A 56,697-nucleotide genomic window follows, 5' to 3' on the forward strand; every position below is an offset into this window, starting at 1 on the left:
AAAGCAAACGAGCCAGTGACTCGTTTGCCCGCCGAACGGGAGAGCGGCACAGGGTCGGCAGAGCGTTTCCGTATAAACCTGAAAGGCTCTAGCTTTCGGCGCCGAGGGTGAGCCGGCAGGGGACGTGGTCCGAAGGCTTTTCCCAGCTACGGACATGCTTGTCGATCTCGCAGCCGCGCAGCATTCGCGCGGCCTCCGGTGAGAGCATCATGTGGTCGATGCGGATGCCGTTGTTCTTCTGCCAGGCGCCCGCCTGGTAGTCCCAGAACGTGTAGAGTTCGTCGGCGTCGTTCGTCGCGCGGATCGCGTCGGTCAGACCCAGGGATTCGAAGAGGCGGAAGGCTTCGCGCGTTTCCGGGCGGAAGAGGGCGTCACCCTCCCACGCCTGCGGGTCGTGGCAATCCTCCGGCTGCGGGATGACGTTATAGTCGCCGACGAGCACGAAGGGTTCCTCGAGTTCCAGACGCTCACGGGCTAAGGCGCGAAGGCGTTTCATCCAGTCGAGCTTGTAGGGAAACTTCTCCGTGTCGACCGGATTGCCGTTCGGCAGGTAGAGGCAGCCGACCCGGAGCACGCTGCCGGCGAACGGGAAGACGGCTTCCATGAAGCGGGCCTGTTCGTCGCCGTCGTCGCCCGGCAGGCGTCGCGTCACTTCGTCGGGCGATACGCGCGAAAGGATGGCTACGCCGTTGAAACCCTTCTGTCCGTGGGTCTCGACGTGATAGCCGGCTTCCTCGATCGCCGCGCGCGGAAAGGTCTCGTCCGTCGACTTGATCTCCTGCAGGCAGGCGATGTCCGGCTGGCACTCGTTCAGCCACGCGACGAGGTTGTCGAGACGCGCCTTGATGCCGTTGATGTTCCAGGTCGCGATCGAAAGCGTGTTCGGCGTGGCGGACGATGACAAGGCGGTCTTCCCGTTTTCGTTCGTACGCCGTCTCGGAACTCGGCCTGAGCGAGCGTGCGAGCCCGTTCAGATGGAAAAGCTCGTGCCGCAACCGCAGGAAGCGACCGCGTTCGGATTGGTGATCTGGAAGGACTGGCCCATCAGATTGTCGACGAAGTCGATCTGCGAGCCTTCCATATAGACGAGCGAGATCTGGTCGATGAGCACGCGGGCATCGCCCTTTTCGAGGACGATGTCGTCCTCCTGCTGGTCCTCGACGAGATCGAACTTGTAAGAGAAGCCGGAGCAGCCTCCGCCTTCCACCGAAACGCGCAGTGCGGATTTGCCGGCTTCCTTGGAAAGGATGGTGGCGATGCGCTTCGCCGCGGAGTCGGAAAGCGAGATGGTCTGTTGTGTCATGGCCTTGCCTCGTGGCGCGCCGCAGCCGGCGCGCGTTTCACGTCTGGGCAGTTTCATTGCGTTGCCACGATAGGTATGAAGGTCGAAAGACGGCGTCAAGCGGCCACGGGATACCGTGGCCTGTCATCCGGCCGGGCAGAGGACGTGCGATGACGATCGACAGCGAGAGGCTCGGCTTCGGCGTGGGCGAGCGCGCGGCATATGCGTGCGATCCGTGGCGAAGCCGCGGGCGGTTCCTTCCCGAACCCTCCAGCGCCACCCGCTCCGAGTTCCAGCGCGACCGCGACCGCATCGTTCATTCGACCGCCTTCCGCCGGTTGAAGCACAAGACGCAGGTCTTCATCGCCGACGACGGCGACCATTTCCGTACGCGTCTGACCCACACGATCGAGGTAGCGCAGATCGCCCGTTCGCTCGCCCGGGCGCTGAAACTGGACGAGGATCTGGCCGAAGGCATCGCGCTCGTCCACGATTTCGGCCACACGCCCTTCGGCCATACGGGCGAGGATGCGCTCGGCGAGATGCTCCAGAGCCATGGCGGTTTCGACCATAACGCGCAGGCGCTACGCGTGGTGACGCGCCTCGAGCACCGCTATGCCGAGTTCGACGGCCTCAATCTGACGTGGGAAACCCTCGAAGGGCTCGTCAAGCACAACGGGCCATTGACGGATGCCGACGGGAAGGGGATCGGCGGGCCGCTTCCCCACGCCGTTGCCGAATACAACGCCGAGCACGATCTTGATCTCGCGGGTTTTGCGAGCCTGGAAGCGCAGGCTGCCGCCATCGCGGACGATATCGCCTACAACACGCACGACATCGACGACGGCCTTCGCGCCGGTCTGCTGACGCACGACATGCTGAAGGACGTCCCGTTCCTCGCCGAACTGCTGGATGCGGTTTACGAGCGCTACCCGGACCTCGATGGCGAGCGAGTGACGCACGAGATCATGCGCCGGCAGATTACACGCATGGTGGAAGACGTCATCGGCTTCGCGCAGGCTCGGATCGAGGAGGAGAGGCCGCACAGCGTCGAGGCCGTTCGACGCAGCGATCGCAGCTTCGTTCGCTTCTCCGACCGCTTCCAGGCGATCGACCGCGAGATCAAGCGGTTCCTCTATGCCAATCTCTACCGCCATCCGGACGTCATGCGGGTTCGCGAGGCGGCAGCGACGATCGTGCGCGATCTTTTCGCCCGCTTCATGGAGCGTCCGGATCTGATGGAGACGCATTTCTGGGCGGAGGGAGCGAAGGCGATGGAAGAGGACGAGCGTGCGCGCCGCGTTGCGGACTACCTGGCGGGCATGACCGACACCTTCGCGATCGATACCCATCGACGCCTGTTTGACCGGACCCCCCAATTGCGTTAGGCGCCGCTCACCGGGCTTTGCGCGACATCCGCGGCCCATCGTTTCCGGATCGTTCGATGAATGTGTTCAAAGACTTCGAATCCCGTGTGATCGCGGCCGTTCAGTCGCTTGATTGCGCGCGGGAAAATGCAGGCGAAATCGACTTTTCACGCGTGACCGTGGAGCCGCCGCGCGACGCCGCGCACGGGGACCTTGCGACCAACGCGGCGATGGTTCTTTCAAAGCCGCTGAAGACCAATCCGCGCGCGCTCGCCGAACGCATCGCCGAGGAGTTGCGCAAGCAGGACGATCTCGCAGAGGTCTCCATCGCCGGCCCGGGCTTCATCAACATGCGCCTTGCGTCCGGCGCTTGGCGACGCATGCTGGTCGACATCGTCCGCAAGGGGGCCGAGTTCGGTCGAAGCGATCTCGGTGCGGGCAAGGCGGTGAACGTCGAATACGTCTCGGCCAATCCTACCGGGCCGATGCATGTCGGGCATTGCCGTGGTGCGGTCGTCGGCGACACGCTCGCGAACCTGCTCGCCTTCGCCGGCTTTTCGGTCACGAAAGAGTATTACGTCAACGATGCGGGCTCGCAGATCGACGTGCTCGCCCGCTCCGTCTTCCTGCGTTACCGGGAAGCGCTCGGTGCGTCGATCGGCGAAATTCCGGCCGGGCTCTACCCCGGAGACTATCTCGTTCCGCTCGGGCAGGCGCTTGCCGAAGAGTTCGACGACCGGCTTGTCGAAATGCCGGAAGACGAGTGGATGCCGATCGTGCGCGATCGTTCGATCGACGCGATGATGGCGATGATCCGGGCGGATCTGGAACTCATCAACGTCAAGCACGACGTCTTCTTTTCCGAACGCTCGTTGCATGCCGGCGACGGGGGCGCGATCCGCCAGGCGATCAACGACCTCACCTTCAAGGGGCACGTCTACAAGGGCACGCTACCGCCGCCGAAGGGCCAGAAGCCGGAGGATTGGGAGGACCGCGAGCAGACGCTCTTCCGCTCGACCGCCGTCGGCGACGACATCGACCGGCCGTTGATGAAGTCGGACGGCGCGTTCACCTATTTCGCCGCCGACGTCGCCTATTTCGGCGACAAGTTCCGGCGCGCCTTCGACGAGATGATCTACGTGCTCGGCGCCGACCATGGGGGCTACGTCAAGCGGCTCGAGGCCGTCGCACGCGCGGTTTCCGGCGGCGAGGCCAAGCTGACCGTGCTCTTGTGCCAGCTCGTGAAGCTCTTCCGCGACGGCGAGCCCGTGCGCATGTCGAAGCGTTCCGGCGACTTCGTCACGCTGCGCGAGGTGGTCGAGGAGGTGGGTCGCGATCCGGTGCGCTTCATGATGATCTATCGAAAGAGCACCGAGCCGCTGGACTTTGATTTCGCAAGGGTCACCGAGCAGTCGAAGGACAACCCGGTCTTCTACGTTCAGTACGCGCACGCGCGTTGCCATTCGGTCTTTCGCCAGGCGAAGGCGGCCTTCCCGGACCTCGATACCGATCCGGCGCGGCTTGCCGCGGCAGTGGAGAGTGCCGACCTGCACGAGAGCGAGGCTGCCGTCGTTGCCAAGCTTTCGGAATATCCGCGCGTCGTCGAGGCGGCGGCACTCGCGCACGAGCCGCATCGACTGGCGTTCTACCTCTACGATCTCGCGAGCATCTTCCACGTGCACTGGAACCGCGGGAAGGAGATGCCGCAATTACGCTTTGTTAACGATGAAGACGGAGACTTGACGCTTGCCAGGTTGGGTCTGGTGCACGCGGTCGCATCGGTCCTGCGCTCCGGCCTGACGATCATCGGGGCGGAGGCGCCGGCGGAGATGCGCTGAAGTCACTCTTTCCCCACAATACGCTGGCATTGACCTGCAATTCTGCCGAAGAGACGAAAGCCATGGTCGATAAGCAGCACAATCTCGACGGATCGAACGGGCGCGACGGATCGAACGGGAAGCCCGAAATGGGCGACGACGATCCGCTCGCCGAACTCGCCCGGATCGTCGGCTACGAGCAGGATCCGGCGGCTCGGGGCAGGGCGGACGAGCCGGTCGATCTCGACGACGAACTGATGCGCGAACTCGATACGGGGGACCATGCACCCTCGCTCGACGCCCCCGACGATGCTCGTTCTTTCGGTGAGCGACGCGACGGAGATCGGTTCGAGGCTGCGAGCGTTCCGGCTGTCGAGCCATCCGCTTTCGAGCCGTCGACTGCCGATCCGCGCGCCAGCGCCGACGATCTCATGACGCTTTCGCTCGAGGAAGACCTCGAGCGCGCCTTCGACGTATCGGACGAGCCCGAGAGCGAGCCGGTTGATCATGGATCGATTGACGCTTTCGCAGTGGAGGCCGCCCCGGAGCCGCTTGGCGCGGAGCCGTTAGACCTTCGCCACGACGAGGACGAACGGCCGTCCTCGATGGACGAGCCCGTCGCTGCCGAAGCCGGGTCCGAAGAAGGCTTCGTATTCCCCGGCGCCGGCGAACCTTCGGAACCGGCCGCGCATGAGATCTTCGACCATTCGCCGGTCGCCGAACCGACTGCGGCCACGCACGAAACGGAAATGACCCACGACGAAGACGTGGCGGCGCCGAACGCGTCCGTCCCGATCTCCGACGAACCGGCAAGCGAGACGTTCGAAGAGCCGCGCGCTGCGCAGGCCGCCGATGCGGCACCTGCACGCGACGACGACGATGCGCGGATCGACGATGCGCTGCTTGCCGAGATCGCCGCGCTGCAGGTTTCGGCTTCAGGCAGGAGCAATGGCGCAACGAAGACCGACCGGAAGAGCGAAACCGCCAATCCTTCCGCGTTGCCTGTGGCTAGGGCTGCGGACGGCGCAGCGGGTCAGACCGAACCGAAGCCGGCCGAAACCGCGCAGGTCGATGACGATACGCGCACGGTGGCGATACCCGATGTCGGCCTCGTTCCGGTCGCCGGCACGGCGAAAGGCATCGACTTCGATCCAGCAGCGATCTGCGAGCCGGACGAGGCAGTGGAAGCTGCGCCGGATCTCGGCATTCCCCGCCTGGAAGACGACGATCCGCGCACCGCGTCCGTCGCCGACGACGATCTCGACTACGACATGGATACCGAGATCCTCGGCCTGATCAATCCGCGCGCCACGAAGGCCGCGGAGCCGGTCGAAGACGCCGAGCTTGCAGGCGAGCAGGCGCCGCGTGCCGCACCGCCGGCGGAGATCGCCTCGGCGCCTGCCATGGACGCCGACATCAGCGAGCGGGAGGCGAGCGATTTCGCCGACCTCGAGCGTGCGCTCGACGCACGGCGCTACGGACATCGCGAGGGAAATGGTGCAGCGTCGCAAGGCACGGTCGTCGACCATGCGCCGAACGGGGCACGGACGGCCGCCGGTGCGCCGAAGCGCTGGACCCGGCTTGCGGTGACGGCGGCGGGTCTCGTCATCGTGGCTGGTGCGGGTGCTGCATTCTGGATGGGTTCCACCCCCGTTGCGCAGAGCAGCGCCGGCGGTAATGCGCCGATCATCATGGCGGATGCGACGCCCGCCAAGCGCAAGCCCGAGAACCCGGGCGGCGAGCATGTTCCGAACCAGAACAAGATCGTCTACGACCGTGTCGACGGGTCCGATCCGGACAGCGACGGGAAGACCGCGCTCACCGATACCACCGAGAAGCCGCTCGACGTCGTCAAGCACAACCAGCCGATCGTCGCCGCCTCGATGGGCGGAGGCGACAACGGCCTGCCCGGCGTGCGCAGTGCTTCGGAGAATCTGGTTGCCGACGCTTCCGACGGCCGCTCGTCGCGCCTCGGCAAGGAACAGGACCGGCTTCAGCCGCAGGAGAGCAAGCCTGCTCCGGAAGCGGCGACGCCTTCGGGCGTCGTGCCACACTACGTCAAGACCATGACCGTCACGGCCGATGGGCATCTCGTTCCCCTTAACGACGGGAAATCGGGTTCGAACGACGCTTCCGCCGACGCCGACGACAATTCGGCGCAAACGGCGAGCACACCCGATGCGGCAGCGATGGTCACGGGCACGGACGAACCCGCGCCGCTGCCGGATGCGCGCCCGGGCGGCCAGGCGCAGGACGCTTCGACGGACGATGGCGACGGCGCCTCGGAAGCCGCAGGCGCCGATGCCGACGCCGACGAAACGCAGACCACGACCGCGAGTGCGGCTTCCGCCGCCCGTACGTCGGACGATGCGAGCGGCGACGGCGACGAAGCACCGGCGAACCCGGGCGGCTACTACGTCCAGATCGCTTCCCAGCCGAGCGAGGATGCCGCCAAGCGTTCCTATCAGACATTGAAGAAGCGCTACGGCTCGGTTCTCGATGGCGAGGGCGTGGACATCCAGTCCGCGAAGGTCTCCGACGACAAGACCTATTACCGGATCCGCATTCCCGCGGGAACGAGCAGCGACGCGAGCGATCTCTGCGCCCGGTACAAGAAGGCCGGCGGCGACTGCTTCGTCACGCAGTAGGCGAATTCTTCCTTCGACGAACCGGTCGGTGGGACTGCGTTTTTCCGATCGTATGGCTATGCTTTGCGCATGAGCGAATCAAAGCCCGTCATTTTCGGCTGTTCCGGCCTGAAGCTCGATCCCGAAGAGATCGCCTTCTTCGCCGAGCATCGGCCGTGGGGTTTCATCCTCTTTGCGCGCAACGTCGAAAGCATCGCCCAGCTCCGGGAACTGACGGCCGCGCTTCGCGAAACCGTCGGCCGCGCGGATGCGCCGGTGCTGATCGATCAGGAGGGCGGCCGCGTTCAGCGGCTGCGCCCGCCGCTTGCGCCGCGTTATCCGTCGGGGGGCGAGCTCGGCGCGATCCATGCCGCTGACGAAGACCGGGGCGTGCGCGCGGCGTGGCTTCAGTCGCGCCTCCACGCCTTCGATCTGTCGCGGTGTGGCGTCTCGGTCGATTGCCTGCCCGTCCTCGACCTGCCGGCACCGGGGTCGAGCTCCGTCATCGGCGATCGCGCCTACGGCACGGATCCGCACACCATCATCGCGATGGGGCAGGCGTCCGCAGCCGGTCTCAAGGCCGGTGGTCTGCTGCCGGTCGTGAAGCACGTGCCGGGGCACGGGCGCGCCCGGGTGGATACGCATCTCGAACTGGCTGTGGTGGACGCGTCCCTCGAAGCGCTCCGCGAACGGGATTTCGCGCCGTTCCGGGCCATGAACGGCGAAGCCATGGCGATGACGGCCCATGTCGTCTACGAAGCGATCGATCCCGAAAACCCGGCGACGCATTCCTCGCGCGTCGTGCACGATATCATTCGCGCGGAGATCGGCTTCGACGGGCTTCTGATGTCCGACGACCTTTCGATGAAGGCGCTTTTGGGTGGTTTCGGCGAAAGGGCAAGTGCCGTGCTTTCGGCCGGATGTGACATGGTTCTCCATTGCAATGGCGACATGGGGGAAATGCGCGCCGTCGCCGATGCGATCTCCTCTCTTTCCGGCGAGGCGAAACGGCGTGCGGATGCGGTCACGTCCGCCTTCGTGCCGGCCGACGACGCACGGGAAGAGGCGCTACGCGGCGAATTCGACGCACTGATCGGTGCGTCGGGGCGGGGCGAAGGATGACCGGAGCGCGCAGCGGCGCCCGACAGATCGGCGAACCGGCCGACTGGCCGGCCAACGACGATGCCGGCCCCACCGCGAGCGAACCGGCGCTCGTCGTCGACGTCGACGGCTTCGAGGGGCCGCTCGATCTCCTCCTTCACCTGGCGCGACGCCAGAAGGTCGATCTTTCGCGCATCTCGATCCTCGCGCTCGCGCAGCAATACCTGACCTTCATCGAGGACGCGCGCCGCATCCGGCTCGAACTCGCGGCGGATTATCTCGTGATGGCGGCGTGGCTTGCCTATCTGAAGTCGCGCCTGCTCTTGCCGCAGCCGGATGCCGACGAGGAGGAAAGCGGCGAGGAACTGGCCGCGCGTCTGGCCTTTCGGCTGAAGCGTCTGGAAGCCATGCGCGACGTCGCCGCGCGCCTCGTCGGGCGCGACCGGCTGGGCCGCGACATCTTCGCGCGCGGGAACCCGGAAGCGACGGTGGTCGAACGCAGCGAAACCTTCACGGCTTCTCTCTACGATCTCCTGACGGCCTATGCCGCGCAGCGCCGGCGGCAGACGGTGAGCCGGGTGCGCATCGCCCGGCGGCCCGTATGGTCGCTTGCCGACGCACGCTCGATCCTGGCTCGGATGATCGGCGAGGTGCCGGAGTGGACGCCGCTCGAACAGTTCCTCGCGCCCTATCTCGGCGCGACCGGCAACGTAGTGACGGCACGCGCCAGCACGTTTGCCGCCTGCCTCGAACTCGTGCGTGAAGGCCGGCTGGAGGTGCGCCAGGATGCCGCGTTCGCGCCGCTTCACCTGCGCGACGTCGATGGAAACACCGGCATGGCAGACGGCGAGAGGGCCACGGAGAACGGCTTGTGACACGGAACGGAGAACCGTTCGACCCGCACGAGACCGGCGCGGAAGAAGCGGACGAAGCCGGGCAGGTGGGCGCGGAGGCCGAGCGCAAGGCGGAGCGTATCGCCGAGGCGATCGTCTTTGCCTCGGCCGGTCCCGTCGCCGCGCGCGCGATCGCCGAACGGCTGCCGGCGGGCACCGGCGTCGAGGCGACCATGGCCCGGCTCGCCAAGCGCTACGCCGATGGCGGGGTCAACCTGGTGCGCGCCGGCGACGCCTACGCCTTCCGCACGGCGGCCGACCTCTCGTGGCTCCTCCGCCGGGAGGAGGTGGAGGTGAAGAAGCTTTCGCGCGCCGCACTCGAGGTGCTGGCGATCATCGCCTATCACCAGCCGACGACGCGGGCCGAGATCGAGGAGATCCGCGGCGTCTCGACGTCGAAGGGCACGCTCGACGTCCTTCTCGAAACCGGCTGGGTACGCATCGGCGGTCGCCGGCAATCCCCGGGCCGGCCCGTCACCTATGCCACCACGCCGGGCTTCCTCGATCACTTCAGCTTGAGCGAGCTCGCGGACCTGCCCGGGATCGAGGAACTGAAGGGGGCGGGCCTGCTTTCGGCCAAGCTGCCGCCGGACTTTTCGGCCGATGCCGGTTTCGACGAGGATGCTTCGCACGACGATGGGTCGAGCACGGCATCCGGCGCATTGGAGGATCTCGGGCTCCTGCCGCCCGGCGGCGAAGAAGGCTGAAACCGCCGTCGTTTCGTCGCAAGCACGGCCCGAATCCCCGCTTTTCGTTGCACGCTATCGTGCTTTCCGTTACGAGCGAGAAGCGCTATTTGAATGGTGTCCTCGCAAGGCCTACATTGCGGCGAGCGGCCTTCAAGGGAGATGGATTATGGGTAGTCTGAGTATCTGGCACTGGCTCATCGTGCTGGTGGTCGTTCTCCTTCTTTTCGGTCGCGGAAAGATTCCGGATCTGATGGGCGACGTCGCCAAGGGCATCAAGAGCTTCAAGCAGGGCATGGCCGACGACGACGAGGACGAGAACGCCGGCTCCACCGAGAAGGCGAAGACCGTCGAGCATCGCTCCGAGGAGAAGGGCGAGACGCCGGAATACAAGTCGGCACGCTACGACAAGGCCAAGTAGCGCGAAGTTCGACGGAGCGGATCGCAGTCGCCGGTAGCGGCGACGCTAGGAGCTCATACGCATGTTCGATATCGGCGCGCCGGAGCTGCTCGTCATCGCGGTCGTCCTGATCGTGGTGGTCGGGCCCAAGGACCTGCCGCGCATGCTGCGCGCCTTCGGCAAGACGACGGCGAAGCTGCGCTCGATGGCGAGCGAGTTTCGCACCCAATTCGACGAGGCGTTGAACGATTCCGAGTTCGACGAGGTCCGCAAGACGATCTCGGACGCGCAGAACCTTAACCCGTCCAAGAACCTACGCGACGTCATGAACCCGCTGCGCAAGGTCGGCGAGGAGATCCGGTCCGGGCTCGACGAGGCGGTCCGACCGGCAAGCGTCTCCAAGACCACGCAAGCCGACCGCGACGCGCTTTCCGCCGTCACTGAAGGCGAGCCGATCGGCGAACCGCAGCCCAACGAACTGCACGAGCCGGACCGGGAAGGCCTCGACGAAGCGAAGCCGGCTGCGCCAGTCAAGAAGGCGGCGACCAGAAAGGGGTCGACGAAGAAGCCTGGTGCGAAGACGGCATCCGCATCGAAGAAGCCGGCGACGGCAAAAGGTGCTTCGACCAACGGAAGCGCCGCTCCCGCGCGCAAGACCCGCGCGAAGACGGCCGCGAACGGTGCGGCCGCACCGAAGGCCGCCGCGTCCAGGACGGCATCGAAGGCGGGTGCCGGGAACGGGGCTTCCGAAGCGAATGGCCATGCCGGAACGGCGAACCCGTCGAACGGCGCAAAGGCTGCCCGCAGTGGTGCGCGTGCCAAGGCGGCCGCGACCGGTGGGACGAAGGCGAAGCCTGCGAGATCCACGTCGGCGAACGGTTCGGCTGCGGATACCGGTGAAGGGGGCGCTTCTCCCGGCGCCGGGAAAATCACGAACGGCGCGAAGCCCGCTTCCGCAACTACTGCCGTCGCAGAAAAAGCGCGAGGCAAGGGGCGGACCGTGTCGCGCCCCGTCAATGGCACGGCCGATGAACCCGGTGCGCCCGGCGAGACCGGCGCCAACCATACGGACGACAAGACGCCATGAGCAGCAACGACATCGATGAGAAGGCGCTTCCGCTCATGGAGCACCTCATCGAGCTCAGGCAGCGCCTGATCTGGTCGATCGGTGCGTTCTTCGTCGCCTTTCTCGTCTGCTTCTTTTTCGCGAAGGAACTGTTCAACCTGCTCGTGGTGCCGTTCACTTGGGCGGTGCATCTGGCGCATCTCGATACGAACCACATCGAGCTGATCTACACCGCCCCGCAGGAATTCTTCTTCACGCAGATCAAGATCGCCATGTTCGGCGGAATGGTGATCGCCTTTCCGATCATCGCCTCGCAGATCTACAAGTTCGTCGCTCCCGGCCTCTACAAGAACGAGCGCGCTGCGTTCCTTCCCTTCCTCATCGCGTCTCCGCTTCTCTTCCTGATGGGCGCGTGTCTCGTCTATTTCTTCTTCACCCCGATGGTGATGTGGTTCTTCCTGCGCATGCAGCAGCCGGGCGGCGGCGGCGAGGCGGCGATCCAGCTTCTGCCGAAGGTCTCGGAATACCTCAGCCTCATCATGACGCTGATCTTCGCTTTCGGGCTCGTCTTCCAGTTGCCGGTGGTGACCACGCTGCTCGCGCGCGTCGGCATCATTTCGGCCGCGGGTCTCGCCGCGAAGCGCAAATACGCGATCGTGCTCGCATTCGTCGCCGCAGCCGTGCTGACGCCGCCCGATCCGGTCTCCCAGATCGGCCTTGCACTGCCGACCATCCTTCTCTACGAGGTTGCCATCTATGCCGCCCGGGTCGTCGAGCGCAAACGCGCAGAGGCGAGCGCGGAGGCGGAAGCGACCGCTTCCGGCGACGATCCGGATCGTTCCGACGACGAGGGTTGAGCGTTCCCAACGTCGGGCCGGCACCCATGATCTGACCTGCGGCGGGACGCCATCATGCTGGACATCAAGTGGATACGCGAAAACCCGCGGGCGCTGGACGAGGCGCTGCGGCGACGCGGCGCGCTGCCTTGCGCCGAGCGCCTGCTCGAACTCGACGAGCGCCGGCGTGAGCATCTTCAGACCGTTCAGGAGATGCAGACGCGGCGCAACGAGGTTTCGCGCGAAATCGGCCAGGCGCTGCGCGAGAAGGACTCCGAACGCGCCGAGCGCATGAAGGCGGAAGTCGCCGATATGAAGAGCGCCATGGCGGCGGCCGAGGAAGAAAGCCGCGCCGTTGAGCGCCAGGTGGAAGGTCTGGTCGCTTCTCTGCCGAACCTGCCGCTTGCCGGCGTGCCGGCCGGTACCGACGAAGCGGACAACCGCGAAGAGCGCCAGGTTGGAGAGAAGCCCGCATGGGACCATCCGGCACGCGAGCATTTCGAGATCGGCGAGGCGCTCGGGCTGATGGATCCGGAGGTCGCCGCGCGCATCGCCGGATCGCGCTTCACGGTGACCAAGGGCGCGCTGGCGCGGCTCGAACGCGCGCTCGGGCAGTTCATGATCGACCTGCACACGAGCGAGCACGGCTATCAGGAAGTCGCGCCGCCGCTGCTCGTGCGCGACGCCGCGATGTTCGGCGCCGGGCAGCTCCCGAAATTCGCCGAAGACGCGTTCCGGACGACCGACGATCGCTGGCTGGTTCCGACGGCAGAAGTGCCGCTTGCCAACCTCGTGCGCGAGGAGATCCTCGATCACGACGCGCTGCCGATGCGCGTCGTGGCGCTGACGCCATGCTTCCGCTCGGAAGCGGGGTCCGCCGGGCGCGATACGCGCGGCATGCTGCGCCAGCACCAATTCATGAAGTGCGAGCTGGTTTCGATCACCGATGCCGAAAGTTCGCTCGACGAGCACGAGCGCATGACGGCGTGTGCGGAAGAAGTGCTGAAGCGGCTCGGCCTGCATTACCGGGTAATGACGCTTTGCACCGGGGACATGGGCTTTTCCGCACAGAAGACCTACGATCTGGAGGTCTGGCTGCCCGGCCAGAAGACCTATCGCGAGATCTCCTCCTGTTCGGTCTGCGGCGACTTCCAGGCACGGCGCATGAACGCGCGCTACCGTCCGCGCGAGGAAAAGGGCACGCGCTTCGTGCATACCCTCAACGGTTCGGGTGTGGCGACCGGCCGTGCGCTGATCGCGGTGATGGAAAACTACCTCGAAGCGGACGGCTCCATCACGGTGCCGGAAGTCCTGCGCGGCTACATGGGCGGTCTCGAGCGCATCGTCGCGTCATGACGGCCGGCTTCGCTACCGTCGATCGCATGGACAGGGTAACGGAGCCGGCATGCGCATCCTGCTGACCAACGACGACAGCATCCACGCCGAAGGGCTCGCCGTGCTGGAACGCATCGCGCGCCAGCTCTCCGACGATGTGTGGGTGGTCGCGCCGGAGACCGATCAGAGTGGGCTCGCGCATTCGCTGACGCTTTCCGAGCCGCTGCGCCTGCGAAAGATCGAGGACAAGCGCTACGCGCTGCGCGGCACGCCGACCGACTGCGTCATCATGGCGCTTCGCGGCGTCATGGACGAGGCGCCGGACCTCATTCTTTCGGGCGTCAACGCCGGGCAGAACCTTGCCGACGACGTCACCTATTCGGGCACCGTCGCCGGTGCGATGGAAGGCACGATCCTCGGCATCCGCTCCATCGCGCTCAGCCAGGTCTACGCCTTCGTCGACGGCGAACGGCGGATCCCCTTCGAGGTCGCGGAACGTCATGGTCCGGGTCTGATCGAACGCCTGACGAAGGCGGACCTGCCGGCCGGCACCTTCCTCAACGTCAATTTTCCGAACCGCGAGCCGGATGCCGTCCGCGAAACCGTGGTCACGACGCAAGGCCGATCGATGCACGGCCTGTCGATCGACCGGCGGACCGACGGGCGCGGATTTCCCTATTACTGGCTGTGCTTCTCGCGACGCCCGTCCGAGCCGGACGACGGCACGGACCTGCGCGCGGTGAGCGAGGGGGCGATCTCCGTCACGCCGCTGAAGCTCGACATCACGGATCGAAGTGCTGCGGAGCGGGTCGCGGCAGTGCTCGGGGGCGAGACGACACGGTGAACGACAGCGTGCAGAGCGAAATGGAAGGCTTCGCGGGTCTCGTGCTGCGCCTGCGCGGGGAGGGGCTGCAGGACACGCAGTTGCTCAAGGCCGTGGAAGCGACGCCGCGGACCCTCTTCGTGCCGTCGGCGGCGCGTTCGGCCGCCTACGATGCGGGCGTCGTACCGATCGAATGCGGTTCCTTCATGGAAGGGGCCGATCTCGCCGCGCAGATGCTCTATCTGCTCATGGTCCAGCCAGGACAGCGCGTGCTCGAAATCGGCACGGGCTCGGGCTTCACCGCCGCCGTCATCGCGCGCACGGCCGAGCGCGTCTTCACGCTCGATCGCTTCCGCACGCTGATCGCCAATGCGCAGGCCCGGTTCGAGCGGCTGGGCCTCACCAACATCGCCGCACGCCAGGCCGACGGAAGCCAGGGACTGAGGGGCGAGGGCACGTTCGACCGTATCCTCGTTACCGCCGCCTACGACACGACGCCGCGTTTCTTCGTCGACCAGCTCGTGGCCGGCGGTGTGCTGCTGGCGCCGGTCCTCATGGAGGACGGCACCTGCATGCTGATGCGCATGACCAAGATCGGCAGCCGGTTCGAGCGCGAGGAACTTTTCCCGGTTCCCTTCCAGCCCATCGCGACGGGCCGGGCGCGCGCGCTTTAGAGCCTTTCAGGTTCATACGGAAGCGCTCTGCCGACCCTGTTTGCGTCAGGACCGAGACGGATGGCGACGAGCGTACTGGTGGTACGGTCGAGCCATCCGTCGAAGCGTCACGGCGCAAACAGGGCCGGCCCGAAGGGTTCGACCGTGCCGCTCTCCCACTTTGTCGCCGATCTAGCCCGATGAACCACATCGCGCTGCGATCGCCTTCGCATGGGAAACCGGCACGATCGAACAGAGCGCTTCCGTATGAACCTGAAAGGCTCTGGGTCGGGCCGCAACCGGCGGGTATCGTTCCGCCACAACTTCACCGTTTTTAACCGTGCAGTAACACTAACGCGATTTAATCGTCTGCAACTTCTTCTTAGGTGCGGGATGAGTTAATGCGTAGTAGAAGACATTTCGTTTCTTCGCGGTCCCTCCTCGGTATTCTTGGTGCTACGCTTCTCGCGAGTGCTGCGGCCGGGTGTAGTTCGGACGTACTTCGGTTTCAGGACGGTCATTACGGCGGGGATGGGATGACGACCTCGTCCATAGCGCCGAATGGGGGCACGGCCATGCGGCCTCCGGCACCGACCGGTTCGTACGCCCGCAACGACGCCAACCCGCAATCCGCATCCGGAGGCACCTCGATGGCTCAGCCGCTTCCCGCCAACAACGACGACTATTCCTCTCCCGCCCGCACCGCCTCGGTGGCGCCCGGCGCCGTTCAGCGCGGCACGCTTCCGCCCCCGGGCAGTGCCAACGATTCGCGTCCGCAGACCGTGTCGTCCTCACAGGCCCGCGCCGCGACCGGCTGGTCGACGAACAGCGCCATGAGCGTGACGCTGCGTCCGGGCGAAGACGTCGATACGCTTTCGCGCCGCTACGGCGTGCCGGCCGATGCAATCATGCGCGCCAACCACCTTTCCAGCGCCTCGGCCGTCTCGGCCGGCCAGCAGATCGTCATCCCGACCTATAATCGCGGTGGCTCCGACACATCGAGCGCGGGTACGCAGTCCGCCTCGGCAACGCCGAGCCTTAGGCCTGGTGACGGCACCCGAACGCTGAAGGCGCCGGAAGCGGCCGAGCAGGTCGCAAGCACGCATGGCGGCAGCTATACGGTCCAGAGCGGCGATACGCTGACCCGTATCGCTTCGCGCACCGGCGTCTCGATCGATGCGCTGAAGCAGGCGAACGATCTTTCCGGCACCGCGATCCGCATCGGCCAGCATCTGACGCTGCCCAGCGGCGCGACGGCGCCGGAAAAGACGCAGCAGGCCACCGAAGAGCCCGCCCCGAAGCCGCAGGCCGAACCGGCGGTGAAGAGCGAAGCCGCCTCCAAGCCTGCCGCGAACGAAGACGAGCCGGCAGCCAAGACCGCCCGCAGCGCGCAGTCCGAGGCGCCCAAGCCCGGCACCGAAGCGAAGGTCGAGGAACCGGCCGAGACGAAGGTCGCGAGCCTGCCGAAGAGTTCGGGCGTCGGCAAGCTGCGCTGGCCGGCTCGTGGCCAGATCGTCAGCCGCTTCGGCTCGCGCGAGGATGGCCACCAGAACGACGGCATCGACATCTCGGTTCCTGAGGGAACGCCGGTCAAGGCCGCGGAGAACGGCGTCGTCATCTACGCCGGCGACGGCCTGAAGCAGTACGGCAACACCGTTCTCGTGCGTCACGACGACGGTCTGGTGACGGTCTACGGCTACGCCAAAGACATCAAGGTCAAGCGCGGCGCGAAGGTGACGCGCGGCGAAGTGATCGCCGACTCGGGCATGAGCGGAGCGGCCGACCGGCCGAAGCTGCACTTCGAGGTGCGCAAGGACGCGACCCCGGTCGATCCGACGAGCTATCTCGACTAGACCGCTTTGCGACCGGATCGAATCAGGTCCGGCGCTCAATCCCTTGGTCCGGCGCATTGTTCGCGACGTCGGACCGGATCGGTCTGACCGGGAGATCCCCGGCAGACCACGCTTTCGACGGGTATCGCGGCGCACCGGCAACGGTGCGCCGCTTTTCGTTCGACGCTTGCTACTTCAGCCTTCGAGCGTCTTGCCGAGGCGGCCCGCCAGGTCCTGGATGAACTGCCAGGCGACGCGGCCGGAGCGCGCGCCGCGCGTCACGGACCATTCCAGCGCCTTTGCGTGAAGCGTCGCCGCGTCGACGCCGAGGTCGTAATGGCGGGCGTAGGCATCCACCATGGCGAGATAGTCGTCCTGGGTACAATTGTAGAAGCCGAGCCAAAGGCCGAAGCGGTCCGAAAGCGAAACCTTCTCCTCCGTCGCCTCGGTGGGGCTGATCGCGGTCGCCCGCTCGTTTTCGGCCATCTCGCGGGGCAGAAGATGGCGCCGGTTGGATGTCGCGTAGAAGACGACGTTGTCCGGTCGGCCCTCGATGCCGCCTTCGAGCGCCGCCTTCAGCGACTTGTAGGCGGTATCGTCGTGGTCGAAGGAAAGATCGTCGCAAAAGAGGATGAAGCGCGCAGCGCTCCTCGAGACGATCGTCATCAGCCGCGGCAGCGTCGCGATGTCCTCGCGGTGGATCTCGATCAGCTTGAGGCGAGGGGAGCCTTCGGCCCGACCATTCAGGACGCGGGCATGCGCGGCCTTGACGAGCGAGGACTTGCCCATCCCGCGCGCGCCCCACAGAAGCACGTTGTTGGCGGCGTAGCCGGATGCGAAGCGTTCGGTGTTGTCGAGCAGGATGTCGCGGACGCGCTCGACGCCCTTGATGAGCTCGATGGCGACGCGGTTCGGCCGCGGCACGGGCTGCAGGCCACGCGTTTCCGGCACCCAGACGAAGCAGTCCGCCGCGTCGAGATCGATCGTCGCCGGTGGCGGGCCGGAAAGGGCTTCCACCGCACCGCGCAGGCGGCGGACCTCATCGATCAGGGTCGTCATGGTCTCGTCGTTCATCGCTGTCGGGCCTGCATGCGGTTGGTTGTGGCGGGGTGGATCGTTTCGCGGTAGCATGGCCTTTGCGGGACGAAAAGGCGCAGATGCCCGCGAAAGAGCCGTCCGCAGGCCGTGCACAGTTGCATTGGCCCCGATTGTTCCTGTATGCGCGAAGCGATTTTGGCGGCTTTCGTTCGCCGAGCCCCTTCACCAGGAGCCCATTCATGTTCGTAACTCCGGCTCATGCACAGACCGTCGGTGGCGGTGGTGCCGAGATGGTCATGTCCATCCTGCCGTTCGTGCTGATCTTCGTCATCATGTACTTCCTCATCATCCGGCCGCAGCGCCAGCAGATGAAGAAGCGCGAGGAGATGCTGAAGAACATCCGTCGTGGCGATCAGGTCGTGACCGGCGGCGGCATCGTCGGCAAGGTCACGAAGGTCGTCGACGACCGCGAGGTCGAAATCGAGATCGCCGACGGCATGCGCATCCGCGCGGTGCGCAGCCTGCTTTCGGAGGTCCGCGCCAAGGGCGAGCCCGTCAAGGAATAGGCGCCGCGGCGCCGCCTGAAGAGCGCCTGCCACGAAATAAGATGCAGCCTGGCTGCGAACGCGACCCGAGAGTCCGATGCTTCATTTTCCCCGCTGGAAGACCGCACTGATCTGGCTTGTCGTCCTTGTGGCGATCGTGCTGGCCTTCCCGAACGTGCTCAGCAAGAAGGAGGTCGCCGCACTTCCTTCCTGGGTACCGCACACGCAGATGACGCTCGGCCTCGACCTTCAGGGCGGTTCGTACATCCTGCTGCAGGTCGACCGGCAGGACGTGATCAAGGACCGCACCACCGCCGTCGTCGAGGACGTACGGCGCATCCTGCGTGACAAGAACATCGGCTATACCGGGCTCGGCGGGAAAAACGGCGACATCCACGTCGCCATCCGCGACGATTCGAAGGTCGACGCGGCGAAGCAGGCGCTTCAGGACGTGACCAACCCGACCAATGCCGGCATGTTCTCGAGCGGCGGATCGGTGCGGGAAGTCGCGATGAGCCAGCCGCAGCCCGATACGCTGCATCTTTCGCTTACCTCCGACGGCATCGACTACCGCGTGCGCAACGCCGTGACGCAGTCGCTCGAGGTCGTGCGGCGGCGCATCGACGCGCTGGGGACGACGGAGCCGGTGATCCAGCGGCAGGGATCGAACCGCATCCTCGTCCAGGTGCCCGGCCTCGGCAATCCGCAGCGTCTGAAGAACCTCCTGAACCAGACCGCCAAGCTGACCTTCCGCATGGTCGACACGTCGATGCCGGTTCAGCAGGCCATGCAGGGCACTCCGCCGGCCGGGACCTCGGTCCTGCCCTCGCAGGACGACCCGAACCAGCACTACCTCGTCGAAAAGCGCGTCCTCGTCTCCGGCGAGGACCTGACGGATGCGCAGCCGGGCTTCGACCAGCGCAGCAACGAGCCGATCGTCACCTTCCGCTTTGATACGCAGGGTGCCCAGTCTTTCGGCCGGGCCACGCAGCAAAACGTCGGCAAGCCCTTCGCGATCGTCCTCGACAACAAGGTGATCTCGGCGCCGGTCATCCGCGAGCCGATCCTCGGCGGGTCCGGGCAGATCTCCGGCAACTTCACGCCACAGAGTGCCAACGACCTGGCGATCCTGCTGCGCGCTGGCGCACTGCCCGCCACGCTCAACGTCGTGCAGGAGCGCACGGTCGGGCCGGGGCTCGGTGCCGATTCGATCGCGGCCGGCGAAACCGCCGCCGTCATCGGCGCGATCGCCGTCGTCGCCTTCATGCTGATCGCCTACGGCTTTCTCGGCGTGCTGGCGAACGTGGCGCTTCTCGCAAACCTCATCATGATCATCGCGCTCCTTTCGGTGCTCGGTGCGACGCTGACGCTGCCCGGCATCGCCGGCATCGTGCTGACGATGGGCATGGCGGTCGATTCCAACGTGCTGATCTACGAACGCATACGCGAGGAGCGACGCAACGGCCGCTCGCTGATCCAGGCGGTGGACACTGGCTTCTCTCGCGCGCTCGCGACCATTCTCGACGCCAACATCACGACGCTGATCGCCGCGGTCATCCTCTTCTATCTGGGGTCCGGGCCGATCCGCGGCTTCGCCGTCACGCTGGCGATCGGCATCGTCACCAGCGTCTTCACGGCCTACACGCTGACGCGCTGGCTCGTGTCGCAGTGGATCCGGCGCCGCCGGCCGAAGGAAATGCCGAAAGCGCGCATTTCCGGCCTCGCGGACGGGGCGAAGATCCCGTTCATGGGCTTCCGCCGTATCACCTTCGCGATCTCGATCGTGCTGGCGCTCGCCACGTTCACCGGCCTCGTGACCGTCAACATGAACTACGGCATCGACTTCACCGGCGGCACGCTGGTCGAGGTCCAGGCCAAGGACGGCTCGGCCGAGATCGGCGATATCCGATCGCGGCTCAGCGGTCTGGATGTCGGTTCGGTGCAGGTGCAGCGCTTCGGTTCGCCGGAGGAGGCGCTGATCCGCGTTCAGGCCGAAACGGGCTCGGATGCCGCGCAGCAACGCGTCATCAACGAGATCCGTGGCGAATTCTCGTCCGACTACACGATCCGTCGCGTCGAATCGGTCGGTCCGACCGTCTCCGATGAACTGGCGACGGCCGGCACCATCGCCGTCGGGGTCGCCCTGCTTGCGATCCTCGTCTACATCTGGTTCCGGTTCGAGTGGCAGTTCGCCCTCGGCGCCATCATCGCCACGATCCACGACGTGGTGCTGACGATCGGCATGTTCATCATCACCGGCATCGAGTTCGACCTGAGCAGTATCGCGGCGGTGTTGACCATCGTCGGCTATTCGCTGAACGATACTGTGGTAGTCTACGACCGCGTGCGCGAGAACCTGCGACGGTACAAGAAGATGCCGTTGACGGACCTTCTCAACTTCTCGATCAACGAGACGCTTTCGCGGACGGTACTGACGGCGCTCACCACGCTGATCGCGCTGCTGGCGCTCTTCATCTTCGGTGGCGAGGTGATTCGATCGTTCACCTTCGCCATGATCTTCGGCGTGGTCGTCGGCACCTATTCCTCGATCTTCATCGCGGCGCCCGTCCTCATCTCCTTCAAGCTTCGCGGGCTCAGTGAAAAGCCGGGCGAGAAGTTCGACGGCGAGAGCAGGGTGGAAAAGGCTCCCGCAAAGGGTTCGGTCTAGATCGTGGCGCGCGGTATCGAGATACGCGACGCCCACTTTCCCGATCGCGCGCCGATCGACGCCTACGGCAATGGCGGCTTCCGCTTCGCGGACATGTCGCATCGCGGTTCGCTTCTGTGCCTGCCGTCCGGCATCTATGGCTGGGCGCCCGACGAAGCCGATCCCCTTGCGCCCGCCTCCTTCGAAAGGGTGCTGGCCGAAGCGGGCGACATCGAAGTGCTTCTGGTCGGGACCGGCACCGACATTCGAATGCTGCCCGCGCCGTTGCGGCAGGTGCTCAAGGCGCACGCGATCATGGCCGACCCGATGAGCACGGGGGCGGCCGTGCGCACCTACAACGTCATGCTGGCCGAAGCGCGCGCCGTGGCCGCCGCGTTGATCGCGGTCTGAGCACCGGCGCGCGGGAGGCAGGCGCTTCCCGTTTGCCGAAAGGGCAGGCCGCAGGGTCCGTGGTCGAAGGGGAAGCATGGCCGAGGCGAATGAGACGTTCGAACACTGCCTGCGCAGCCTGCGCGACCTCGACCGGGACCGCTATCTCGCCTGCCTGCTGACGCCTGAAGCCCACCGCGGCCCCTTCGCCGCGCTCTACGCCTTCAACGGTGAGATCGCGCGCGTGCGCGACGTGATCCACGAGCCGATGCCGGGCGAGGTCCGCCTGCAATGGTGGCGCGATCTCGTCGCAGGCAACGAGCACGGGCAGGCGGCGGCGAACCCGGTTGCCGCCGGCCTCATGGAAACGATCCGCAGGCACGACCTGCCCCGCCAGACCTTCGACAACTACATCGAGGCGCGCATCTTCGACCTCTACGACGATGCTATGCCCGACCGTACCGCCTTCGAAGGCTATGCGGGCGAAACCGTCTCGGCGATCATGCAGCTCTGCGCGATGACGATCTCGCCCGATGCCGCGCGCAAGTCCGCCGATCTGGCCGGTCATGCGGGCGTCGCGCTTGCCGTCGCCGGTTCCATCCTGCTTCTGCCGATCCACCGCGCGCGCGGCCAGGTCTACGTTCCGGGCGACATTCTGGCGGCGACCGGGCTCGATCGCCAAAGCTTCCTCGCCGCGACCGATCGCGAGGCCTGCAAGCGCGCCGTCGACGCGTTCGTCGCGCTCGGCAACGAGCACCTCGCCCGCGCACGTGAGGCGCTGCGCACGACGCCCGAGGACATCTTTCCGGCGTTTCTTCCGGCAGCGATCGCCGGTCCCGTGCTTCGTCGTGCCGGGAAGGCGAGCGCCGCACTCTTCGAGGAAGGGCTGACCCCCGCACAGTGGCGCCGGCAATGGTGGCTGTGGCGCGCGGCACGGCTTCGCCGGTTCTAGAAGACACCCGAGGGAGCAAGTCGGCGCCCGTGATCGAGCCTCGCGATCCGGTCCTTTCGGCTTGTGACGGCCCTTCGTCGCTGTCAGACTTGCGGAAAGGGAGGATCGGCCGGTGACGTTCGACGGGCTCTTCTTTTTGGTCGTGATCGGCGCCGTCGCGGCTCTCTTCGTCTATCTGCGGTGGCAGCGACGGCGCGTGGATGCGTTCGATCCGGGCGAGACAATGCTAATTTTCGCGCAGGCCTTTCCGGACGAGGCGGTGCGGGCCGTCGTCGCCACCCGTAATGGCCAGGCGGTGTTCCTGCGCCTTGCGGACGGGCGCACGGGGCTCGTCGAGACGCACGACCGCCGGCAGATCGTTCGAAGGCTCGAGCCGGGCGAAGCCTTCGTGACGCCCGCCGGTAAGGATGGCCGCGCCCTGACGTTCCGGTTTTCGGGCGGGAAGGGTCGTGCGGCAACCTTCGAATTTGGCCTTCCCGAAGAGGCGGCCGAGGTTTCGTTATGGCTCTGCGACACCCTTCTGCTCGGCAGCCGGCGAGAGGGTGCCGGCGTTCCGGCAGGGTCGCGCCGGTGAAGGGCGTCTGCCTTCGGGCCGCCGCCACACCGCGCGGAAACCCCAGGAAGACCGGGCTTTCGCGGTTCTTCGAGGACGTATGCGCCGCTGGATTTGACCTGCGTCGGGTGATCATGCAGAGTCTGCGGCGTCAATCGGTTGTCGGGCATCTGGCCCGGACAGCACGACCTTTAAAAATTATGGGGAACCGGCCGGCGAATTCCGCTCGGCTTTTGCGCCACGATGCGCGTATGATCGAAGCCGCCGGAGCCCGATCTCGTTAAGGGAGTACAGAATGAAGAATGCCTTGAGCAAAACCGTGACCGCTGCAGCTGCCGTTGCGATGGCGCTGGTCGCAGGTTCCGCTTCCGCCGCGTCCTTGCAGGACATCAAGGACAAGGGCACGGTCCGCATCGCGATCGCCAATGAAATTCCGTACGGCTACATGGACATGAACGGCGACGCGAAGGGCGCGGGGCCGGATGTCGCCAAGCACATCATGAACGAGCTCGGCATCAAGAACATCAAGTGGGTGACCACGAACTTCTCATCGCTCATTCCCGGCCTTCAGGCCGACCGCTTCGACATGGTCGCCGCCGAAATGGCGGTCAATCCGGAGCGTTGCCAGAAGGTCATCTATTCCGAGCCGAACAGCTCGTACGGCGAAGGCCTGATGGTCGCCAAGGGCAACCCGAAGGACATCACCGCCTATTCCGACTTCAAGGACGGCGACAAGAAGGTCGCGATCATGGCCGGTGCCGACCAGCTCGACATGCTTCAGAAGCTCGGCGTGCCGCAGGACAACATGGTCACGCTGCAGTCGAACTCCGACGCGATCTCGACGGTCGCCAACGGCCGCGCCGACGCCTACGCCGCAACCGGCCTGACGGCAGCCCAGCTCGCCAAGAAGAGCGGCAAGGTGCAGATCGTCCAGAACTTCAAGGATCCGGTCGTGGACGGCAGCGAAGTCCGTTCGTGGGGCGCCTTCGCGTTCAACGAGGACTCCAAGGATCTGCGTGACGCGGTCAACAAGGTGCTGACCAAGTACAAGAAGACCGACGCCTGGGCCAAGGACCTCGAGAGCTACGGCTTCACCGAGGCCGACGTGAAGGCTTCCTCGCAGAAGACGACCAAGGAGCTCTGCTCCGCCAAGCAGAGCTAAGGCTCTTCGCAAGACGTGAACGATCGAGCGATCCGGGGGTCTACCTCCGGATCGTTTCACGACAGACTTGCCCATCGTCGGAACGGTATCCTGCATGGAATGGACAAGCTATCTGCCGCCCCTTCTGCAAGGGGCATGGGTCACCGTCCAGCTGACGGTCTACTCGACGATCCTCGGTGCCGTTCTTGCCTTCGCATTCGGCATCGGTAAGCTTTCGAACAACTGGCTGATCAAGGGTGTCTCGATCGGCTACATCGAGATCTTCCGCGGCACCTCGCTGCTCGTGCAGCTCTTCTGGCTCTATTTCGCGCTTCCCATCGCGGGGCAGGCGATCGGTATCGATCTGCGCCTGCCGCCGGTCGTAGCCGGCGTGCTCGCGCTCGGCCTCAACATCGGCGCCTACGGTGCGGAGGTGGTGCGCGGTGCGATCCAGGCCGTGCCGAAGGACCAGTACGAGGCGGGCAGGGCGCTGAACTTTACACCCCGCCAGGCCATGTGGCGCATCGCCCTTCCGCAGGCCGTTCCTGAGATGATGCCGACCTTCGGCAATCTCGCGGTGCAGAACCTGAAGGATACCGCGCTGGTCTCGCTGATCAGTCTCGGCGATCTCGCCTTCCGCGCAGAGAACATCCGCAATTTTACGCAGGACAGCACGACGGTCTATACGCTGGTGCTCTTCATGTATTTCGGCATGGCGCTGGTGCTGACCGCCTTCATGAAGATCGCCGAGCGCTCGGTCGGGCGCTGGAAGACGGCGGGGCGGTAGGTCATGCTTTTCGGCATCCATTGGGACACGAGTTCCGATCTCGCCTTCGCCGCCTCGATCCTGCCGATCCTGCTTCGAGGCATGGTCATCACCATCGAGGCGACGGTGCTCGGCTTCTTCATCGCGCTGGTCCTCGGTCTCGTGCTCGCCGTCCTGAAAGCCGCGCCGACGCGGATCGTCTCGTGGCCGGCCCTCGTCGTCACCGAGTTCGTGCGCGACACGCCGCTGCTGGTGCAGCTTTTCTTCCTCTACTACGTGCTGCCGGAATACGGGATCGTCCTGCCGGCGTTCCTGACGGGCGCGCTGGCGCTCGGCGTGCAGTACTCCGCCTATACCTCGGAGGTCTATCGCGCCGGTCTCGAGGCGGTGAACCGCGGCCAGCACGAGGCTGCCCGCGCGCTGAACCTGACGACGACACGTACCTTCACGCACATCGTGCTGCCGCAGGCGGTGCCCCGCGTCATCCCCGCACTCGGCAACTACCTCGTCTCGATCATGAAGGACGTGCCGGTGCTTTCGGTCGTCACCGTGCTCGAGATGCTGAACGTCGCCAAGATCATCGGCGACCGGACCTTCAACTACATGATTCCGCTGTCCATGGTGGGCGGTCTCTACCTCATCCTGACCATTCTGGCCTCGGCAGGCGTGCGTTATCTCGACCTCAAGCTGCCGAAGATAGGGATACCGCTGAAATGAGCGAACCGATCATCAAGTTCGACAAGGTCGTCAAACGCTTCGGCTCGGTCACCGTGCTGAACGAGCTCGACTTCTCGGTCTCGCCCGGCGAGAAGGTGACGATCATCGGGCCGTCGGGCTCGGGCAAGTCGACGGTGCTGCGCATCCTCATGACGCTGGAATCGATCAATGACGGCGTCGTGTGGGTCGATGGCGAGCCGCTATGGCACGAGGAACGCGGCGGCAAGCTGCAGGCCGCGAGCGAAAAGCACATGCATCGCATGCGCGAGAAGCTCGGCATGGTCTTCCAGCAGTTCAACCTGTTTCCGCACATGACGGTTCGCCGCAACCTGACCGAAGCGCCGATCCGCGTGCTCAAGCTTTCCAAGAAGGAAGCGCGCGAGCGTGCCGATCGCCTGCTCGAAATGGTGGGCCTGCAGGACCAGGCCGACAAGTATCCCCATCAGCTCTCCGGCGGCCAGCAGCAGCGCGTCGGCATCGCGCGGGCCTGCGCCATGCGCCCGCGCATCATGTTGTTCGACGAGCCGACCTCCGCGCTCGACCCCGAACTCGTCGGCGAAGTGCTGAACGTCATCCGCAACCTCGCCGAAGAGCACGATCTGACGATGCTTCTCGTCACGCACGAGATGCAGTTCGCCCGGCAGATCTCCGATCGCGTGTGCTTCTTCGATCGCGGCCGCATCTGCGAGGAGGGTCCGCCGTCCGAACTTTTCTCAGAGCCGAAGGAAGCGCGCACGAAAGAGTTCCTGCGCGCCGTCGTCGATCCGGATTCGGCGAAGGGCGAGAAGCAGGCGTCCGCCGAAGGGTAAACGGCTCGTTCCCACTCACGATCAATACATGAACTGTTCGGCGAGGATCCTGTCGGCCCAAGTGTGGTTCGGATCGGAAAGGATCCGGGCGGTCGCCGTCGGCGATTCGGCGATGCGCACCGAGCGCACCGATTTCGTTTCCGTATGGTCGGCGACCGCGTTGACCGGGCGCTTGACGGGCTCCAGCACCTCGATCTCGACGATCGAACGGTTCGGCAGCAGCGCCCCGCGCCAGCGACGCGGCCGGAAGGCGCTGACGGGCGTGAGGGCGAGCAGCGGCGCATCGAGCGGCAGGATAGGCCCATGGGCGGAGAGATTGTAGGCGGTGGAGCCGGCAGGCGTCGCGACCATCACCCCGTCGCAGACCAGCTCCTCCATGCGCTGCTGGCCGTCGACGGTGATCCTGAGCTTGCATGCCTGATAGGACTGGCGAAACAGCGCCACCTCGTTGATCGCCAGCGATTCGGCGATCTCGCCTTCGCTGTCGACGACGTGCATTTCGAGCGGGCGGATGATGTTTTCCACCGCGTCGGCGATGCGCTCGCGCAGGTTTTCCTCGGCATAATGGTTCATGAGGAAGCCGACCGAGCCCCGGTTCATGCCGTAGACGAGGCGGTTCGTGTTCATCGTCTCGTGCAGCATCTGCAGCATGAACCCGTCGCCGCCCAGCGCGACGATGACGTCGGCTTCGCTCGGCGCGGCGTTGCCGTAGAGCGAGGCGAGGTGGCGTGCGGCCTCGCGAGCGTCCCGTCCGCCCGAGGCGATGAACGACAGGGACTTGATCTCGCGTTTCATGCAGGGCTCCCCTCCGTAGCGCACGTCCTGCTTAGCCTCTCGCGTGCGCTCGAACAATCCCGCAACCGGCCGCGCTTTCGTGACCTTTCGTCTCCCGTGCGCGGAGCACTTTCGCCCCGGCCGGAAATGCTCTAGGAAACGGGACGGGCCCTTGTAGCTCAGCTGGTAGAGCAACCGCCTTGTAAGCGGTAGGTCGCGGGTTCAATTCCTGCCGGGGGCACCACTTCCGCTCGCCGAGCCGCCGGGATACGGCAGCGCTTCAGGTAAGCAGGCGCAGGCTCAGGATCACAAAGCCGATCACGGCCACGGCCCAGGCCGTCAGAAAGAAGCCCCAGACGATCTTTCGGCTTGTCGATTGGTGTTCATCGGCCATGCGATGGAAGCCCCGCCGTTTCCCGCGTGATCTTTTGGTCAAGCCGCCTCATGCGCCATCCTTCCTTCCGGAATGTTCATCCGTCCGTCTATCGTTCGAGAGATTCGTAAACCCGTCACTTCAAGGTAGGGCCGTTGTCGCGACGGTCGAATCCGGGACCGTTCTTGCGAAGCGCTTGGCGGCCTGATCGATCAGGTCCAGCGCTCCATCTCCCTATTTCGTGCGTAGCTCGCGACGTCGGACGGGAACAATCCGGCTGGAAAATGCTCTACGCCACTTCGATATCGAAGCCGATGTCGACGGCGGGAGGGGCCATGGTGATCTTCGACGAGGAGATGTAGTCGACGCCGGTTTCGGCAACCGGAACAACGGTGTCGAAAGCAATACCGCCGGAAGCCTCGAGCTTTGCGCGCCCGGCCGTGCGCTCGACGGCACGGCGAAGATCCTGCGGCGTGAAATTGTCGAGGAGGATCGCCCCGGCGCCGGCGGCGAGCGCCTCGTCGAGCTGTTCGAGCGTGTCCACCTCGACCTCCAAGGCAAGGAGGTGGCCCGCATAGGCCTTCGCCTGTTCCACGGCGCTGCGCACCCCGCCGCACACGGCGATGTGGTTGTCCTTGATGAGGATCGCGTCGTCGAGACCGAAGCGGTGATTGATGCCACCGCCGATGCGCACGGCGTATTTCTGGAAGGCGCGCATGCCGGGCACGGTCTTGCGCGTACAGCAGATCGCCGCCGCGGTATGGGCGATCTTCGCGGCGAACGCACCGGTATAGGTGCTGATCGCGGAGAGGTGGCAGAGATAGTTCAGCGCCACGCGTTCGCCGGAAAGAACGTCGCGCGCCGGCCCCTCGACCGTCGCGATCGTCTCGCCGGCCTCGACGGTCCGGCCGTCATCGCATTCGGCGGCGAACCGGATGGCGGGGTTCATCTGGAAGAAAGCGCTGCGAACGAAATCGAGCCCGCAGACGACGAGCCGCTCGCGCGAGACGATGCGTCCGCGCGCCGTCGCCCGCGGCGTGATCGTCGCGATACTCGTGACGTCACCAGCGCGCCCGAGATCTTCGAGAAGTGCCGAGCGCACGGCGGCTTCGACGAGCGGGGCGGGTAGGGACGGAAGATGGGCCTGTGGCATGGATGGCTCTTTGCGGTGGGCTTGCCGGGATTGGGACTGGCGTTTTCGCGCGGAAGATGCCCGTTGCCTATCACATCGAACGATCGGGTTCACGCAGGCCGTGCCTTGAACCCGGAACGCGGAATTCGTGCGAAAATTCGGCGGCTGCGTTGCCGCTTGCCTGCCGCACGGCCTTTCGCCTGCGGAATTGATCTTCTATTGGTATCTTCCACAACGACACGGATCCTGGCTGACGGAGCCCGCCTGCGATCGCAGCGGTAAGAATATACAGCGACGTGCGGAGGCATTCGCGTTCGCCGCCGCCTTTGGGTTCTCGCAGGCATTCGGTGAGAAGGAATCGTCATGACAGCATCGTCCCCGACCCATATGCGTCGCGAGATCGAGGAGATCCCGGCCGCCGTCACGCGCCTGCTGGAGCGCTCCGACGCCGACCTGCGCGCAGCCGGTGCGCTGCTTGCCGAACGGGATCCGGCGGTGCTCGTCACCGTGGCACGCGGATCGTCGGACCATGCGGCGACGTTCCTGAAATATGCGTGCGAGATCACCGCCGGCGTGCCCGTCGCCTCGCTCGGCCCGTCGATCGCATCGATCTACCACGCGAAGCTCCGGCTCGAACGGGCTGGCTGCCTCGCGGTCTCGCAATCCGGCCAGAGCCCGGACATCGTCGCCATGGCGAAAAGCGTTCGCGAGGCCGGTGCTGCGACCGTCGCGCTGACGAACGTCGAAGGCTCGCCGCTTGCCGCCGCGTGCGACGGCAACGTCGCGCTTCAGGCGGGACCGGAAAAGAGCGTGGCGGCGACGAAGAGTTTCGTCACGGCCATCGTCGCGGGGCTCGCGATCCTCGGTCACTGGCGAGCGGACGATCGCCTTCTCGAGGCGCTTTCCGCGCTGCCGCAGCATTTCGAAGCGGCGATCGCATGCGACTGGTCGGCCTTCGTCGAGGCGCTTTCGCATCGTGATTCCCTCTTCGTGCTTGGGCGAGGGCCAGCGGCGGCGATCGCTGCAGAGGCTGCGTTGAAGTTCAAGGAAACCTGCGGCATGCATGCCGAAGCCTACAGCGCTGCCGAAGTGCTCCACGGACCGGTCGCGATCGTCGGTAAAGGGTTTCCCGTGCTCGGCCTCGTCGCGCGCGATGCGGCGGAGGAGAGCGCGGTCGACACGCTCGCGCGGATCGAAAAGCAGGGCGGCTCGGTCTTCGCCACCACCGGACGGATCGCCTCGGGCACCGGGCTGCCCTTCGTCGAAACGGGGCACGCGCTGACCGACGCGCTCGCGCTTTCCGTCTCGTTCTACGGTTTCGTCGAGGCGCTCGCCCGCTCGCGAGGGCTCGATCCGGATTCGCCGCCGCATCTTCGCAAGGTCACGGAAACGGTATGACTTCGCCTCAAGACCTTACCGGGCGCAGCATTCGCGCACCGCGCATCTTCGACGGCGAGCGATGGCACGAGGACGCCACGCTCGACATCGAGCCTGGGGGCCGTGTCGGGGCGCTTCGAGGCGGCGACGCGCGAACGGTAGAAACAGACGGCACGCTCACGCTCGAAGGCGGCATGCTCGTTCCGGGTTTCGTCGATCTCCAGGTCAATGGCGGCGGCGGCGTTCTCTTCAACGAGCGCACCGATGTCGAAGGCATCGCAACGATCTGCCGTGCCCATGCGCGGTACGGCACGACGGCGCTCCTGACGACCCTCGTGACCGACACGCCGGAAATCACCCGTAGCGCGCTCGAAGCCGGTGCGGCGGCCGCGCGCGAGGACGTTCCGGGTTTTCTCGGCCTCCACCTCGAAGGCCCGCACCTTTCCAAGGCTCGCAAGGGGGCCCACGATCCCTCGTTGATCCGCTCGATGGACGAGGCGGACCTGCGTGCGCTCGAAACGGCTGCAGCGACGATGCCCCGGCTGATGACGACCGTCGCCGCCGAGACCGTCGGGCCGCGCGAGATCGAACGCCTGACGGCGGCCGGCGTGCATGTCAGCCTCGGCCATTCGAATGCCTCGCGCGGTGAGGCGGCTACTGCCGCCGATTCCGGCGCGAAGTTGGTCACGCATCTCTTCAACGCGATGAGCCCGCTCGCGCACCGGGAGCCCGGCATGGTCGGCCATGCGCTCGACCGCGGCGACGTCCACACGGGGCTGATCGCCGACGGCGTCCATGTCGATCCCGTCGCGATCGGCATCGCGCTTCGGGCAAAGCGCGGGCCGGGGCGGATCTTCCTCGTCAGCGATGCCATGGCACCGCTCGGCACCGACGCCGAAACCTTCGAGATCAACGGACGTACGGTCTATCGCCGCGACGGAAGGCTGACGCTTGCCGACGGCACGCTCGCCGGAGCGGATATCGACATGCTCTCCTCGGTGCTCTTCATGCACCGCCGCATCGGCATTCCGCTCGAAGAGGCGCTTCGCATGGCCTCGTCCCATCCGGCAGCGGCAATCGGCATGGAAGGCGAACTCGGTTGCCTGCGCGCAGGCGCCCGTGCGTCCTTCATTCATCTCGACGACGATCTTGCGATCCGGTCGGTCTGGATCGACGGGCACCGAAGCGGAAACGATTGAGCGCGATCGCCGGTTCGACGGGGACCGGCGGCATCGATGCCGCCGGTCTTTTTCCATAGCAGCCTACTCGGTGTGCTTTATCACCTTGCCGTAGACGATGTTCCGGTTCGAGCCGTAGAACACGTCGATATCGACGTGGTTGCGGTCGACCGCGGCATTTATGATGTCGAGCATGTCGTCGGCCGAGCGCAGGATCAGCGGCCAGTCCATGAAGGTTTCCATGTAGCCATCGGTCGTGATCTCGTCGCTGAAATTGGCGAAGAGAAACTCGCCGCCCGGCTTCACGAACTCCAGCGCGCGCTGCAGAAGGCGAATGCCGATCGGCCGCGTGAGGTAGTCGTAGAGGCCGGAGGCGTAGACGAGATCGAAGGTGCCGAGATCGTAGGCACGCCGCAGGATGCCGCGCACGGAACCTTCGATCGGCGTGATGCCGCGGGCCGCATGATCCCGTTCCACGAGTGCGACCGATTCGGGGTCCTGGTCGAGCGCGACCCAGCGCTTCACCGTGCCCTCGGTCACCGCTTCGCTCAGTTCGGCTTCGCGCAGATGCCCGCACGCGATCGCCAGAACCTCGGCACCACCGGTGCGCGCGGCGGTCGCGTCGACGGTCTCCGCCAGGATCCTGCGTCGCTCCCGGCCAGCCTTCGAGCTCTCCGCATCGCTGGTATAGGCATAGATTTCGCGGCCGAGTTCGCTCGACCGCGCGATCACGTCGTTCGCGGCGGGATGCTTGTAGTAGATGTCGAGAAGGCTCGCGTCGCCCGAATACCCGCGCGGCTTTTCGGCCGACCACCACGTGAACGGGTCCTGCTTCAGATATTCGCCGACCGGATGGTCCTGCGCGAGCGGGATGAGCGCGTGCCACATCGCCCCGTTGCAGGCATTGCGCAGGACATGCAGTTCCCAGGCCAGACGCTCCACGGTGGCAGCCGCCGGTGCTCCTTTCCGAAAGTCTTGTTGAGCGATCTCTAAGATTAGTGCCAGTTGTCCGACCTTTGCCTGAAAGGCATCGGCGTCGACGATACCCTCGCGGACCGCGCCGTACTCGTGAATTGATTCGGCGGTGATGAGACTATGGGCGTCCGATACGAATTTTGGTTCAGCCATTACGATTACCCCTTGCTCACGCATGCTTGCGTGCCCGCATCAAGGTACATCAGGATTGGCCAATTGGAAAAATTCGAGTAAAACTTTAGTTAATTGCTCCGTTTAGCAAAAGCTTACGCTGCCGGGATTCTTTGAACGGCCGCGTTTACTTCGGCTTAGGCGAGAACTGCTTTACTGCGTGTTCATACCTGTGGGTTCTACGGGTATCGGGCGTCGGCGCCGGGTTCCGGCGGGCCCGCGGTGGTGGAAACGACGCGATGGACGTGAGCCAAGATACTGCGCGGCGGGTGCGAAACGCGCTGGACCGGTTCTGGTGGCAACCACCGGACCGCGAGTTGCTGGCCATGCTGCGCGAGCGCGACATGGAGCGCAACCGAAGCAACATTCGCTGGGGCCTTTGGGCGGCCGTCATCAGCTATATCGTCTACGGTATCCTCGACGGGCTGCTGCTGCCGGACGTCGCCGAACGCGTCATCGCGACCCGCCTCGTGCTCGGCGCGGGCTTCCTGATCGGCATCGAGCTTTGCATTCGTCTCGGCGTCCGCCAGATGTCGCTGCACATCGTCGCCGCCTCGGCGATCGTGATCGGCGGCATCGGCTGGTTCTACCAGGCGATCGGCACCACCCATCAGGTGGCGCTGTCGTATTTCCTGGTTTTCGGAACCCTGTTCGTCCTCGGTTCGAACCTGTTCTTCAACTTCAACGTCTGGCTGGCGCTCGTCGCCTCGACGACGATCACCGTCTTCTTCATCGCCGCCGCGCTCGTCTCGGTCGAGATGAGCCGGAGCGGCGAGATCACGCTGGTCGTCTTCTTCCTGAACTGCCTCGTCCTCTCGCTCTACCTTTCCATGCGTTTGAGGCTCGAGCGCTACCAGACCTTCGTGCAGTCTCTCCAGGCGCGGATTCAGGAGGAGGTCGCGATCGAGCAGGGGCGCATGCTCAACGAAATGGCGAACACGGATCCGCTGACCGGGCTCAAGAACCGGCGCGCGATCATTCGCGACTTTCAGGCGATGTGGAAGACGCTCGCTCTCGGCGAGCAGCAGATCGGGATGGTCCTCGTCGACATCGACTTCTTCAAACGCTTCAACGATCACCTCGGCCATCAGGCAGGCGACGATTGCCTCCTGCGCATCGCCGGCGCCCTGACGAAGGCGGCCGCAGCGTTCGACGGCGTCGCCGGACGCCATGGCGGCGAGGAGTTCATCGTCATCTGCACCGCGAACGACGAAGGGGCGCTCGTCGATCTCGCACGGCACGTCTGCCAGTCCGTGGAGGCGCTGAAGATCGTCCATCCCGCGCGCGACGACGGGCGCGCCTTCGTCACGATCAGTGCCGGCGCCTCGATGAGCAAGCTCGGTGCGCGACCGGACTTCAACGGCCTGCTGCACGAGGCGGACCGGGCGCTCTACGCCGCGAAGTTCGCGGGCAGGGCGCAGTTCAGCGTCTTCGATGCGGAGTTCGCCGCCGACGACCGGTCGGCCCACAACCTGACCCATCTCCTCAAGGAAGCCCGTTCGAAGCAACTCGTCTCGGCGGTCTGCCAGCCGATCGAGGATCTGAGGACGGGAAAGCTGTTCGGCTACGAGACGCTGATGCGGCTCAGCGACTACGACGGCACGATGATCAGCCCGAACGTCTTCATCGCCGAGGCGGAGAAGAACGGGACGATCATCGATCTCGGTCAGTGGATCATCGAATGCGCCTGCGAGGATCTGGCGGTGCTCGAGCGTGATGTGGTCATTTCGGTCAACGTCTCCGGCGTGCAACTCGCGACCACGGGCTTTCCGCTGCAGGTGGCCGATACGGTCGCGCGATACGACCTCGCGCCGAACCGGCTGGCGCTCGAGATCACCGAGGGCATGGATATCTTCGCCGAGGCGCAGGCGCTCAAGAACGTCGAGGAGCTACGCCGTTTCGGCGTCCAGATATGGCTCGACGATTTCGGCACCGGCTTCGCCGGCCTCGCCTGGCTGCGCCAGTTCGAATTCGACGTCGTCAAGATCGACCGTGCCTTCCTTCAGGACTGCCACAGCGCCCACGGAGTGCGCATGCTGCAGGATATGGTCCAGCTCCTGCGCAACCGGGGTATTCGCGTGCTTGTGGAAGGCGTCGAGACCAGCGAACAGAAGCAGCTTCTGAACCATATGGACGTCGATCTCGCCCAGGGTTTCGGCATCGGAGAACCGCGTCGGCGCCACAGCGAACGGTACGCCGCACGCCGGCGCGTTCCGGGAAAGGCCTGAGGGCAGGGGACGGCGTTCAGTCCTTCAGGATCGAAAGGATCGTCGGATCGGCGTCGTCCGTTCCGAGGTCGAGTTGCGCGAGCGTCGCGGGCAGCGAGAACCGGCGCGGACCGGCACTGCCGGGATTGAGAAACAGGACGTCCCCGCGCCGTTCGTATCCCGGCTTGTGCGAATGCCCGTAGACGACGACGTCGATGCCCTCGGCTTCCGGATCGCGATCGAGATCGTCGATAGAGTGCAGGACATGGATCCGGCGTGATGCGAGTTCGATGTCGAGCGTTGCCGGAAAGGCGTCCGCCCACGGTGCGGTATCGACGTTGCCGACGATGGCACTGACCGGGGCGATCGCGCGAAGACGCTCGATGATTTCGGGATCGCCGATGTCGCCGGCATGCACGATATGGTCACAGCCGGACAGTGCGGCTTCGGCCTCGGGGCGAAGCAGGCCGTGGGTATCCGAGATGATGCCGAGCTTCATCGTCCCTCCGCAAAGCGCGCTGGATCACCGAAAGCAAACGCCGGGGAGCGCGAAAGCGTTGCATCGGCATCTGCCGACCGGATGGCGAGGAAAGCCCTTCCATGACGATGGCCCGGTCGCGTGTTCTCGAGGTGGGTCGCCACTCGTAGCCCGGCCGATCCTCAAGGTGTCTGTCGCTTCCGAGAGGGAAAAAACCATGGCCGGTCGAAGATCGGCCGGCCATGGTTTTGTCGTTTACTGAGCCTGTGGCTGCACTTGCGGGTTCGTCGTTCCGTTATCCGGCGTCGCCGGCGGGCTCGATGGTGCGTTGCCATTGCCGTTGTCGCCGCCGTTCGATTGCCCGCTGCCCTCGTTTCCGCCGGAAGACCCGTCCGGCGTATTGCTGCCGGGCTGTTGCGGGTTCGAAGCGCCGCCATCGGTCGCTGCGCCGCTGGAGGCGGCGTTCTTCGCTTTTGCCGGGGCCGGCTGTGGCTTCAGGCGCGGCGCCACGTTGCGTGGCGGAATGCGCCGGGTGCCGGCCTGCGGTGGCAGCATGGTGCCGCTGCGCGTACCCGTCTCGAGGTTCGGGTAGCCGCCTTCGTTTTCGATCTTGACCGACGGCGAAGGCATGGTGCCCGGCTGCCCGATCGCCGGCTGCGTCCTTTCCGGCCTGCCGTAGGCGGGCGTTCCGGCGCTCGTGCGGGCACGCGGCGAACCCTGCTGGAGGATGCCCGGTTGCGGTTCCGCACCCGTCGGCAGCATGTCTCCCGTCGGAGCCTGGCTCGCATCCTTGCCGGCGTTCGGCCCCGGACCGTTGAGGAGCGGCGGCGTGCTCATGTTCACGCCGGGCGTCTGCGACGGGCGGAGCGCTTCGGGGCCACCCGGTCCATTGCGGGGGATCTGAAGCGTCGCCGGTGTCGTATCCTTGAAGGTCTTCTCGCCGGGAAGCGTCACGTCGGCCTCGACGACCGGCGATGCGTTGCCGTTGCCCTGCAACGCCGGATAGTCGGCGAGCATGTTCGCACCGTCGAGGGGGCGGGGCTTGCCGATGTGGCAGGTCGCGCAATCGATCTTCGCCGGGTCGCCGAGATGGCCGAGCTGGCTCTTCGGAATGACGGTGGCGAGCGGCTGCACGAACTTCGTGTTGAGCGCACGGGCGAGCTGCATTCCGTACCAGCCGATCAGGCGGAATGGCGTCGACTGGCTCCAGTCCGCGAAGGCGCGCGAGTTGTGGCAATAGGTACAGTTCACGCCGATGCCGTCCGCCATCTGCATCATCAGGATGTAGAGGTGCTCGGTATCGTGCAGCGACATGTGCGTGCCGTCGCCGGCCATCGGCGTCATCGACTGGGCGTTCGTGCTCTCGTCCTGAAGCAGCCACATCTCGTCAGGTGCGGTCGGGAAGAAATCCCGGATGGTCTGTGCGTTGTAGTGGAAGTTTTCCGCCGAGGGGATGCGCCCGAGCAGCCCGGTCGAATCGTCGTCGGCCTGCTCGTACCAGTGGTAGGGCGGCATGTTCTGTCCGCGATGGCACGTGTAGCAGGTGACGCCCGTCTGTCCGACATGGTTCTGCCAGTCGGCGTTGATGGTGCGCGTCATCGCCAGCATCTGGCGCGCGACGATCTTCGTGTAGACGTCGTCGGAGGCGTAGTTCGACGACGAGACGTGGCAGAAATTGCAGCCCTTGTCGGGCGCGACCCAGGCTGTGATCGCCTTCATGGTGCGATCGAACTCGGCCTTGCTGACGTCGCCGAGCACCTTGACGTTCTGATAGGCTTCGCCAGCCGAAGGACCGCCGCTCGCGGCCGCGGGCAGAGATTTCGGAACGCTGCTATAGGGCAGGACGCGGCTCACATTGTCGAACTGCACCATTTCGCCGGCGGCCGGCCCCGTGGATGTCGAACGGATGTTCCAGGGCATCTGCCAGGGCGGAGCGATGATCAGGAAGACGGCGACGAGAACGCCGGCTCCAACCGCGGCATAAGGCGTGTATCTCATTTCACCATCCCCTGCGTGAGGTCGGCGGGGACCTGGAAGGACGGGTAGGTGTTCTCGTAATGGGGTGCGATGCCGTGCTTGACGCCCCAAAGGTACCAGTTGTCGACGACCGTTCCCGTCAGGAGCACGCCGATGGCGCCGCTGAAGGTCGTCAGCACCGCGAACCACCACGCCCAGCGGTGGATCGATTCGTAGGTCGCGTTGAAGCCCATGGTCCAGCGCCAGAAGAGGGCTGAACGTTCCGCCGCCGTTCCGCGATCGACGATCTCTTCCGCCTCGCGCTCGCCGCCGAACTTCGACACGGCGAGGATGACGCCGCCATGCATGGCGAAGAGCATCGTCGAGCCGTAGAGGAAGACGATCGAGAGCATGTGGAAGGGATTGTAGTACCAGTTGCCGTAAAGCACCGAGATCGACGCCGTCCAGTTGAGGTGCGGCACGATGCCGAAGGGCGGCGCTTCGGAAAAGTTGCCCATGAGCACCGGCCGGATGAAGCCGAGCGAGAGGTAGAGGAAGATCGCCGAGGCGAACGCCCAGGAGGTGTGCGTGCCCATGCCGAGCGCACGGGCGCGTGTGTAGGAGCGCACCCACCACAGGAGGATCGAGGCGGTGAGGAACATGCCGGTGAGCAGCCACCAGCCGCCGTCGTTGAGCGGAACCATCGGGTTCAGCCCGTATTTGGCCGCCGGCGGCTCGATCGCCAGGAACGGAAGGTTGCGCACGAAGGCGACCGGGTTCCAGTCCATCTGCGCGGCGAAGTTCAGCCCGATGATCTCGATCGCGATGAAGCCGCATATGATCGAGGCGAGGCCGGAATAGCCGAGATAGGTGGGGCCGAGCTGCGGATCGCCGATCTTGCCGAGCCAGTAGTTGAACGCCATCGGCCCGATGCGTCCGCCTTCGATCGCCTGTTCGGGCACCCCTTCGTCGTAGGGGCCGCGGACCTGCGTCTTGGTGAAGATGGTGGAATAGCTTGCCATGGCGTCAGCCCCCAAGCCCCTGGACGGAACTCATCCAGGGCGGCAGTTGCAGCAGGAAATTGTAGAAGTACGGCCAGCCGCCATCCCAGAAGGGCCCGGAGATGATGATGCAGATCGCGCTCCAGAAGCCGGCGTTGATCGCAAAGAAGGTGCCGAGCCGGTGGATGCCGTAGGGGCCGACCGAGTAGTAGATGTAGTCCCGGAAATAGGCGTTCTCGTGCTCGCCGAACTTCACCGGCTCGTCCTTCTTGCCGGGGTTCACCGCGCCGAGGATGACGCCGGCGTGCAGGCCGAGGAACATCGTCGTGGTGAAGAAGAACGTCACCGCCAGCATGTGCGCCGGATTGTAGTGGAAGTGCAGGAACTGGTAGCCGACGTTCGAAACCCAGTCGAGATGGCTGAGGATGCCGTAGGGAAAGCCGTGGCCCCAGGCGCCGAGCAGAAGCGGGCGGATGACGTTCAGCGAGACGAAGGCGAAGACCGCGAAGAGGTAGGCGATCGGCACGTGCCAGCCGATGCCGAGCTTGCGGCAGATCTCGATCTCGCGCAGCGCCCAGGAAAGGAACGCGCCGACGGCGCAGATCGTCACGAGCTGCCATGTGCCGCCGTCCTTGAGCGGCGCCAGCGCCAGCCCGTATTGCAGCGGCGGCGGGTTCACGCTCATGGCGAAGATGTTCAGCGTGTCGCCCTGCGAGACGCCGTAGAAGAGAAGCAGCGAGCCGAGTGCGGCGAAGAAGAGCGCCGTCACGCCGAAGAAGCCGACGTAGAACGCTCCCACCCAGAAATCGAACAGCCTTCCGCCGACCAGGTTGCCGCCGGCGACCCGGTATTTGCGTTCGAAGGACAGCATGGCCATGGCGCACTTCTCCCGTCCCGGCATCATGGGCCGGGGCCGCGTGACATTCGTGAATTCGTTCTCGTGCCGGGCGGCCCGCCGCTTAAAGCCTGCGGGCCGCCCGGATGACGGCGCTTAAGCCGGCAGCACCATGCGCGGAGCGATCGGCGGCATGGCCATCGACTGCTTCTGCGATTGCTGCTGGTTCGCGACCGGCTGCGGGTTCTCGATCCAGTTGTACCGGCCGGTGCTCAGCAGGATGAAATGGATGAGAAGGGCCAGAACGAGAAGAAAGGTGAACAGCCCGATCAGCGCGCGGCGCGGATCGAACAGCATCCAGACTCGCCACATGATCTTTCTCCTAGCTCAGCATGGTGAGGAGAGGGTGCAGGAGTTCGGAAACCTGTTGCGGGTTTACCGGTCCCTGACCCCAGGGCCGCCAGATCCACACGAGGATGTGCGCGACGATCGCGACGCCCGTGAAGATCAGGAAGCTCGTCACGAAGAGGCTGTTGAACTCCTTCGCTTCTCCTTCGGTAAGGCCCGACAGCGAAATGTGCTCGCTTCCGGGCCGGTGGTGAATGTCTGGCATGACTCCTTCTCCTTGGTTACTAACGGCGGTGAGCGTCAGCCCTGCGCCTTCGCGGTCATCAGACCATGAAGGCGTAGGGCAGGACGGAGTGCGCGGCGTTGCGCGCGTCGGCGAGAACGGTCCAGAAATGACCGTTCTCGATCGCCATCGGCCGCAGATGCTCGGGCAGGATCCGCGACAGTGCCGCGGTCGCCGCGAAGAGCGGGAACGATATCGCGTAGAGGAGCCGATATTCGCGCCGTTCCTCGGCGAAAGCGGAGGATCGAAGCTTCATGCGAGCCATGCCATGTCTCCCGATGTTCGTACCTTCCAGAGCCGCCTTCGACGGGCGGCCGATGTGTCGCGTCGCGTTCATGCCGTCACCTCTTCGAGGGTGGCCGGCAAATGCGGCTCGATATGCTTGCGCGTCACGCTCGCAGCGCCTTCGCCGCGTGCCGCATCCTCGGCGGCCTCGCGCAGCGCCTTCGCCGCGGAGATGCGCACGAGGACCGGCTGGCTTTCGATCGCACGGTCGAAGAGGGCCTGCGCTTCTGCTTCCCAGGGAAGCTGCGTATTCCGGCGAGCCGGCGTCGCGGCGACCTTGTCGGCGCGCGTCGCAAGCGGCAGGATCTCGAAGAGCGCATCGAAGAGCGCGTTGCATACGAGCTGGACGAGGTGCGTGGCGCCGGAATAGCCCATGAAGGGCGTGCCGGTGTGCCGGCGGATGACCGCACCCGGGAACGATGCCGGAATGTAGATCGCGCGACCGCCGCTTTCGGCGAGATACATGCGCTCGTTGTAGCTGCCGAAGAGCACGAGCGGTGGCTTCTCCGCCACTGCCTTGCGCACGGCCGCATTGTCCGGCTTCACGCCGGCGGTGCGCGAGAAGGAGAAGGTACAGGGCAAGCCGAGTTCGCCTTCGAGGAAATTCCGCACGCCGCGCGTATAGGTCTCGTTCGCCGAGATCGCGAAGGTCGCGGTGCCGAAGAAGTCCTGCGTGACGGAGCGCCAGAGGTCCCAGAGCGGCTTGATCGTCGTGTGCTTCTCGCGCTCGATGAAGGGTTCGGGATCGACGTCGAGAAGGGAGCCTAGCGTCGTCAGGAACTTCGTCGTCGAATGAAGGCCGATCGGCGCCTGCAGGTAAGGCTTTTCGAGCGCCTCGCAGAGCGCGCGGCCGTATTCCCGGTAGAGGCAGACATTCACGTCGGCCTGCGCGAGCTTGGCGATGTCGGCAAGGTGGCTTCCGAGCGGGAAGACCATGTTCACCTCGGCACCGATGCCTTCCACCAGGCGGCGGATCTCCGCAAGGTCGGACGCCTGATTGAACATGCCGTAGGAGGCGCCGATGATGTTGACCTTCGGCTTGTCGCCCTCGGCGGGCTTGCGCGTCGGCATCTTCTTCGGGCCAAACTCCGTCCACAGCCACTTCATGGCGCGGTCGGCCGACTGCCACTGGTCCTCGTCGATCGTGCGCGGCAGGAAACGTTTGAGGTTCGTGCCTTCCGGCGTCACGCCTCCGCCGATCATCTCGGCGATCGAACCGGTGACGACGACGGAAGGAAGGTCCGGATCGAGCGTCGCATGGGCGCGTTTCATCGCGCCCTCGGTTCCCGTCTGGCCGAGGTTTTCTTCCGAAAGACCGGTCACGGTGATCGGCAGTTCGTGCGGCGGCAGGCCGTCCGTATAGTGCAGGACGGAGGTCACCGGCAGGTTCTCGCAGCCGACCGGGCCGTCGATGACGACCTGCAGGCCCTTGATTGCGGTAAAGGCGTAGACCGCGCCCCAGTATCCGCCGGCTCTGTCGTGATCGAGGACGAGCATCAGTCGAAGTCCCCCGTCACGCTCTCGCCCTTGCCGGCCTTGGCGGCGAGCTGACGCGCCTTGGCGGCGTGCTTCTTGCGGAAAGCCGGGCGGTCCTGCGGCACGTCTTCCCAAACGCCGGCCGCATGGCCGGAGCCGACACCCTCGAAGAAGGCCTTCATGGCATCGAAGCGCGGCTTGGAGCCGATCGCGGCGTTGATGACAGCGGCAAGCGAACCGGCACCGGCAGCACCCATCAGCGGGCGCGCCGAAATGAGATTGGTGAAGTAGAGCGCCGGACGGCCCGCCTGCTTCGCCTTCTGGACGACGGGCGTCGTGCCGATGGCGAGGTCCGGATCGAACTCTTCCATCGCGGCCAGATCCTGCTCGAGCGACGCGCGGTAGGCGACGCGTACGCCGCGCGCTTCGAGCCATTCGCGATCGGCCTCGGACCAGCGCGTCTTCGGGCAGGCGGTGCCCACATAGCGAAGGTCCGCACCGCTTTCGACGAGAAGCCGGGCGACGATCAGTTCCGAGCCTTCGTAGCCGGAAAGCGTGATGCGGCCTTCGATCGGCGTTGCGGCTAGTGCACCGCGGATCGCGGGCAGGGCGGCATCCTTCGCCGCTTCGATCGCGTCCGGTGCCACACCGCAGGCTGCACCGATCGCTTCCAGCCATTTGGCCGTGCCGTCGACGCCGACGGGCGCGGAGCCGACGATCGGCCGGCCGGCAGCCTCGAATTCGCGGATGCTCGCCGTATAGAAGGGATGGATCGCCGCGACCGCCGCCCCGTCGAGCGCGGTATAGAGCTCGCGCCATTCGCGCGTCGGAACCGTCGGCCCGGCGGCAAGGCCCATCGGCTTCAAGAGCTGGTCGATGACCATTGGGTCGGCCGGGAACATTTCGCCGAGCAGCGTCACCGTCGGCCGTTCCTCGACGCCGCCGGCCGGCGCCGGCACCGGACCGGCCGCGACTTCTTCGCGCGCATAGGCGAGCATCGCGCCGGCGAGGATGTCCTTCGCCTCCGCATGGGTCGGCACGCCGAAGCCCGGCACGTCGATGCCGATGATGCGCACGCCGTCGATCTCTTTCGGCAGCAGGCGAAGCGGCACACCGGAGGCGGTCGGCACGCAGAGATTGGTGACGACGACCGCGTCGTAATCCGCCGGCTTCGCCGTCTGATGTACGGCCTCGACGATGTCCTCGTAGAGTTTGCCGGTGACGAGCGATTCCGAATCGAACGGTACGTAGCCGACCGTGCGCCGCGCGCCGTAGAAATGCGAGGTGAAGGTCAGCCCGTAGACGCAGCATGCCGAGCCGGAAAGGATGGTCGCGACGCGCTTCATGCGAAGGCCGACGCGCAGCGAACCGAATGCCGGGCACATCGACTGCGGCTGGTCGTGCGGACCGACCGGATAATCCTTCGCGTACTGTTCGAGGATATCGCCCTTGCCGGCTTCCGCGGCCTTCGCACGGATATCGGCCTTCGGGCCATGGCAGCTGGCCGCTTCGGCGACGGCGCGCGGGTTCGCTGCCGTCTCGGCGGCCCCTTCGCGATCCTTCGGGTCGAAGTCGAAATCCATCAGACCGGCCTCAAACGCTTTCGTAGACAACTTCGAGGGAAGGCTTCTCTTCGATCGGACGGCCCATCATGTCTTCGAGGCTCGCAGGCTGCAGCACGAAGTCGCGGCCGGTGTCCTTGCCCGCGAAGAGATCGAGCAGCCCGTCCTGCGTCAGCGATGCGGGCAGACGCGGACCGGACTCGGCGACGTTCTCCCCGAGTTCTTCGAAGAGGGGGCCCCATTCGCTGCCCGGAATGCCGATGATCTCGTAGTTGGCGCTCTTGCGGCGGATGTCGTCATGGGCGGGGATCGAGGCGAGGACCGGAATGCCGACCTTCTCGGCGAAGGCCGCGGCCTCGCCCGTGCCGTCGTCCTTGTTCACCACCATGCCGGCGACGCCGACATTGCCACCCATCTTGCGGAAATATTCGACCGCCGAGCAGACATTGTTCGCGACGTAGAGAGACTGCAAATCGTTGGCGCCGACGACGATGACCTTCTGGCACATGTCGCGCGCGATCGGCAGGCCGAAGCCGCCGCAGACCACGTCGCCGAGGAAATCGAGCAGCACGTAGTCGAAGCCCCAATCGTGGAAACCGAGCTTTTCGAGCAGTTCGAAGCCGTGGATAATGCCGCGTCCGCCGCAGCCGCGGCCGACGTCCGGACCGCCGAGTTCCATGGCGAAAACGCCGTCGCGCTTGAAGCACACGTCAGAGATGGAAACTTCCTCGCCGGCGAGCTTCTTTTCCGACGAGGTCTGGATGATCGTCGGGCACGCCTTGCCGCCGAAGAGCAGGGAGGTCGTGTCGGACTTCGGATCGCAGCCAATCAGGAGCACGCGCTTGCCCTGCTGGGCCATCATGTAGGAGAGATTGGCGAGCGTGAACGACTTGCCGATCCCGCCCTTGCCGTAGATCGCGATGATCTGCGTTTCCTTCTTCGCGCCGTCTTCCGGCGTCGATTCGGGTTCGATGTTCTTCTGGATAGCGTTCATGCGTGCTCACTCCAGTCGATCAGCATTTTGAGGCATCGGGGATCCTCGAAGGCCGTGCGGTAGGCGTTCGAGGCATCGGCGGCCGGCATGGTGCCGGTAACGAGGTTTGCGAGCGAAAGCCCGCCGGTGTCGACGAGGTCACGGACGGCGAGAAGGTCCGCCTCCTGCCATTCGGCGGCGACAGCAAGGCGCGCCTCGCGCATGAAGGCCGGCGGGAAGGAAAAGCCGAGCCGGTCCTTGTAGAAGCCGGCGAGTACGATTTCGCCACCGCGCGCGATCCGACCGATCAGCGTATCGAGCACGTTGGAATCACCGGAGACGTCGAGGATGCGGGCGTAGTCGCGTCGGTCGTCGTCTTCCGGTGCTATAACGGAATAGTCGCCGCCGGTGCGCCGATCGGCATTCGCTTCCCAGACCGTGGGGGCAGGGTGGCCGAGTGCCGTCGCGATGCGCGCGGCGAGCCGTCCGAGCACGCCGTGGCCGACGACGAGTTCCGGCGCTTCGCCCTTGAAGGCGGCGACCGCGTGGTAGGCCGTTGCCGCGAGTGCTATCAGCGTCGCATCGGCGCCGAGCGCTTCGTCGACGGCATAGGCGCGACGGGCCGGCACGACGAGACGGGATGCGGAGGCGCCGAAGAGGCCGCGTACGTCCGCAAAGCCGGCGGAGCCTGGCACGAAGACGCGCTCGCCGGCGCGACGTCCGCTTGCGGGACCCGCTTCAACGATGCGGCCGACGGCTTCGTAGCCCGGCACCAGCGGGTAGCCCATGCCGGGAAAGGCGGGCATCTCGCCCGTGAAGAGGAGACGTTCCGTGCCGGTGCTGATCCCGGAGACCTCGACGGCAACCGTCACGTCCGCCTCGCCCGGCGCGGCGAGCGCGACCGACGAGAGCGCGATGCGCCCCGGTTCCTCGAAAAGGATTGCTGTCGATTCCATGGTCCGTGTCCCCCGGACGGCGAAAACCCCGGCACTGGCCGATGACTGTCATCCTACGCTGACAGTCATGGTTGTCAATTCGGCTTTACAGTCGGATCACCGCTGTGCGCTGATGACGCGGACGAGCGCCGGCAGGTTCGTCCGGTGCTCCCGAACGTGACGAAAGCCGGCCGCCTTCAGCATGTCCGCAAGCTCTTCCTTCCGGCGCGGGCGACCCTGGCCCATGGCGAGAAGGTAGAAGCCGAAATAGGCCGAAGCGACGCGCTCGGCGCCGCGCGTTCCAGCCATGGGCTCGGCGACGAGAATACGTCCGCCGGCGTCCAGCGCAGCGTGAACGCTGGCGAGAAGGGTACGCACGATCGCGTCGTCATGGTCGTGCAGGATGCGAACGAGCGTGACGAGATCGGCACCTTTGGGCAGCGGATCGGTGGTGAAATTGCCACCAACCACGTGCGTTCGTCCGGCGATGTCGTCGGGAAGCACCGTTTTCGATGGTTCGGCGACGTTCGGCAGGTCGAACAGCGTGAAGGCAAGGCGCGGCGCCGCTTCGCCGACACGGGCGATGAACGTGCCGTCGCCGCCGCCGATGTCGAGCATGTGGCGGTGGCGCGCGAAAGGGTAGGCGGCGACAACCTCGCGGGCGATCATCGCCTGCGAGCGAGCCATGAGCGTGGTATAGGATCGCGTATCGGCCGTCACGTCCGGCCCTTCGCCGGCGGGGCGTCCGGCATAGGCCCAGTAGCTCGAAAGTGCGCCCGGCGGTTCCGGTTCGCGCAGCAGCGCGACGGGGTCGGCAAGGTCGCGGTAGAGATGGACATGGTGTCGCACCATTGCTGCGATCCCGGGATCGGCAAGCATCGCAGCCCCGTGCGGGCCGAGCCGGACGCTCTCCGATTCGCCCCGCTCGAGAATGCCGAGCGCGCTTGCCGCCTCGACCAGAACGGCCATGCGCTCCGGCGGCAGGTCGACGCGACGCGCCAGGTCCGTGAGTGCAAGCGGACCGTCTCGAAGTCGCTCCGGAAGGTCGAGTTCCACCACGGCGGCGAGCACCTGCGCGTAGACGAAACCGGCGGCGAGGTCGAAGAGCGAGAGCACGCGGCGGCGTACGATCGGCCGGAGAAAGGGCGAGCGTGCGGCGAAGGCGGAAAAGCGCGGATCGGCCAACCACCTGTCCCGGCGCGAACGCAGCCGTTCTCGCAGTTTGCCCGATATGCCCATTGCTGCCCCTCGTCACGGTCGGCCCTTGCCACGGTCGGGCGCGCTTGTCAGCCCGCCGGTGTCCTGTAAGCTTGACACTTGTCGAAGTGGCAGAGCAAGGAGCGCGGCGTGCCGGACGGAACGGACGAGATCGTCGTCATCGGCGCCGGCGTCGGTGGCCTGATCGCCGCACTGCGGCTCGCCGCTGCCGGTCGCTCCGTCACCGTCGTCGAAAAGGACGGCGGTCCCGGCGGCAAGATGGCGACCGTCGAACTCGCTGGCATGACCGTCGACACCGGCCCGACCGTTTTCACCATGAAGCCGCTCTTCGAAGCCATCTTCGCCGAGGCCGGTCTGTCCTTCACCGACTACGTGACCGCCGTGTCGGCCGAGACCTTGGCTCGCCATCGCTGGCCGGACGGCTCGACATTGGATCTCTTCCGCGATCCCGAGCGCTCGGCCGAGGCGATAGGCGATTTCGCCGGCGCGAAGGCCGCGAAGGAATATCGTGGCTTCGTCGCGCGGGCAGGCGAGGTCTACCGTCTGCTCGAAAAGCCCTTCCTGTTCGCCGAACGGCCCGCCAATCCGATGGCGCTCGTCATGCGTGGCGGCTTCTCGTCGATGCCCGCCTTCGCCGGCCTCGACGCCTATTCGACGCTTGCCGACACGGTGGCACGGCATTTCACCGACCCGCGCCTGCGTCAGCTTTTCGGCCGATACGCCACCTATTGCGGTTCCTCGCCCTACGCCGCGCCGTCGACACTGGTGCTGATCGCCCATGTCGAGCAGGCGGGCGTCTTCCTCGTCGAAGGCGGCATGGCGGCACTTGCGAGCGGCCTGGCGCGCGCCTGCCGCGACGCCGGCGTTCGCCTGCGCTTCGACGCGCCGGTCGAGGAGATCGCAGTGGCGAAAGGACGCGTCGAGGGCGTGCGACTAGCCGGTGGGGAGATGCTTTCGGCCGATGCGGTCGTGTGCAACGCGGATCCGGCCGGGCTTTCCGGCGGACACCTCGGCGACCGGGCCGCGCGCGCCGTCACCGCACCCGGCGAGCGTTCGCTTTCGGCAGTGACGGTGTCCCTCGTCGGCAAATGCAACAACGACTGGCTGGGGCGCCACAACGTCGTGTTCTCAAGCGACTACCGGCGTGAGTTCGATCAGATGCTGAACGAAGGCCGGTTGGCGGACGAGCCGACGGCCTATTTGTGCGCGCAGGCACGCGGTGATGCGGGCGGACGACCGAAGGGGAACGAACCCGGTCCCGAACCCTTCCTGCTCGTACTCAATGCGCCGGCGAACGGTGATACGGTGAATTACGACGGTGCGGAGATCGAGCCATGGCTGGAGAAGGTCTTCGAGCGGATCGGGCAGACGGGCGGGACGCCGGACTGGACGAGCGCCCGGCGGATCGCAACGCCGACGGGCTACGCGCGCCGGTTTCCGGGCACGGGCGGGGCACTCTACGGTCCGGCCTCGCATGGGCCGATGGCCTCGTTCCGCCGGCCGGCGACGACGACACGGCTGCCGGGGCTCTATCTGGCGGGCGGCAGCACGCATCCGGGAGCGGGGGTGCCGATGGCGGCCCTTTCCGGCCGGCTGGCGGCGGAGCGCATCCTTTCGGACCGCGCTTCGACGCGCCGGTTCCGCCCGGCGGCTATGCCTGGTGGTATGTCGACGCGCTGAGTGACAACGGCGAAAACGCGTTGACGATCATCGGCTTCGTCGGCAGCGTTTTCTCGCCGTATTACGTTTGGTCGGGTTTCAGGCGGCCGGAGAATCACTGCGCGATCAACGTCGCCCTCTACGGACGCCAGGGGCGGCGCTGGACGATGACCGAGCGCGGTGCACGTCACGTCGAGCGTAGTGCCGAAAGCCTGCGCGTCGGTCCGAGCCGGATGGACTGGGACGGCGAAGCGCTGACGGTTTCGCTGGACGAAATGAGCGCGCCGATCCCGAAACGCGTTCGTGGCCGGGTGGTGCTCAAGCCCGAGCGGCTCGTCGGGCCGGGCATCGCGCTCGATCCGGCAGGCTGTCATGTCTGGCGGCCGATCGCCCCGCGGGCACAGGTTTCCGTGGAGCTCGAAGCGCCGCATGCGTCTTGGCACGGCACGGCCTATTGGGATTCAAATGCCGGGTCCGAACCGCTCTCTCGTGGCTTCGATCGGTGGACATGGTGCCGTGCAGACCTCGGCGAGCGGACCGTCGTCTTCTACGATCACGAGCCGAAGGGCGGGTTGCCGCAATCGCTCGCCTTCCTGTTCGATCCTTCGAAAGCGATCTCGGAGATGATACCGCAACCGTCCTCGTCGCTCCGGGCCTCGCCGGTCTGGCGCATGCCACGGACGGTACGGTGTGACGAGAAAGCCGCGCCGCGCGTGGTCAAGACGTTGGAAGACGCGCCGTTCTACGCGCGATCGCTGATCGAGACGGAGGTTCTGGGCACGAAGGCGTACGCGGTCCATGAAAGCCTGTCGCTGACGCGTCTCGATTCGCCGATCACCCGACAGATGCTGCCCTGGCGCATGCCTCGGCGCTTCTTTTGAAAACGCATATGAAGCGGACGGGCCGTCGGATATTTTTTCGACGTGATTCGAAGGGTGAGACGCCCTATCTTCGGGCTGGAAACGCGGTTCGATATCGCCCGGTCTCCGGCCGATCTGTAGTGAAAGCAAACCCATGACCCTCACATCGATCCTCGTGCTGATCGGCTTCCTTGTCCTCGTCTTCCTCGTCGCAAGCGGCGGAGCGGTCTTCCGGCCCGGCCCCTGGTACGAGCGCATCGACAAGCCGGACTGGACGCCGCCCAAATGGGTCTTCCCGACGGTCTGGACACCGCTCTACCTGCTCATCGCGATCAGCGGCTGGCTCGCCTGGCGCGAAGCCGGCTTCTCGTTCGGCCTATTCACGGCCTACGTGGTGCAGCTCGTCCTGAACTATGCGTGGTCGGCGCTCTTCTTCGGCCTCGGCCGGGCGGACTACGCCTTCGCCGACGTCGTCGCGCTCTGGATCGCCATCGCGGCGACGATCGCGAGCTTTGCCGCCGTCAGCGCGCTCGCCGCCTGGCTGCTCGTGCCGTATCTGGTCTGGGTGACGATCGCGTCCGTGCTCAACCTCTCCGTCTGGCGGCGAAACCAGGCCATGCTCGCGCAGGTCTGAGCGGTTCTCAAACGGTTTCGCGCCATGCCGATCGGATCGTGCCGGCGATCCGCTCGGGGTCTTCCTCGTGCATGAGGTGGCCGAGGCCGGCGAAGGTGAAGTGCGTCGCATCCATCACCCGTTCGGCGACCTGACGGGCGACCCGCGGCGAGACCGCCTTGTCGTTTCCGGCATCGAAGAGCGACAGCGGGCACGCGAGACGCGGCAGGTCTCGCGCCAGCGTGTCCAGATCCCAGTTCGCCATCATGCTGAGCGTCGCCTCGACGTGAACCTGCGAACGAAAGAGGCGCTGGTAGAGCGTGATGCCGCGCTCGTCGATCGTCGAGCCGGTGCTTTCGATCAGTCGGACGACGGCGCGACGGTCACGTGCGCGCCAGGCGAAGAAGCGGGGCGCGACCGGGTTCAGAAAGAGGACTTTCGCCAGCGCGGGAAACAGCGAGCCGGCAGCACCGGGAAAGGGCAGGAGCGCGCCGTTGAGGCTCGCAAGGCGCTTCGGCGCAAGCCGGCCGTCGAGCGCCATGCGCGTCAGGATCGCCGCGCCGGCGGAATGGCCGCACGCATATCGCGGCGTGAGGTCGAGCGCATGGAGGAGGGCGGCGAGCCGCTCGCCCATGGCGAGGATGGTCGGGCGTCGGCGCCGACGCTGGCGGGAAAAGCCGTTGTCCGGCATATCCGGTGCGACGACGGTGAAGTCGCGCGCGAGAACCGGCGCCAGATCCCGCCATGTGTGGGTGGAGGCGCCGGCACCGTGGACGAGCAGGAGGACGGGACCTTCGCCCATGATCTGGACGTGCCAGTCGACCCCGCCGGCTTCGACGAAGCGGCTGTGCGCGCGGTTCGGCCAGTCGCGACCTTCCTCCTGCCAATCGAGCGTGCTCATGCCGTTTCGCTCTCGCCGGTGCGCAGTGTTTCGACCGCGCGGGAAATCGCCCGCGCGCCGGCATGTGGCAGGGGCAGGTAGCGTGCACCCATGGCCGCGGCGATCGAGCGGCCCTCCGGGCGCGGCCTTGCCGAGATGTCGACGAGCGCGGCGGTGATGCCACCGCTCCGGATGACGCGGGCAACGGTCTCCGCGTCGGCAACGGCACGCTTCCGGCCGGTGGTCCCGTCGCGTGCGATGTTGGCGCGGCCGTCCGTCAGAAGCACGATGGAAGGCGTCTCATCCTCGCGTTCGATGCGGCGCGCGAGGTCGTAGGCGGCTTCGAGTGCGGCGGCAAGCGGCGTTCCGCCGCCGCCGGGAAGGCCGGCGAGCATGCGTCGTGCGCTTGCGAGCGAGCGCGTCGGCGACAGCGCGAGCTCCGCACGTTCGCCCCGAAAGGTCACGAGGGCCACGCGGTCGCGCCGGCGATAGCTGCCGGCCAGCAGGTGCTCCACCGCGCCCTTGGCCTCGGCGAGCCGTTCGAGTGCGGCCGATCCGGAGGCATCGACGACGAAGATAATCGTCGAGCGCGGCGTGGCGCGGAAGCGGCGAACGCGAAAATCCGACGGGCGGACGAGGATCCGATCGCGCGCTTCCTCTTTTGCCCGCTCACGTCGGCGGATCGTCTGCCACGGTGCTGCGGCGCGCAACGTCGCGATAAGATCGAGCCTTGCATCGCTGCCGGGCCGGCCCTGGCGTGCAGGCAGGGGACGACCATGTCGGGGTGTGCGCTGCGGCTTTCTTCGAGCATCGATCGTACCGTGGCTGCGGCCGCCGGACCCGAGCTTCGGCACGGCTTCGGCAAGCGCGTCCGGCAGGGCCGAGCGCGCCGCCTCGACGAGGATTTCGGTAAGCTGCGACATCTGGTTGTGCGCGCGAGCCGCGTCGTTTTCCTCGCGCCGGTCGGCGAAAGATGCTCCGTCCGGTTCCCGATCGGATTCGGTGCGGGGCTCCGTTCTGCCGTCCTCGGCGTCGTTCCCGTTGGGGCGCTCGGCGTCGTCGCGTTCGCCAGAGTGTGGCATGCGCGATGCGCGGGGGCCGAGAACCAGACGCACGGCCATGGCGACGTCGTCCTCCTCGATGCTTGGGTGGCCGCGACGGACAGCGGAAAGACGGGCGACTGCAAGCGCTTGCAGCAGGCGCCGGGGATCGGCGATACCGAAACCGTCCGCGAGATCGGCAATCTCGCGAATTGTCCGGTCGTCGACGGCGATGGCGTTCGCAGCCGATGCCGAGACCGGAGCGGGGTCGAAGGACGGCGCCTTGCCGTTTTCTGGAAGGTCAAGCCGGATGGCACAACGAACGGTCAGCGCATCCGGTGGTGCTTCTTCGGCGTCGGCCCCTTCGTCGAGGAGCACGAGCGCAAAGCGCGCCGGTCGTGTTTCGGAGAGGCCGTCGCGTTCGATCGCGATCGTCCCGGCATCGATCGCGGCTGCGATATGGCCCGCGGCGACCGGTGTCATCCGCTCGGCGCTGGCGACGACGAGAACTCCGCCATCGGCCCTGGCAAGCAGCCCCTGCGTGAAGACGGCCCGATCGGTGGCAAGCGTCGCGGCGGTGTCGAGCCCGCCGAGGAGAGCGCTTTCCGATGCTGCAGCGGGCACGCGAACGATCGGCCTGCCGTTCTGCGTCCCCCATGCCGAAAGGGCGGCGAGAAAGGCGGCGCGCGTCGGTCCGTGCCGCGCGCGCAGGTGCAGGCCGGTGCGCGGCGGATCGGCAAGGAAGATGGCGAGTGCGTCTCCGGCGACCGGCGGTGGTCCGTCATGCGCGTTGTCGTCGGTCGTCGCGCTCACGAAAGGTCGAGCTCCGCGAGCGCGCGTTCGATCCGTGCGTTCGATCCCGTCTCGTCGAGGGGGTCGCGGCGAAGGCGATGGCGAAGGACGGCGGGCGCGACCCGGCCGATATGGTGCGCGGTCAGCATGGTTTCGCCATCGAGCGCGGCGACCGCACGCGCGGCGCGGATCAGCGTCAGCTCGCCGCGCAATCCGTCCGTGCCGAGCGAGGCGCACAGGCGGGCGGCGGCGGTCAGTGCGCTATCCGGGGTTTCGATGGCGGCGAGCTCGCTGCGCGCCCGGGCGATGCGGCTGGTGAGCGCCTGTTCGTCGGCCGTCCATTCTTCGACGAAGGCGTCCGGGTCCCGGTCGAACCGGTCGCGACGGCGAACGATTTCCACGCGCGTCTCGATGGAGTCCGGCGTCTTCGTGTCGACGGACAGCGCGAAGCGGTCGAGGAGCTGGGGGCGCAACTCGCCTTCCTCCGGATTGCCGCTGCCGACCAGAACGAACTTCGCGGAGTGGCGCACGCTCAGCCCCTCGCGCTCGACGATGTTCTCGCCGGATGCCGCGACATCGAGAAGCAGGTCGACGAGGTAATCCTCGAGTAGGTTGATCTCGTCGATGTAGAGAAAGCCGCCGTCGGCCTTGGCGAGCAGGCCGGGCTGAAAGCTTTTCTCCCCGCTCGTCAGTGCTTTTTCTATGTCGAGCGCGCCGACGAGCCGATCCTCGGTGACGCCGAGCGGCATGTCCACCACGGGAACGACGCCGCCATCGGCAGTGTCTTCATCCTCCGGCAGGACGCGGGCGAGTGCGCGCACGGCCGTCGACTTGCCGGTTCCGCGTTCGCCGAAGACGAGGACGCCGCCGATGCCCCGATCCACGGCGGCGATCAGCAGGGCCTGCTTCATCTCCGGCTGATCGACGATGGCGCTGAACGGATAGCTTTGCGACATTGCGAATTGTCTATCTTGCTTTACAGTAGGGCGCAAACGGATTTGACACCCGGCGGTGCCCGCGATTGGCGGGCAGTGGCCGTTTCGACGGGCAGGGGACAGCGTCGCGGACTTCGAGACCGCGCGAGGGACCCGGCGAAAGGAGCCGATCTTGAACGAACATGTCGCCAAGGATGGCATGAAAGCCGGTGCCGGATCGAGAGGCGATCTTGCCGCCGCGAAGGCGCTCGTCGAGGCGAGGCTCGCCGCACTCGTGCCGGCGGCGCCGGCAGCCCAGCCCGAACTCGGCGAAGCGATGCGCGACGCCCTTCTTTCGGGTGGGAAACGCCTTCGTCCGCTGATGTGCATGGCTGCGACCGCCGATCTCGGAGCCGACCCGGCGAGCGCCGTCGATGCGGGCAGCGCCATCGAGTTCGTCCACGCCGCCTCGCTGGTGCTCGACGATCTGCCCTGCATGGACGATGCCGCGATGCGCCGGGGCCGCCCGACGATCCACCTCGCGCATGGCGAGGATCTCGCGGTGTTGACGGCCGTTTCGCTTCTCACCGGCGCGAGCGAAGTGCTTGCCGACATCGAGGTGCTGCCGTGCCAGACCCGGCTTGCCTGCGTGCGCATGTTGGCTTCGGCGACCGGCGCGCAAGGGTTGTGCGCGGGCCAGTTCGCGGATCTGCGCGGCGGCCGCGGCCCGCGCGACGGCGCCTCGATCGCAGCCGCGAACGACTTGAAGACGGGATCGCTCTTTCGCGTGTCGGTAGGCTTTGCCGGTCTCATCGCCCAGGCCGATGCCGCCACGCGCGAGCGCCTCGATGGCTTTGCGCGCTCGCTCGGCCTCGCCTTCCAGCTCATGGACGACCTTCTCGACCAGAGCGGACGGCCTTCCCTTTCGGGCAAGGATTGCGGGCAGGATGCCGGCAAGTCGACGATGGTTACCGTCTTCCGGCGCGGGGCTGCGGAAGACCAGATCCGCGGGCATATTGGCGAAGCGAAGCAGTGCCTCGAAACGCTTTTCGGTCCGAAAAGCCGGCTCGGCGACCTCGTCGACATGATCGTGGCACACGGCGAAGCGCTTCGCGGGCCGGGCATGGGTCGCCGTACGACGGTCGCCAACGACCTTCCGGACATTCAAGCCGCGGCACGATAAACCGCCAGATTCGCGCGCAATCGATACTGCGCTCGTCGATCGAATTCGGCTGAAGACGGGGAAGGAATGGTGGGTGAGCACGGGCTCGAACCGTGGACCCGCTGATTAAGAGTCAGCTGCTCTACCAACTGAGCTACACACCCACACGCAACCGCATCGCGGTCACAGGCGCGGATATAACCGGCGTGCCGGCACCTGTCCAGAGCGGCCGGCGATTTTTCGCCATGGCGTATCGCTCGTCCGCATGACACCGAAAGGTTCAGTGCATGCGTGCGGCGAGATCCGTCAGGATCCACGTCGTTCCCCCGGCCATGGCGATCAGGATGAGGCTCGTGAAGAGGATCAGCATCAGGTCGTCGGTGTGCTGGTTCGGCGGATCGATATGCAGGAAGAAGCGAAAATGCACGACGACCTGCACGAGGGCGAGCACGCCGATCGCAACGAGCAGCCAGCCATGGGAAAGCATCGACCAGTGCACGAGGGCGAAGGGGATCGCCGTCAGCACGAATGCGAGCGAGACGCCACGGACGTAGGAGCCCAGTTCGCGGCGGTATTCGGCCTGTTCGTCTTCCGGTCGGCCGTGCGATCCCGTGCTGCCTGCAAGGCTCCGAGTGCCGGTGCGCCGACGTGCGAACATCGCCGGAAGCAACGCCGCCACGACGAGGATGGCAAGGCGACGGACGAGGGTACCGGCGCCGACGGCCTTCTTCCCGCCGCTCATGCGAGGCCTCCGAGATAGACGACGGTGAAGATCACCACCCAGACGATGTCGAGGAAGTGCCAGAAGAGGCCGAGCCGCTGCACGCCGAGCTTGACCTCCTTGTCGATGCCGTGGATCGCGATCTGTGCCATCAACGCGATGGCCCACACGCAGCCGGCGAGCACGTGCAGCCCGTGAAGGGGAACGAGAGCGAAGAAGGCCGAGGCGAAGCCGCTCCGGCTAGGCCCGGCGCCCATCGCGATCATGTGCGCGAAGTCGTGCAGTTCGAAGCCGAGAAAGACGGCCGCGAGAAGCAGGGTGACGCACAGCCATTTGACGAGCGGGCGAGGGCTGCGCGCATATTTCAGTGCCAGCGAGGCCATGCCGAAGGTGAAGCTGCTGGCAAGCAGCGCCGCCGTCTCGATGGTGATGCTCTTCAGATCGAACAGCGCTTCGGGTCCCAGTCCGCCTGCCACCGACGAGACCATCCGGGCATAGGTGGCGAAGAGCAGGGCGAAGACGATCGCGTCGCTCATTAGGAAGACCCAGAAGCCGAAGTTCATCTCCTCGGCGTCCGCGGCGACGTCGGGGTGTCCCTCTCCCAGGCGAAGGCCTGGATGGCGTACGTCCTTCGCGCGGCTCATTCGGCGGCCTGCGAGAAACGATCGCGGGCGGCGAGCCCGGTGTTGGCGGGCTCGCCCTCCAGGTCGCGCGGTACGGCGCGGGATGCGGCGACGGTACGCAGCCATGCCTCGTGCTGCCGGCGGACCTCGGCCGCCGGGATGACTTTCTCGCAATCACGCGCGAAGCCCTGGCCGACGATCGCTACGAGCACGCCGAGGCAGGAGAGCGCGACGAGCCACCAGATGTGCCAGACGAGGCCGAAGGCGAGCGCGCCGCCGGCAACGGCAAGGGCCATGCCGAGCGGGCTGTTCTTCGGCATCGTGATGTCCTGGAATTCGGCCGGCGTCTGATAGGCGTCGCCCTTCTGCTTGGCGATCATGAAGGGGTTCCGGTCGCTGACGTCGGGAATGACGGAGAAATTGTATTCCGGTGCCGGGGCGGCGATCGCCCATTCGAGGTTGCTGCCGTCCCATGGGTCGCCGGCCGGCACGGCCAGCGCCTCGCGCCGGCGGATCGAGACGAAGAGCTGGACGAAGAGGCTCGCGAGCGCCACGAGAACCACTGCGGCGCCGGCAAGCGCGATCAGCATCCACGGGCGGTAGACCGGATCGAAATAGGCGACGGTGCGCCGGGGAAAGCCCATCGCGCCGATCACGTAGAGCGGGAAGAAGGCGAGCATGAAGCCGACGATCCACGAGACGGCGGAGATCATGCCCCAGCGCTCGTCGAGGCGGAAGCCGAAGGCCTTCGGGAACCAGTAGTGATAGGCGGCGAGCATGCCGAAGAGCAGGCCGGGAATCAGCATGTTGTGGAAGTGCGCGACGAGAAAGAGCGTGTTGTGCACCTGATAGTCGAGCGTCGGGTTGGCGAGGAGGATGCCGGAAAGACCACCGAGCACGAAGAGCATCATGAAGCCGAGTCCGTAGACGATCGGTACGGTGAAGCGCACACGCCCGCGGAACATGGTCAGGATCCAGTCGTAGATCTTCACGCCGGTCGGAATGCCGACGAGCATCGTCGCGATGCCGAAGGCTGCGTTGACGGACGCGTTCTGGCCCATGGTGAAGAAGTGGTGCAGCCACACGGCGAAGGAGATGACGGCGATCGCCATCGTCGCGAGCACAAGCGAGGTGTAGCCGTAGAGGAGCTTGCCGGAAAAGGTCGAGAAGATTTCCGAATAGACGCCGAAGGCCGGCAGGATGAGGATGTAGACCTCCGGATGGCCGAACAGCCAGAAGAGGTTGGCGTAGTTCATCATGTTGCCGCCCGACCCGTTCGTGAAGAAGTGGAAGTCGAGGTAGCGGTCGAGCGCCAGCATGGCGGTGGCGACGGTCAGCGGGGGCATGGCGAAGATCATCAGGATCGCCGTGCACAGCGCGGTCCAGGTGAAAAGCGGCATGCGCATGAAGGTCATGCCCGGCGCCCTTCGCTTGTAGATCGTCACCGCGAAGTTGATGCCGGACATCATCGTGCCGAGCGAGGAGAGCGTCACCGCCCAGATCCAGTAGTCCGGCCCGACGCCGGCGTTGAAGGCGGCCTCGGTGAAAGGTGGGTAGCCGCTCCAGCCGCCGGTCGAGAACTTGCCGAGGGCGAGCGAGATGACGATCATCATCGCCCCG

At 65.9% G+C, this 56,697-nt stretch carries 53 protein-coding genes and 2 tRNA genes (1 of these 55 only partly in view); 30 read left to right on the forward strand and 25 right to left on the reverse strand.

Annotation, left to right across the window (positions count from 1 at the left end; all coding sequences use genetic code 11):
* Positions 1-88: 88 nt before the first annotated feature.
* Positions 89-904, reverse strand: coding sequence for an exodeoxyribonuclease III (gene xth / locus FJU11_RS06900; RefSeq protein WP_141166307.1), 816 nt, complete (start codon positions 902-904; stop codon positions 89-91).
* Between the two features lie 66 nt (positions 905-970).
* A complete protein-coding gene (gene erpA / locus FJU11_RS06905; protein WP_141166308.1) occupies positions 971-1,303 on the reverse strand; it encodes an iron-sulfur cluster insertion protein ErpA in 333 nt (110 codons plus the stop codon).
* A 149-nt stretch (positions 1,304-1,452) separates the two neighbouring features.
* On the opposite strand from erpA, the gene FJU11_RS06910 reads away from it, so the two are divergent.
* The 13 genes from FJU11_RS06910 (at position 1,453) to FJU11_RS06970 (ending at position 16,739) form a co-directional block, all read left to right on the forward strand.
* Positions 1,453-2,670: a deoxyguanosinetriphosphate triphosphohydrolase gene (locus FJU11_RS06910; RefSeq protein WP_141166309.1), complete on the forward strand. Its 1,218-nt coding sequence runs from the start codon at positions 1,453-1,455 to the stop codon at positions 2,668-2,670.
* Between the two features lie 56 nt (positions 2,671-2,726).
* Entirely contained in the window at positions 2,727-4,487 is a 1,761-nt protein-coding gene (gene argS, locus FJU11_RS06915) for an arginine--tRNA ligase (protein WP_141166310.1), read from the forward strand.
* Between the two features lie 62 nt (positions 4,488-4,549).
* Positions 4,550-7,114: an SPOR domain-containing protein gene (locus FJU11_RS06920; RefSeq protein WP_141166311.1), complete on the forward strand. Its 2,565-nt coding sequence runs from the start codon at positions 4,550-4,552 to the stop codon at positions 7,112-7,114.
* Positions 7,115-7,183: 69 nt separating this feature from the next.
* Positions 7,184-8,215 (forward strand): beta-N-acetylhexosaminidase, encoded by a 1,032-nt coding sequence (nagZ, locus tag FJU11_RS06925; RefSeq protein ID WP_141166312.1) that lies wholly within the window; start codon positions 7,184-7,186, stop codon positions 8,213-8,215.
* On the forward strand, positions 8,212-9,069 hold the full coding sequence (locus FJU11_RS06930; RefSeq protein WP_141166313.1) for a segregation and condensation protein A: 858 nt from the start codon (positions 8,212-8,214) through the stop codon (positions 9,067-9,069). Before nagZ ends, FJU11_RS06930 begins: the two co-directional genes overlap by 4 nt.
* Before the next feature lie 65 nt (positions 9,070-9,134).
* Complete coding sequence (gene scpB / locus FJU11_RS06935; RefSeq protein ID WP_181408087.1) at positions 9,135-9,794, forward strand: SMC-Scp complex subunit ScpB; 660 nt, start codon at positions 9,135-9,137, stop codon at positions 9,792-9,794.
* Between the two features lie 148 nt (positions 9,795-9,942).
* Complete coding sequence (locus FJU11_RS06940; protein ID WP_141166315.1) at positions 9,943-10,194, forward strand: twin-arginine translocase TatA/TatE family subunit; 252 nt, start codon at positions 9,943-9,945, stop codon at positions 10,192-10,194.
* A gap of 61 nt (positions 10,195-10,255) precedes the next feature.
* Positions 10,256-11,260: a Sec-independent protein translocase protein TatB gene (gene tatB, locus FJU11_RS06945; RefSeq protein ID WP_141166316.1), complete on the forward strand. Its 1,005-nt coding sequence runs from the start codon at positions 10,256-10,258 to the stop codon at positions 11,258-11,260.
* Positions 11,257-12,096 (forward strand): twin-arginine translocase subunit TatC, encoded by an 840-nt coding sequence (tatC, locus tag FJU11_RS06950; protein WP_141166317.1) that lies wholly within the window; start codon positions 11,257-11,259, stop codon positions 12,094-12,096. Before tatB ends, tatC begins: the two co-directional genes overlap by 4 nt.
* A 54-nt stretch (positions 12,097-12,150) precedes the next feature.
* Entirely contained in the window at positions 12,151-13,431 is a 1,281-nt protein-coding gene (serS, locus tag FJU11_RS06955; protein WP_141166318.1) for a serine--tRNA ligase, read from the forward strand.
* Between the two features lie 49 nt (positions 13,432-13,480).
* The gene (gene surE, locus FJU11_RS06960; RefSeq protein ID WP_141166319.1) at positions 13,481-14,254 is read left to right on the forward strand and encodes a 5'/3'-nucleotidase SurE; all 774 of its coding nucleotides are present in this window, start codon (positions 13,481-13,483) and stop codon (positions 14,252-14,254) included.
* A 20-nt stretch (positions 14,255-14,274) separates the two neighbouring features.
* A complete protein-coding gene (locus FJU11_RS06965) occupies positions 14,275-14,907 on the forward strand; it encodes a protein-L-isoaspartate(D-aspartate) O-methyltransferase (RefSeq protein ID WP_141166406.1) in 633 nt (210 codons plus the stop codon).
* 629 nt (positions 14,908-15,536) lie between these two features.
* Positions 15,537-16,739, forward strand: a complete 1,203-nt coding sequence (locus FJU11_RS06970) for a peptidoglycan DD-metalloendopeptidase family protein (protein WP_235890867.1) — start codon at positions 15,537-15,539, stop codon at positions 16,737-16,739.
* 174 nt (positions 16,740-16,913) lie between these two features.
* On the opposite strand, the gene FJU11_RS06975 is transcribed toward FJU11_RS06970, so the two are convergent.
* Positions 16,914-17,792 carry an ATP-binding protein gene (locus tag FJU11_RS06975; protein ID WP_141166320.1) on the reverse strand — a complete coding sequence of 293 codons (879 nt, stop codon included), beginning with the start codon at positions 17,790-17,792 and terminating at the stop codon, positions 16,914-16,916.
* Between the two features lie 203 nt (positions 17,793-17,995).
* On the opposite strand from FJU11_RS06975, the gene yajC reads away from it, so the two are divergent.
* The 9 genes from yajC to ehuA all read left to right on the forward strand — a co-directional run bounded on the left by yajC (position 17,996) and on the right by ehuA (position 26,276).
* Positions 17,996-18,322, forward strand: a complete 327-nt coding sequence (gene yajC, locus FJU11_RS06980) for a preprotein translocase subunit YajC (RefSeq protein WP_141166321.1) — start codon at positions 17,996-17,998, stop codon at positions 18,320-18,322.
* Positions 18,323-18,398: 76 nt separating this feature from the next.
* Complete coding sequence (gene secDF / locus FJU11_RS06985) at positions 18,399-20,969, forward strand: protein translocase subunit SecDF (RefSeq protein WP_141166322.1); 2,571 nt, start codon at positions 18,399-18,401, stop codon at positions 20,967-20,969.
* A 3-nt stretch (positions 20,970-20,972) separates the two neighbouring features.
* Positions 20,973-21,359, forward strand: coding sequence for an Mth938-like domain-containing protein (locus FJU11_RS06990; RefSeq protein WP_141166323.1), 387 nt, complete (start codon positions 20,973-20,975; stop codon positions 21,357-21,359).
* 76 nt (positions 21,360-21,435) lie between these two features.
* Positions 21,436-22,290: a phytoene/squalene synthase family protein gene (locus tag FJU11_RS06995; RefSeq protein ID WP_141166324.1), complete on the forward strand. Its 855-nt coding sequence runs from the start codon at positions 21,436-21,438 to the stop codon at positions 22,288-22,290.
* A gap of 112 nt (positions 22,291-22,402) precedes the next feature.
* The gene (locus FJU11_RS07000) at positions 22,403-22,864 is read left to right on the forward strand and encodes a cupin domain-containing protein (RefSeq protein WP_141166325.1); all 462 of its coding nucleotides are present in this window, start codon (positions 22,403-22,405) and stop codon (positions 22,862-22,864) included.
* A 286-nt stretch (positions 22,865-23,150) separates the two neighbouring features.
* On the forward strand, positions 23,151-24,005 hold the full coding sequence (gene ehuB / locus FJU11_RS07005) for an ectoine/hydroxyectoine ABC transporter substrate-binding protein EhuB (RefSeq protein ID WP_235890868.1): 855 nt from the start codon (positions 23,151-23,153) through the stop codon (positions 24,003-24,005).
* 94 nt (positions 24,006-24,099) lie between these two features.
* Entirely contained in the window at positions 24,100-24,771 is a 672-nt protein-coding gene (gene ehuC, locus FJU11_RS07010; protein WP_141166327.1) for an ectoine/hydroxyectoine ABC transporter permease subunit EhuC, read from the forward strand.
* A gap of 3 nt (positions 24,772-24,774) precedes the next feature.
* Positions 24,775-25,467 carry an ectoine/hydroxyectoine ABC transporter permease subunit EhuD gene (gene ehuD, locus FJU11_RS07015; protein ID WP_141166328.1) on the forward strand — a complete coding sequence of 231 codons (693 nt, stop codon included), beginning with the start codon at positions 24,775-24,777 and terminating at the stop codon, positions 25,465-25,467.
* On the forward strand, positions 25,464-26,276 hold the full coding sequence (gene ehuA, locus FJU11_RS07020) for an ectoine/hydroxyectoine ABC transporter ATP-binding protein EhuA (protein WP_141166329.1): 813 nt from the start codon (positions 25,464-25,466) through the stop codon (positions 26,274-26,276). Before ehuD ends, ehuA begins: the two co-directional genes overlap by 4 nt.
* Before the next feature lie 21 nt (positions 26,277-26,297).
* Here ehuA and FJU11_RS07025 read toward each other — a convergent pair whose 3' ends face one another.
* Positions 26,298-27,071, reverse strand: coding sequence for an NAD kinase (locus tag FJU11_RS07025; protein ID WP_141166330.1), 774 nt, complete (start codon positions 27,069-27,071; stop codon positions 26,298-26,300).
* Positions 27,072-27,218: 147 nt separating this feature from the next.
* Here FJU11_RS07025 and FJU11_RS07030 point away from each other — a divergent pair.
* Positions 27,219-27,294, forward strand: a tRNA-Thr gene (locus FJU11_RS07030).
* 418 nt (positions 27,295-27,712) lie between these two features.
* Here FJU11_RS07030 and nadC read toward each other — a convergent pair.
* Positions 27,713-28,576, reverse strand: a complete 864-nt coding sequence (gene nadC / locus FJU11_RS07035) for a carboxylating nicotinate-nucleotide diphosphorylase (protein WP_141166331.1) — start codon at positions 28,574-28,576, stop codon at positions 27,713-27,715.
* Between the two features lie 342 nt (positions 28,577-28,918).
* Here nadC and FJU11_RS07040 point away from each other — a divergent pair, with 342 nt between their 5' ends.
* On the forward strand, positions 28,919-29,953 hold the full coding sequence (locus tag FJU11_RS07040; RefSeq protein ID WP_235890869.1) for an SIS domain-containing protein: 1,035 nt from the start codon (positions 28,919-28,921) through the stop codon (positions 29,951-29,953).
* Entirely contained in the window at positions 29,950-31,131 is a 1,182-nt protein-coding gene (nagA, locus tag FJU11_RS07045) for an N-acetylglucosamine-6-phosphate deacetylase (protein WP_141166332.1), read from the forward strand. The genes FJU11_RS07040 and nagA overlap by 4 nt, the downstream gene beginning before the upstream one ends.
* 63 nt (positions 31,132-31,194) lie before the next feature.
* On the opposite strand, the gene FJU11_RS07050 is transcribed toward nagA, so the two are convergent.
* Positions 31,195-32,238 (reverse strand): class I SAM-dependent methyltransferase, encoded by a 1,044-nt coding sequence (locus FJU11_RS07050; RefSeq protein ID WP_141166333.1) that lies wholly within the window; start codon positions 32,236-32,238, stop codon positions 31,195-31,197.
* A 257-nt stretch (positions 32,239-32,495) separates the two neighbouring features.
* Here FJU11_RS07050 and FJU11_RS07055 point away from each other — a divergent pair, with 257 nt between their 5' ends.
* Positions 32,496-34,484, forward strand: a complete 1,989-nt coding sequence (locus tag FJU11_RS07055; RefSeq protein ID WP_141166334.1) for a putative bifunctional diguanylate cyclase/phosphodiesterase — start codon at positions 32,496-32,498, stop codon at positions 34,482-34,484.
* Positions 34,485-34,500: 16 nt separating this feature from the next.
* Here the strand turns inward: FJU11_RS07055 and FJU11_RS07060 are convergent, their stop codons facing one another.
* From FJU11_RS07060 to FJU11_RS07115, 12 genes are all read right to left on the reverse strand, one after another.
* The gene (locus FJU11_RS07060) at positions 34,501-34,962 is read right to left on the reverse strand and encodes a metallophosphoesterase family protein (RefSeq protein ID WP_141166335.1); all 462 of its coding nucleotides are present in this window, start codon (positions 34,960-34,962) and stop codon (positions 34,501-34,503) included.
* Between the two features lie 234 nt (positions 34,963-35,196).
* Entirely contained in the window at positions 35,197-36,939 is a 1,743-nt protein-coding gene (gene pufC, locus FJU11_RS07065) for a photosynthetic reaction center cytochrome PufC (RefSeq protein ID WP_141166336.1), read from the reverse strand.
* Positions 36,936-37,919, reverse strand: coding sequence for a photosynthetic reaction center subunit M (gene pufM, locus FJU11_RS07070; protein WP_141166337.1), 984 nt, complete (start codon positions 37,917-37,919; stop codon positions 36,936-36,938). The genes pufC and pufM overlap by 4 nt, the downstream gene beginning before the upstream one ends.
* A 4-nt stretch (positions 37,920-37,923) precedes the next feature.
* The gene (pufL, locus tag FJU11_RS07075) at positions 37,924-38,775 is read right to left on the reverse strand and encodes a photosynthetic reaction center subunit L (RefSeq protein WP_141166338.1); all 852 of its coding nucleotides are present in this window, start codon (positions 38,773-38,775) and stop codon (positions 37,924-37,926) included.
* Between the two features lie 114 nt (positions 38,776-38,889).
* Positions 38,890-39,105 (reverse strand): light-harvesting antenna LH1, alpha subunit, encoded by a 216-nt coding sequence (pufA, locus tag FJU11_RS07080; protein WP_141166339.1) that lies wholly within the window; start codon positions 39,103-39,105, stop codon positions 38,890-38,892.
* A 10-nt stretch (positions 39,106-39,115) separates the two neighbouring features.
* The gene (pufB, locus tag FJU11_RS07085) at positions 39,116-39,346 is read right to left on the reverse strand and encodes a light-harvesting antenna LH1, beta subunit (protein ID WP_141166340.1); all 231 of its coding nucleotides are present in this window, start codon (positions 39,344-39,346) and stop codon (positions 39,116-39,118) included.
* Positions 39,347-39,404: 58 nt separating this feature from the next.
* Complete coding sequence (locus FJU11_RS07090; protein ID WP_141166341.1) at positions 39,405-39,629, reverse strand: hypothetical protein; 225 nt, start codon at positions 39,627-39,629, stop codon at positions 39,405-39,407.
* Positions 39,630-39,697: 68 nt separating this feature from the next.
* On the reverse strand, positions 39,698-41,146 hold the full coding sequence (gene bchZ, locus FJU11_RS07095) for a chlorophyllide a reductase subunit Z (RefSeq protein ID WP_141166342.1): 1,449 nt from the start codon (positions 41,144-41,146) through the stop codon (positions 39,698-39,700).
* Positions 41,146-42,708 carry a chlorophyllide a reductase subunit Y gene (gene bchY, locus FJU11_RS07100; protein ID WP_141166343.1) on the reverse strand — a complete coding sequence of 521 codons (1,563 nt, stop codon included), beginning with the start codon at positions 42,706-42,708 and terminating at the stop codon, positions 41,146-41,148. The genes bchZ and bchY overlap by 1 nt, the downstream gene beginning before the upstream one ends.
* 10 nt (positions 42,709-42,718) lie before the next feature.
* Positions 42,719-43,681, reverse strand: coding sequence for a chlorophyllide a reductase iron protein subunit X (locus tag FJU11_RS07105; RefSeq protein WP_141166344.1), 963 nt, complete (start codon positions 43,679-43,681; stop codon positions 42,719-42,721).
* Positions 43,678-44,616 (reverse strand): chlorophyll synthesis pathway protein BchC, encoded by a 939-nt coding sequence (gene bchC / locus FJU11_RS07110; RefSeq protein ID WP_141166345.1) that lies wholly within the window; start codon positions 44,614-44,616, stop codon positions 43,678-43,680. Before bchC ends, FJU11_RS07105 begins: the two co-directional genes overlap by 4 nt.
* Positions 44,617-44,712: 96 nt before the next feature.
* The gene (locus FJU11_RS07115) at positions 44,713-45,780 is read right to left on the reverse strand and encodes an acetylserotonin O-methyltransferase (RefSeq protein WP_235890870.1); all 1,068 of its coding nucleotides are present in this window, start codon (positions 45,778-45,780) and stop codon (positions 44,713-44,715) included.
* 162 nt (positions 45,781-45,942) lie between these two features.
* Here FJU11_RS07115 and crtD point away from each other — a divergent pair, with 162 nt between their 5' ends.
* The 3 genes from crtD (at position 45,943) to FJU11_RS07130 (ending at position 48,966) form a co-directional block, all read left to right on the forward strand.
* Positions 45,943-47,493 (forward strand): 1-hydroxycarotenoid 3,4-desaturase CrtD, encoded by a 1,551-nt coding sequence (gene crtD / locus FJU11_RS07120; RefSeq protein WP_141166347.1) that lies wholly within the window; start codon positions 45,943-45,945, stop codon positions 47,491-47,493.
* A 20-nt stretch (positions 47,494-47,513) separates the two neighbouring features.
* Positions 47,514-48,353: a hydratase gene (locus FJU11_RS07125; protein ID WP_181408082.1), complete on the forward strand. Its 840-nt coding sequence runs from the start codon at positions 47,514-47,516 to the stop codon at positions 48,351-48,353.
* 133 nt (positions 48,354-48,486) lie between these two features.
* Positions 48,487-48,966, forward strand: a complete 480-nt coding sequence (locus tag FJU11_RS07130; protein WP_141166348.1) for a TspO/MBR family protein — start codon at positions 48,487-48,489, stop codon at positions 48,964-48,966.
* Positions 48,967-48,973: 7 nt separating this feature from the next.
* Here the strand turns inward: FJU11_RS07130 and bchO are convergent, their stop codons facing one another.
* The 3 genes from bchO to FJU11_RS07145 are packed head-to-tail and all read right to left on the reverse strand — an operon-like array spanning position 48,974 to position 52,613.
* The gene (gene bchO, locus FJU11_RS07135; protein WP_141166349.1) at positions 48,974-49,846 is read right to left on the reverse strand and encodes an alpha/beta fold hydrolase BchO; all 873 of its coding nucleotides are present in this window, start codon (positions 49,844-49,846) and stop codon (positions 48,974-48,976) included.
* Positions 49,843-51,678, reverse strand: coding sequence for a magnesium chelatase subunit D (locus FJU11_RS07140; protein WP_141166350.1), 1,836 nt, complete (start codon positions 51,676-51,678; stop codon positions 49,843-49,845). The genes bchO and FJU11_RS07140 overlap by 4 nt, the downstream gene beginning before the upstream one ends.
* Positions 51,675-52,613, reverse strand: a complete 939-nt coding sequence (locus FJU11_RS07145) for an ATP-binding protein (RefSeq protein WP_141166351.1) — start codon at positions 52,611-52,613, stop codon at positions 51,675-51,677. The genes FJU11_RS07140 and FJU11_RS07145 overlap by 4 nt, the downstream gene beginning before the upstream one ends.
* 151 nt (positions 52,614-52,764) lie before the next feature.
* On the opposite strand from FJU11_RS07145, the gene FJU11_RS07150 reads away from it, so the two are divergent.
* Positions 52,765-53,754 (forward strand): polyprenyl synthetase family protein, encoded by a 990-nt coding sequence (locus FJU11_RS07150; protein ID WP_141166352.1) that lies wholly within the window; start codon positions 52,765-52,767, stop codon positions 53,752-53,754.
* Positions 53,755-53,821: 67 nt separating this feature from the next.
* Here the strand turns inward: FJU11_RS07150 and FJU11_RS07155 are convergent.
* The 4 genes from FJU11_RS07155 to FJU11_RS07170 form a co-directional block, all read right to left on the reverse strand.
* Positions 53,822-53,897 (reverse strand) — tRNA-Lys (locus FJU11_RS07155).
* A gap of 116 nt (positions 53,898-54,013) precedes the next feature.
* The gene (locus FJU11_RS07160; RefSeq protein WP_235890871.1) at positions 54,014-54,475 is read right to left on the reverse strand and encodes a cytochrome o ubiquinol oxidase subunit IV; all 462 of its coding nucleotides are present in this window, start codon (positions 54,473-54,475) and stop codon (positions 54,014-54,016) included.
* Positions 54,472-55,098 carry a cytochrome c oxidase subunit 3 gene (locus FJU11_RS07165; RefSeq protein WP_141166353.1) on the reverse strand — a complete coding sequence of 209 codons (627 nt, stop codon included), beginning with the start codon at positions 55,096-55,098 and terminating at the stop codon, positions 54,472-54,474. Before FJU11_RS07165 ends, FJU11_RS07160 begins: the two co-directional genes overlap by 4 nt.
* On the reverse strand, positions 55,095-56,697 hold the 3' portion of the coding sequence (locus tag FJU11_RS07170; protein ID WP_235890873.1) for a cbb3-type cytochrome c oxidase subunit I. 503 nt of this gene lie beyond the right edge of the window; the window shows 1,603 of its 2,106 coding nt (coding positions 504-2,106); its start codon lies off the right edge, out of view — the gene reads right to left on this strand; its stop codon occupies positions 55,095-55,097. Before FJU11_RS07170 ends, FJU11_RS07165 begins: the two co-directional genes overlap by 4 nt.

Origin of the sequence: Pararhizobium mangrovi, assembly GCF_006516965.1 — a bacterium.
Taxonomy (GTDB): Bacteria; Pseudomonadota; Alphaproteobacteria; order Rhizobiales; family Rhizobiaceae; genus Pararhizobium_B; species Pararhizobium_B mangrovi.

Bases quoted from the DNA above. Each gene is read 5' to 3' on its own strand.
- FJU11_RS07145 (WP_141166351.1), bottom strand. From the start codon at position 52,613: ATGTCGCAAAGCTATCCGTTCAGCGCCATCGTCGATCAGCCGGAGATG.
- bchC (WP_141166345.1), bottom strand. From the start codon at position 44,616: ATGGAATCGACAGCAATCCTTTTCGAGGAACCGGGGCGCATCGCGCTC.
- bchY (WP_141166343.1), bottom strand. From the start codon at position 42,708: ATGGATTTCGACTTCGACCCGAAGGATCGCGAAGGGGCCGCCGAGACG.
- nadC (WP_141166331.1), bottom strand. From the start codon at position 28,576: ATGCCACAGGCCCATCTTCCGTCCCTACCCGCCCCGCTCGTCGAAGCC.
- surE (WP_141166319.1), top strand. From the start codon at position 13,481: ATGCGCATCCTGCTGACCAACGACGACAGCATCCACGCCGAAGGGCTC.
- pufC (WP_141166336.1), bottom strand. From the start codon at position 36,939: ATGAGATACACGCCTTATGCCGCGGTTGGAGCCGGCGTTCTCGTCGCC.
- ehuC (WP_141166327.1), top strand. From the start codon at position 24,100: ATGGAATGGACAAGCTATCTGCCGCCCCTTCTGCAAGGGGCATGGGTC.
- tatC (WP_141166317.1), top strand. From the start codon at position 11,257: ATGAGCAGCAACGACATCGATGAGAAGGCGCTTCCGCTCATGGAGCAC.
- FJU11_RS07040 (WP_235890869.1), top strand. From the start codon at position 28,919: ATGACAGCATCGTCCCCGACCCATATGCGTCGCGAGATCGAGGAGATC.
- secDF (WP_141166322.1), top strand. From the start codon at position 18,399: ATGCTTCATTTTCCCCGCTGGAAGACCGCACTGATCTGGCTTGTCGTC.
- pufL (WP_141166338.1), bottom strand. From the start codon at position 38,775: ATGGCCATGCTGTCCTTCGAACGCAAATACCGGGTCGCCGGCGGCAAC.
- FJU11_RS07025 (WP_141166330.1), bottom strand. From the start codon at position 27,071: ATGAAACGCGAGATCAAGTCCCTGTCGTTCATCGCCTCGGGCGGACGG.
- FJU11_RS06975 (WP_141166320.1), bottom strand. From the start codon at position 17,792: ATGAACGACGAGACCATGACGACCCTGATCGATGAGGTCCGCCGCCTG.
- FJU11_RS06920 (WP_141166311.1), top strand. From the start codon at position 4,550: ATGGTCGATAAGCAGCACAATCTCGACGGATCGAACGGGCGCGACGGA.
- FJU11_RS06970 (WP_235890867.1), top strand. From the start codon at position 15,537: ATGGCTCAGCCGCTTCCCGCCAACAACGACGACTATTCCTCTCCCGCC.
- FJU11_RS06910 (WP_141166309.1), top strand. From the start codon at position 1,453: ATGACGATCGACAGCGAGAGGCTCGGCTTCGGCGTGGGCGAGCGCGCG.
- ehuD (WP_141166328.1), top strand. From the start codon at position 24,775: ATGCTTTTCGGCATCCATTGGGACACGAGTTCCGATCTCGCCTTCGCC.
- FJU11_RS06930 (WP_141166313.1), top strand. From the start codon at position 8,212: ATGACCGGAGCGCGCAGCGGCGCCCGACAGATCGGCGAACCGGCCGAC.
- nagA (WP_141166332.1), top strand. From the start codon at position 29,950: ATGACTTCGCCTCAAGACCTTACCGGGCGCAGCATTCGCGCACCGCGC.
- bchO (WP_141166349.1), bottom strand. From the start codon at position 49,846: ATGAGCACGCTCGATTGGCAGGAGGAAGGTCGCGACTGGCCGAACCGC.
- FJU11_RS07130 (WP_141166348.1), top strand. From the start codon at position 48,487: ATGACCCTCACATCGATCCTCGTGCTGATCGGCTTCCTTGTCCTCGTC.
- nagZ (WP_141166312.1), top strand. From the start codon at position 7,184: ATGAGCGAATCAAAGCCCGTCATTTTCGGCTGTTCCGGCCTGAAGCTC.
- FJU11_RS07050 (WP_141166333.1), bottom strand. From the start codon at position 32,238: ATGGCTGAACCAAAATTCGTATCGGACGCCCATAGTCTCATCACCGCC.
- FJU11_RS07060 (WP_141166335.1), bottom strand. From the start codon at position 34,962: ATGAAGCTCGGCATCATCTCGGATACCCACGGCCTGCTTCGCCCCGAG.
- argS (WP_141166310.1), top strand. From the start codon at position 2,727: ATGAATGTGTTCAAAGACTTCGAATCCCGTGTGATCGCGGCCGTTCAG.
- yajC (WP_141166321.1), top strand. From the start codon at position 17,996: ATGTTCGTAACTCCGGCTCATGCACAGACCGTCGGTGGCGGTGGTGCC.
- serS (WP_141166318.1), top strand. From the start codon at position 12,151: ATGCTGGACATCAAGTGGATACGCGAAAACCCGCGGGCGCTGGACGAG.
- FJU11_RS06965 (WP_141166406.1), top strand. From the start codon at position 14,275: ATGGAAGGCTTCGCGGGTCTCGTGCTGCGCCTGCGCGGGGAGGGGCTG.
- FJU11_RS06995 (WP_141166324.1), top strand. From the start codon at position 21,436: ATGGCCGAGGCGAATGAGACGTTCGAACACTGCCTGCGCAGCCTGCGC.
- ehuA (WP_141166329.1), top strand. From the start codon at position 25,464: ATGAGCGAACCGATCATCAAGTTCGACAAGGTCGTCAAACGCTTCGGC.
- FJU11_RS07090 (WP_141166341.1), bottom strand. From the start codon at position 39,629: ATGGCTCGCATGAAGCTTCGATCCTCCGCTTTCGCCGAGGAACGGCGC.
- FJU11_RS07055 (WP_141166334.1), top strand. From the start codon at position 32,496: ATGGACGTGAGCCAAGATACTGCGCGGCGGGTGCGAAACGCGCTGGAC.
- bchZ (WP_141166342.1), bottom strand. From the start codon at position 41,146: ATGCTCGTCCTCGATCACGACAGAGCCGGCGGATACTGGGGCGCGGTC.
- erpA (WP_141166308.1), bottom strand. From the start codon at position 1,303: ATGACACAACAGACCATCTCGCTTTCCGACTCCGCGGCGAAGCGCATC.
- FJU11_RS07165 (WP_141166353.1), bottom strand. From the start codon at position 55,098: ATGAGCCGCGCGAAGGACGTACGCCATCCAGGCCTTCGCCTGGGAGAG.
- pufB (WP_141166340.1), bottom strand. From the start codon at position 39,346: ATGCCAGACATTCACCACCGGCCCGGAAGCGAGCACATTTCGCTGTCG.
- pufA (WP_141166339.1), bottom strand. From the start codon at position 39,105: ATGTGGCGAGTCTGGATGCTGTTCGATCCGCGCCGCGCGCTGATCGGG.
- FJU11_RS06940 (WP_141166315.1), top strand. From the start codon at position 9,943: ATGGGTAGTCTGAGTATCTGGCACTGGCTCATCGTGCTGGTGGTCGTT.
- tatB (WP_141166316.1), top strand. From the start codon at position 10,256: ATGTTCGATATCGGCGCGCCGGAGCTGCTCGTCATCGCGGTCGTCCTG.
- pufM (WP_141166337.1), bottom strand. From the start codon at position 37,919: ATGGCAAGCTATTCCACCATCTTCACCAAGACGCAGGTCCGCGGCCCC.
- FJU11_RS07105 (WP_141166344.1), bottom strand. From the start codon at position 43,681: ATGAACGCTATCCAGAAGAACATCGAACCCGAATCGACGCCGGAAGAC.
- FJU11_RS07160 (WP_235890871.1), bottom strand. From the start codon at position 54,475: ATGAGCGGCGGGAAGAAGGCCGTCGGCGCCGGTACCCTCGTCCGTCGC.